This window comes from Curtobacterium herbarum, from assembly GCF_016907335.1.
Classification (GTDB): Bacteria; Actinomycetota; Actinomycetes; order Actinomycetales; family Microbacteriaceae; genus Curtobacterium; species Curtobacterium herbarum.
This window is the reverse complement of record NZ_JAFBBT010000001.1, coordinates 1-56,478: the sequence shown is the minus strand read 5'-3', so window position 1 is coordinate 56,478 and position 56,478 is coordinate 1. Positions and strand designations below refer to the sequence as shown.

Here is a 56,478-nt window from a genome sequence, read left to right as displayed (position 1 = left end):
TCCACGCCGCGCGGGAACCGCGCGGTGTTCGCCCGCCACTCGTCGAGGAACGCGGCGTCGGCCCAGGGGGCGTCGACGTCGACGGTGCCGTCGATGCCGGGGCCGCTCGCGGTGAGGCGCACGGCAGCGTCGAGGTCGCGCACGTCGAGGACGACGGTCGTCGACCGGTGCGGGTCCATGTCGGTGCCCTGGGCCAGGTCGGCCAGGGCCGGACGGGAGGCACGGGTCACCACGACGAAGTCGGCGTCGGCCGGGCGGGCGGCTCGGGTCACACCCGTGTGGAACGACAGCCAGGCCGCGAGTGCGGGGTCGTCGCCGGCTGCGCCGGCGATCCACACCGAGCACTCCTCGTCCAGCAGGGTCAGTGCGACGGCGGCGAGTCCCGGTCCGAACGCCGTCGGCGGCACCGGGGGGACGCGCAACGGGTACCGGCGGCCGGGGTGGGCGAGGGCGTCGAGGACCGCGCGGAACACGCGCTGGGCGTCGAGCGTGGGGTCGTCGAACCCGGGGGTGGGGATGGCTGCGGCGGTGCTCATGCGTGCTCCCGGGAGACCGTGAAGAAGTCGACCAGGGTGCTGCGGGCCTCGACCCGGCGGGCTTCGTCGCGCTCGGCCCGGGCGTCCTCGAGCGGCTCGACGACGTCGGCGAGCACCTGCTCCCGCAGGCCGGCGTCGGCGAGCAGTCCGTCGAAGACGGCCGCGAGCCGCGCGTGCTCCAGGTCGGTGCCGAGCAGGTAGGAGGTCCCGACGACGTCGGCGTCGAGCGGGCCGCCGTGCAGCCGCACCGTCGCGCGGCTCACCGTCGCCTCGCCGAGGTTGAAGCGGTCCCCGCCGGCGTCGACCCGCGCACGGACCATGACGAGTCCGGTCTCCGGACCGCGGATGGCCTGCACGTCGGGCTTCGGGTCGAGTCGTCGCCACGCGGCGTCGAGCTCCGCGGTCGGTGCGAGCGCGAGGGTGCGCATCCACCGCTGCCGTTCGGCGACGGCCGCCGGCACTCCGGGTTCGGTCTGCATCACGTACTCCAGTCAAGTTGTCTGTGTTTCTGGATAACTTGACCGTAGCCCGGGCCGGGGTCCGGCACGACCTCCCGAGGCGACGCAGAGCACGACAGCGGGTGAACATCCGGGGAACGGGCCGGACCGGCGTCGACGTGCGCCGACGGTAGAGTGCGGTCGCATGACGGTGCAGGGGCGGTCCGCGAGCGGGTACTCGGCGTGGCGACTCATCGCCGACGAGATCCGCCGCGAGATCTTCGACGGTTCACTGCCGCCCGCTGCCAAGCTCCCGACCGAGGGCGCACTCGCCGAGCGCTTCCGTGTCCACCGGAACACCGTCCGGCAGGCGGTCGCAGCCCTCGCGGCCGAGGACCTCGTCCGCTCCCGGCGCGGCAGCGGCACGTTCGTCGTCGAGCACTCCGTGATCGTGCACCGGATCGGCCTCCGGACACGCCTCAGCGACAGCCTCGGACGTCGGGGCTCGGCCGTGTCGGGCCGGTTGCTGTCCGCCGACACGGTGACCGAGCCGCCGCCCGAGGTCGACGAGCAACTGCAGCTCGACGGCCGTCCGGCGCTGCTGCTCGAGTCCGCCCGCTCCGTCGACGGCATCACGATCTCGCGGGGCACGCACTGGTTCGACGCCGACCGGGTGCCCGGCGTCGACGTGCACTTCGCCCGCACCGGGTCGATGACCGCCGCGCTGCGTGCCGTGGGGATCGAGGACTACCTCCGTGCCCACACGACGGTCGGCGCACGCATCGCGAGCGGCGAGGAGTCGTCGGACATGGCCCTGCCGATGGGGACCGTGGTGCTGGTCGTCCACGCCCTCGACGCACTGCCCGACGGCACACCCCTGCAGGCGGGGATCACCCGGTTCCGCGCGGACCGGGTGGAACTCGACGTCGAGCGCCCCGACGCGGGTGTCGGGGCGCTCGACCGGACCGGCCCCGCTGCCGAGGACTAGCCCTCGTAGCGGTCCAGGAAGTCCTCGACCGACAGGGTCCGGAAGTCCCCGAGCCGGGCCCGGAGCGTCGCGTGGTCCCAGTCCCACCAGGCCAGGCGCTGCAGTCGTCCGGCGGTCTCCGGGGGCTGTCGGAGCCGGATCACCCGCGCGGGCACCCCGGCGACGACGGCGTACGCGGGGACGTCCTTCGTGACCACCGCACCGGACGCCACCACCGCGCCGTCACCCACGGTCACCTCGGGCTTGACCTGGGCGCCGTGGCCGATCCAGGTGTCGTGCCCGATCCGCGTCCGCCGGGCACGACGCTGCGCGAACCAGGCCTCGTCGTCCTCGGCGTCGTCCCAGTAGTGGCTGCTGCGGTACATGAAGTGGTGCAGGGTCGCCCGGTCGAGCGGGTGGTCGGTCGCTCCGATCCGGACGGCGCTGGCGATGTTCGCGAACTTCCCGACGGACGTGTTCGCGATGTCGCACAGCCGGTCGCAGTAGCTGTAGTCGGCCATCTCGCTGTCGGTGAGCCGGCAGTCGTCGCCGATCTCGACCCACCGTCCGAGCGTGCTGCCGGTCATCGCGGTGCCCGGCCCGACGGCGGGCTCCTCGGACAGCCGGAGTCCCCCGGCGGTCGGTAGGCCGTGCCCGCTCACCGGTACACCCGACGCATCCAGGCCGCCAGGCCCTCGACCGCGAGCACGGCGACGAGCACCATGGCCACGAGGGTGGTCACCTGGCCGTGCAGGGCGAGGACGGTGGACGCGTTCGTCAGGTAGTAGCCGACACCGCCGCCGCCGACGATCCCGAGCAGCGTCGCCGCCCGGATGTTGGTGTCGACGAGGTACAGCGAGTTGCCCACCAGTGACGGCAGGCCCTGGGGCAGCGTCGCGGCCAGGTAGCGCTGGCCCCGCGTCGCCCCGGCGGCGGTGAGCGCCTGTTCCGGTCCGGACGGTACCTCCTCGAACGAGTCGGCGACGAGCTTGCCGAGCAGGCCGATCCCGCCGAACGCCAGGGCGACGACGCCGGCCTGGTTGCCGAGCCCGGTCACCATGATCAGGAAGATCGCCAGCACCAGCTCGGGGACACCGCGGAAGACGACGAGCACGACGCGGAAGACACTGCGGACCGCACCGGTCGGGGCGACGTTGCGCGCCGCGAGCGACCCGATGACGACCGACAGTACGAGCGACAGCAGGGCGGCGGCGAAGGCCACCTGCACCGTCACGAGCAGCGCCTGCCCGAAGTCGGCGAACGTGTGGCTGCCGAGGTTCGGCGGCCAGAAGCTCTGCAGCGTGGGCACCACCTGGTTCCAGGCGATGTCGTCGAAGTCGACGCCGGCCATCCACCAGCTCGAGACCACGAGCGCGACCGCTGCGAGCGACCACACGGTGTTGCGCACCCGACGGGGCGTCCACGGTCGACGGGACATCGAGGCGACGGTGACGGCGGGGCCGTCCGGTCGGGACGGAGCCGGTCGGTCCCGGGTCGCCCGACGCACGATGCGGTCGCCGAGTCCCCGGCCGGACGGTTCGACGCCGAGCAGGTTGCGGCGGATGGTCGAGGAGACCACCTCGAGCACGACGCAGAGGGCGAAGATGACGATCGCGATGCCGAGCCCCCGGCCGTACCCGGTCGGGAACTGCCCGAACGCGATCTTCATCGCGTACCCGAGCCCGCCCACGCCGGCGTAGCCGAGGATCGCGGACCCGCGCAGGTTGATGTCGAACCGGTGCAGGGCGATCGCGATCCAGGAGGGGAGCACCTGGGGGACGACGCCGGACCAGAACTCCTGCGCACGGGAACCGCCGGCGGCACGGACGGCGAGCCGGGGTCCGTCGTCGATCTGCTCGATCGCGTCGGCGAAGAGCTTGGAGATCATCCCGATCGAGTGGATGCCGAGCGCCAGGATCCCCGGCAGTGGGCTGCCCAGCGCGAACGTCAGCGAGAACGCCAGCGCGATCACGACGTCCGGCACCGCGCGGGTGAGGGCGCCGATCCCGCGTCCGAGCCACCGCGACCAGGCGACGGGCGTCGTGTTGGCGGCGGCGATCCAGGCGACGGGCACCGAGATCACCGCGGCGACGGCGGTGCCCAGGATGACGATGCCGACGGTGAGGCCGATCAGGTAGACCAGGTCCCCGGGTGCCGGGAAGCTGATCGGGTCCATCTGCTGGAACACCTTCGCGGCGTTCGCGATGCTCGTCGGGACGGCACTCCAGCCGAAGTCGAGCTCCGACAACGACCAGGCGCCGAAGGCGACCATGCCGAGCACGACGACACCGGCGATGATCCGCTGGACCGCGACCGGTCGGCGCGGCGCGCGGTCCCCGACGTCACCGGCACGGCTGACGCGCGGCGCTCCGAGGGCCGTCACCGGTCCCCCGTCGACCGGGCTGCGTCGAGCAGCTCGACGTCGCCGAGCTCGGTCGCGATGACCCGGATCTCGGCCGACGAGGTGCTCACCCGGCCGTAGATCTCCATCACCTGCGCCTTGCTGATGCCGGCGGTCGGCAGGTCCAGGACGACCGCACCGTGCCGGAGACCGACGATGCGGTCACCCCAGCCGAGCGCGATGTCGACCTGGTGCAGGCTGCACACGACCGTGAGGCCGTCGTCCGCGGCGATCTCCCGGATGAGTCGCATGACCTGCGCGCTCGACTCCGGGTCGAGTGACGCGACCGGTTCGTCGGCGAGCAGGATCTCCGGGTCCTGCATGAGGGCGCGCGCGATCGCGACGCGCTGCTGCTGCCCACCGGAGAGCTCGTCGGCCCGCTGGTGGGCCTTCTCGAGCAGGCCGACTCGGTCCAGGTGGGTCAACGCCGCGGTCCGGACGGCCCGCGGGTAGGACCAGACGCCGAGCCGCGGTCCGCGGAGCCGTGAGAGCGCTCCGGTCAGGACGTTCTCGAGGACCGTCAGGGCGGGGACGAGCTCGAACTGCTGGAAGACCATGGCGACGCGGCCACGCATGGTCCGCAACGCGCGCGGACGCAGCGTGGGGACCTCCTGGCCGAGGACGCGGACCGAACCGGAGCTCGGCCGTTCGAGTCCGTTGACGTGCCGCAACAGCGTCGACTTGCCGGACCCGGACAACCCGAGCAGCACGACGACCTCCCCCTGCTCGACGGACAGGTCGACGTGGTCGAGTGCCCTCGTGGTGCCGAAGTCCTTCGTGACCCCGCTGACGGAGATCACCGGGGAGGTCGTCGTGCGGTGCATGGTGTCAGTCCCTCGTCCGGGTCCCGCGCGTCACTTGGCGCAGTCGGCGCTGGGGATGGTGGAGCAGAGGTCGCGGATCGACTTGTAGTACGACGCGTCCTCGGCCCGGACCCCGAAGTACCCCTGGGTGAAGCCGTCGGTCAGGGTGATCCCGGCCTTCTTGATGGCGTCCGGCGATGCACCCGACAGGACCTTGGCGAGCTTCGTCTGGACGTCCTTCGGCAGCTTCGTCGAGATCGAGAGCGGGCCTCCGGGGACGTACTGCTTGCCGAGGGCCGTGATGTCGCCCTTCTTCACGGCCGGCTCGGCGACCGAGTCCTCGGCGAACCCGAGGTCGCACTGTCCCGATGCCACGGCCTGCTCGGACTTGTCGTGCGCACCGGCGAAGTACGCGGTGAACGCCGTGAACTTCGGGTTGCCGCTGGCGTCCGTCCCCGAGGTGGAGACGTCGACGCCGGCCTTGGACAGCTGGTAGAGCCCGAACAGGAAGCCCGAGGTGGAGTTCGGGTCCACGAAGCAGACGGTCTTGCCCTTGGCCTGCTTCAACGAGGTGATCGACGAGCCGGCCTTGGTGATGGCCACGGAGTAGTACCCGGGGTCCTCGACGTCCGGCGAGCTCAGCGTCGCGGCCACCGGCATCAGCGCCGCGCCCTTGTTGGTCGCCTGGACGTACTGCAGACCACCGGAGGACATCACGTCGACCTTGCCGGCGACCGAGGCGGCGATGAGCGCGGTGTAGTCGGCGGTGGGGTAGTACTCCACCTTGTAGCCGGTCTCCTTCGCGATGTAGTCCTCGAGCGGCTTGTTGTTCGCGTCGGAACCGGCCTGGTCGGGGACGGCACCGAAGACGATCGTGCCCTGGGACTTCGCCCAGCTGCCGGACGAGGAGGAGCCTGCGGCCGGGCCGTCGCCGGTCGCGGCGGTGCTGCTCCCCGAGCAACCGGTCAGGGCGACCACCGCGAGGGTCAGGACGGAGCCGACGATGCCGATGCGCTTGCTTCGGGACAGATGCATGGGAGGGCCTTCCGGTCGTGCACGCTGCCGCAGTCGATCCGCGGTCGTGTCACGGTGACGGTAAGGACGGGAGGTGGAGTGGAACCCCTCCCTCGGTGGCCAATCCGTGAACCAGTCCAGAAATCCAGACAACTCCGCCACACGCGTCGCCCGCGCCAGCCGCGTTGCGCACACCGCTCACCCGCCGCGTGCCGGTCGAGCCGTATCCTGACTCCCTGGTCGCCACCGCCGCCGCGGACCCCGTCACCATCCGGGCACCCGTCACCGCAGCAGGGCACGGCTGACCACGGAGGGAACTGTCATGAGCATGGAAGGCGTGGCCTGGAGCTCGCTGTACAAGATCTCGACCGCCCGGGACGGCAAGCACGGCATCTCCCGCGCGTCCGTGCGGCGGATCATGACGTTCGCCGTGCCGTACCGGTCGAAGCTCGTGGTCTTCATCCTGCTGTCCGTCGTGGGGGCGTTCCTGGCGGTCGCGACGCCGGTGCTCGCCGGTCAGGTGGTCGACGTCATCGCCGCCCGGGGCGCGGTCGGCACGATCGTCTGGCTCGCCGTCGTCATCGCCCTGGTCGCCGTCGCGGACGCCGCCACGTCACTCGTGACCCGCTGGTACTCGGCGCGGATCGGTGAGGGCGTGATCCTGGACCTCCGCACCGCCGTGTTCAACCACGTGCAGAAGATGCCGATCGCGTTCTTCACCCGCACCCGGACCGGCGCGCTCGTGAGCCGGCTCAACAACGACGTGATCGGCGCGCAGCAGGCCTTCAGCGGCACGCTGTCCGGCGTGGTCACGAACATCGTGGCGCTGGTCCTCACCCTGGTCGTGATGCTCAGCACCTCCTGGCTCGTGACGGTGCTCGCGGTGGTCATGCTCCCGGTCTTCCTCATCCCCGCACGCCGGATGGGCAGCCGCCTGGCCGCGCTCCGCCGTGAGGCCGCCGACCACAACTCCGCGATGAGCACGCAGATGACCGAGCGGTTCTCGGCGCCCGGCGCCACGCTCGTCAAGCTCTTCGGCCGCCCCGACGAGGAGGCCGAGGAGTTCCGCGTCCGCGCCGCCCGGGTCCGGGACATCGGGGTCCGGAGCGCGCTGCTGCAGTTCGTCTTCGTCACCGCGCTCACCCTGGTCTCCGCGCTCGCACTCGCACTCGTCTACGGGGTCGGCGGTTCGCTGGCACTCGGTGGCCAGCTGAACACCGGCGACGTCGTGACCCTGGCCCTCCTGCTCACCCGCCTGTACGCGCCGCTGACCAGCCTGGCGAACGCACGGGTGGAGATCATGAGCGCCGTCGTCAGCTTCGAGCGCGTCTTCGAGGTGCTGGACCTGCAGCCGCTCATCCAGGAGAAGCCCGACGCCGTCACCGTCCCCGAGGGCCCGGTCGCCGTGGAGTTCGACGACGTCCGGTTCGCCTACCCGTCCGCCGACAAGGTGTCCCTGGCCTCGCTCGAGGAGGTCGCCACGCTCGACACCCGCGGCGGCGACGAGGTCCTGCACGGTGTGTCCTTCCGGATCGAGCCGGGGCAGACCGTCGCCCTCGTCGGCACGTCCGGTGCCGGCAAGTCCACGATCGCGCAGCTGCTGTCACGCCTCTACGACGTCGACAGCGGCGCCGTCCGCCTGGGTGGAACGGACGTCCGTGACGTCACGTTCAGTTCGATGCGGCACACCATGGGCATGGTGACCCAGGACGGCCACCTGTTCCACGAGACGATCCTGTCGAACCTGCGTCTCGCCCGCCCCGAGGCGACCGAGGACGAGGTCTGGGACGCCGTCCGCCGTGCACGGCTCGAGCCGCTCATCCGGTCCCTGCCGGACCAGCTCGACACCATGGTCGGCGAGCGCGGCTACCGGCTGTCGGGCGGGGAGCGCCAGCGGATGACCATCGCACGGCTCCTGCTCGCGCAGCCGCGGGTCGTCATCCTCGACGAGGCGACGGCAGCGCTGGACTCCACGTCCGAGGCCGCCGTGCAGGCCGCCCTCAGCGAGGCGCTCGAGGGGCGCACGGCGATGGTGATCGCGCACCGCCTCTCCACCATCCGCAGCGCCGACCTGATCCTGGTGGTCGAGGACGGCGCGATCGTCGAGCGCGGGACGCACGAGGAACTGCTGGCCGCGGGCGGACGGTACGAGGAGCTGCACCGGACCCAGTTCGCGGTGCAGAAGGAAGCGGTGGCGGACGAGGAAGCGATCGGCGCGGTCTAAGCCTCCGAGTGCGCGGACGGCAGCGCGGACCGCGGCCGGCACCGCGGCACGAGCGCCGTCGGCCACACCTCGTGCCGGTCGACGCGCCGCCCCCGCAGCCGTTCGACGACGAGCTCGACGACCCGCGCGCCCATCCGGCGACACGGTTGTCCGACACTCGTCAGGTCCAACCGTTCCGCCAGCACGGTGCCGTCGAACCCGGTGACGACGGCCACCGTCGGCAGGTCGAGTCCGGCTCCGTGGGCAGCCGCCAGCAGCCGTGCCGCGGTCGCGTCGTTCGCCGCGACGAACGCCGTCACGCCGTCGTCCAGGTGGCGGGCGACCCGTGCGGGCTCCGCCACGAGGGTGTCGATGTCCGCCGTGCACTGCTCCCCGGGCGCCCCGAGCCAGCCGGAGACCTCGGCGTGCACCCGGCCTCGCCGTGTCGTCGACGGGAACGCGGACTCCGCCACGAAGCAGGTCCGGACGTGCCCGAGCGACGCCAGGTACAGCAGCAGGTCCCGCATGCCGGACTCCTCGTCGACACCCACCGTGTCGACCCCGACCCCGGCCAGGAGGCCCGCCCCCGACCCGAGGACGGCCACCGGCACCCGACGCGCGGCTGCGACCACCCGCGCCGGCGCGAGCCGACTGCTCACCACCGCGACCCCGAGGACACCGTCGGCCGACTTGGCGGAGGTGGTGAGGGCCTCCAGTCCGGCCACCAGGCGTGCGTCGTCGCGCCCCGCGTCGACGACCCGGAGGGCGAACCCGAGGGTCGCCGCCGTGACGTGCGCACTCGCGAGCACCTCGGCGTGGAACGGGTGTTCCGCGTCGGTGACGAGCACGCCGAGCACGAGCGGGTCGCCGGAGGCGCGTCGCCGCGCCAGGGCGCCGACCGGGAGGCCCAGCTCGTCCGCCGCGCGCACCACCCGTTCCCGACACGGTGCGGACACCCCGTCGTCGCCGCGGAGGGCGAGGGAGACGAGCGACCGGGACAGCCCGGTCGCTCGCGCCACCTCGGCGAGGGTGATCGTCATCGACCGGTGAGGGTCCAGGTGTGGACGTGCTCCCAGGTCATCGTGTGCCACCAGCGGCCGCTCCAGTCCGGGCTGGCCGTCCGGTAGAGGACGACGGTGTCGCCACGGAAGCCGGACGGCACGTCGACGTCGAGCTCGCGGATGAAGGCACCGACCTCGTCGCGCAGGTCCGGGCGGTCGTAGAGGTCGTGCGAGGCGAGCGACAGGTGTGCGCGCCACTTCTCCGGCAGGTAGTCGTTCGGCGGCGGCGAGTCCATCGAGCGGCGGAACGGGGCGACCGCGGCGTCGACGTCCGCGGCGAGCTGGATGAAGTCCTGGTTCAGGGTGCCGTCGGGGCGTTCGGCGACGTCGTACACGTAGCCGATGCCCTGCCCGCGGGCGCCGGCGTTGTGGACGTCGAACGCCGGACTGTCGGCGAGCAGCGTCGTCAGCGCCTGGACGACCTCGGTGACGTCGCGGCCGAACGGCTGGCTGCCGACCAGGGTGGCGTGGGGCGGGAACGCGCCGGCGGACACCAGGCCGTACTGGGCGCGGAGCTGGTCGGTGACGACCGTGACGGCGCGGCAGGTGCGGGCGTCGGGGCGCAGGTAGACGCCGTACCGGTAGGGGTCGGTGGCGTCGAGGGGGCGCTGGGTGCGGTCGGCGGGGTCGGACTGGGTCATGGGATCCGTTCGGTCGAGCACGTTTAGGGAACGTTCCCCATCGTGGTCACCAGCGCCCCCGCGGTGGTCGTCTGGACGGCGACGAGCAGGTGAACGGGTGGTGACGCGAACGGCACCGTCCTGCTGCCGTGCTGCCCTGCTGCCGTGCTGCCGTGGCGTTCAGCGCGGGGCGAGCGTCCGGCCCGGAACCAGCGTGCCGTCGATGGCGGTGTGCGTCGCCCGCGAGGTCACCCCGTCGATCTGGTCGACCACGTCGTCCACCGACAGGGACCCGATCACGTCGAGCGGCTGCCGCCACGAGGTGATGCCGAACAGCTCGGTGGCGAACGGCATGATGCCGTCGTACCCGGTGACGGACAGGTCCTCCGGCGCCCGGAGCCCGCGGCGGCGCATCGCCTCGAGGACACCCACCGCCCAGTGGTCGCTCGGCGCCATGATCGCCGTCACGCCCCCGACCGCCACCACGTGGTCCACGGCGGAGTCGAGCCGGCGCGGGTCGTCGCCGTGGTCCTCCAGGCGGACCAGCACCACGTCGACACCCCGCGCGCCCAGCTGCCGGGCCATCGCGTCCGTGCGGGCCGACTGCGTCAGCGACCCCGACCGGGCGACCGTGAAGACCGCGACCCGCTCGTGGCCCAGGTCGGCGACCCGGTCCGCCAGCGCCGTCCCGCCACCGTGCTCGTCGCAGTAGACGCTGCTGACCGACTCGTCCCGCTCCGGACGCCCGGCGACCACCGTCGGGATGCGCTGCGCGAACGGCAGGACGTCCTCCACGGGCAGGGCGCCGCTGCAGACGATGAGCCCCTCGACCCGCAACGCGACCAACGTCTCGAGCGCACGCCGTTCCTCCGCGATCGAGAACGACCCGGCCCCGGTCGCCGTGACGACCCGGTACCCGCGCTCGGCGGCGCGCAGCTGGAACGCCGTCAGCAGGTGCCCGTAGAACGGGGTGGAGGCGTCACGCACGAACGCGCCGACCGTGTGGGTCCGGTGCGCGGACATGCCCCGGGCGTTCGCGTTCGCCACGTAGCCGAGGTCGCTGGCGGCCTGCTTCACCCGCTCCACCGTCGCCGGTGCGACCCCGTAGGCCCCGGCGAGCGCCCGCGAGACGACGGACTTCGAGACGCCGGCGGCAGCGGCGACGTCGAGGATCGTCGGGACGGCGTGGCTCACGCCCGGGCCCGTCGTGTGGTCATCCCCTCACGGTAGCGGGCACAGCGCGTCCCTCGACGAGGAGCAGCGCCGATCGCCATCCTGAGCGCTGGCTCACCGCGCAGAAAGTCTGCCGTCGCGCACTGTTCACCGAACGGCCCGGACAGACCCCGATCGTTCTCGGTACCCGCCGTATCGCCGACCCCCTGGTCGCAGGCGGACACGTACCCGTACCCGAACGAGGAGCCCCGTGCCCAACCGTCCCGCCCGAGCACACGCGCTGTTCCGAGCCGCGTCCATCGCCACCGCTGCCGCCGCCGTCTTCGGCTCCGTCTGCCTCTCGACCACCACGGCGAGCGCCGACAGCGGCCTGCAGCCCGCGTTCACCGCGCAGGACCACCCGGTCACCGACGTCCCCGGCATGGTGAACGGCCGCGAGCTCGGCGCCTTCACCGGACTCGACGGACGCCGGGTCGACGCAACGCGGCTGATCCGCTCCGAGTCGCTCGACAAGGTCACGGCCGCCGGCGCCCAGACGCTCGCGGGCAAGTACCACGTGGACCTCGTCGTCGACCTCCGCACGCCCGGTCAGGTCGCGGCGAAGCCCGACGTGACGATCCCGGGCGCAAAGGTCGTCGACATCTCGATGTTCGGCGCCGACGGCGACTACCCGGACGACACCGTGATGTACCACGACCTGACCGACAAGGGCTACGTCGACGCTGCGGACCGCGGCCCGATGATCAGCGCCTACGCCCAGGTGCTCCAGATCCTGGCGACGCACACGACCGGCACCGTGCTCATCCACTGCTCCCACGGCATGGACCGCACCGGCACCGTCATCGACCTGCTCGACCGGGTCCTGGGCGTCGACAGCGCGGACGTCCTGCACGACTACCTGCTCTCGAACACCCAGCTCGGCGTCACGTGGGCCACCCCGCAGCTGCTGCAGGGCACCTTCGAGCACGACGTCGCGACGAAGTACGCGGGCATGGACTCGTACCTGTCGAAGACCATCGGTGTCACCCCGGCCGAGGTCGCGGCCCTCCGTGCCCGGTTCCTCGTCTCCGACGACGCCTCTGCCTCGGCCGTCACCGTCGGTGGGGTCACCGTGCCGCTCGCCGCTGCCGCGACCCCGGCCGGCGCGACCGTCACCGCACCGCTGACCGCGCTGACCGCCGCGGACGTGCACGTCACGACGACGAACTCGGCAGCGACCTCCTCGGTGGCCGTCACCGGTCGCAGCGCCGTCGTCACGGTGACCGCGGCGGACGGCACGACGACGAAGCAGTACCGCGTCACCGTGCAGCAGCCCGCCCTGTCCGTCGTCGCGAACGGCCCCGCCGCCCACGGCCCGTTCGCGCCCGGCTCCGCCGTGACGATCACGAGCGCCGGACTCACGCCCGGTGCGGTCTACTCGGTCGTCGTGCACTCCACCCCGCGCGTGATCGGCACGGTCACCGCGACGGCGGCCGGGACCGTCTCGGCCTCCGTCGTCCTGCCGGCCGACCTGGCCGCCGGCGCGCACACGCTGTTCCTGGCCGACGCGAAGGGGACCGCCGTCACCACCGCGGCACGCATCGTCCTGGTCGCCCGCTCGGCGACCGGGACCACCACGACCCGCGGGGGCACGACCGTGGCGACCGTCCCGGTCCGGTCCTCCTCCGCATCGGGTCCGTCCGTCGCCACGGGCGGCACGGTCGTGGCCAGCCCCGCCGACGGCGGCGTCCTGCCGTGGGTCCTGCTCGGCGGTCTCGGTTCGGCCCTGCTCGCCGGCCTCGGCGTGCTCCGCCTGCGCGGCCGGGCCAGCAACGGCCAGTTCCGCAGCGGCCGCTGAGTCGTGACGACACGACACACGACGAAGCGGTGGCGCCGGGGATCCGTCCTCGGCGCCGCCACCGGCGTGCTGGCGGTCGGGATGGTCGTCACCGCGATCGTCGGCCTGACGCTCCCCCACACCCGCCAGACGGGAGGCCCGCCCACCCTCGACCTCGCCGGCCACCCCGTGCAGGTGGACGGCCCCGCACCCGCCCCGAGCGCGTCGGCCACCCCCTCCGGGGTCGGCCGCTTCGCGGCCCCGTCCGTCGGTCTGGACGTGCCCCTCGGGGCCTTGAGCGTCGTCGACGACGTGGTCGAGCCTCCCGGCTTCACCTCGGCGTACTGGGTGCGGAACCTCGGCGTCGCCCCCACCGATGCGGCCCACGGCACCGTGTTCGTCGCGATGCACTCCCTGCGCGGCGGCGGTGTCGGGCCCGGGAACGCGCTCATCGACGTCGCGGCCGGGCGCCCGCGCATCGCGGCGGGGGCGGCGATCACGGTCGACGACGTCCGCTACCGCGTCACCCGCACCGAGACGGTCGGCAAGGGCGACATCCACGCCGACGCCGAGGTGTGGGCGAACACGCCGGGGCGGCTCGTCGTGATCACGTGCCTGCAGCGGCCGGACGGCGAACGGTCGGTCAGCAACGTGGTGGTCGAGGCGGTGCGAGCCTGAGGCCCGTCGTCAGGGGTACGACTCCGGTCGGCCAGTCGGGCGACTGACACACGGCCTCCGGTCGTGCGAGCATGGGGCGTCCACATCGACCGCACCAGCCGATCAGGAGGCATCGTGAACAGCGCAGACGGGGACTGCGACCGGCGGACCTTCCGCTGGGGCGTCGTCGCGATGATCGTCCTGGGGCTCGCGGTCTTCACCCCGCTCGCCGCCCGGTCCGGGAACGGCGCGACGTACTTCTTCGTCGAGATGGTGCTCGTCGCCGCGCTGCTCGGCTGGTACGAGACCCGGAAGCGTCAGCACCGCTGACCGTGCCGACGGTCAGCCGTCAGCTGCGGAGGGTGCTCGGACGTCGGCGGAGGTCCCGCCGTCCGACGATGAACCAGACGAGCGGTCCCAGCACCGGCAGCACGACCACGCCGACGACCCACACGACGGTCGCCAGCAGCGTCATCCGCTCGGTGTTCCGCACGACGGACACGACGGCCGCGACCATCAGCGCCAGGACGGCGACGAGCGCGATCGTCCACGAGATGTCGTACTGCTGGGGGATGACGGGGTTGTGCACGGCAGGACCTCCGGTTCAGGTCCGACCCTGGCGCAGCAACCGGGGCGGGTCAAGCGCCGGGATGTCTTCGATCGGTACGGTCGAGCCATGGAGATGGTCTTCCGCCCCTTGGACGTCGCGGACCCGCCCGACCGTGACGAGCTGATCAGCTTCCTGACGTCGAACCGTTTCCCCTTCCACATCACCGCGTCCCCGACTCGCGCATCGGTCGAGCAGCGCATCGCGGACGGCGCTTTCACCGGCCCGGACCACGCTGTGTTCCGCGTGGAGGTCGACGGGGCACCGGAGGGGCTGGTCGTGCTCGACGACCTCGACGAGGACGTCCCGATGATCGACGTCCGGCTGGCGGAGACAGCCCGCGGTCGTGGGATCGGCACCGAGCTCGTCCGCGCCCTCGCCACCCACGTCTTCGATTCGTTCCCGGCGGTCCCGCGCATCGAGGCGCAGACACGCGACGACAACCACGCGATGCGCCGCGTCCTCACCCGGACCGGCTGGGTCCTCGAGGCGCAGTACCGCCGCACCTGGCCGGTGGTCGGCGGCACTGCGCATCGAGGCGCAGACACGCGACGACAACCACGCGATGCGCCGCGTCCTCACCCGGACCGGCTGGGTCCTCGAGGCGCAGTACCGCCGCACCTGGCCGGTGGTCGGCGGCACGCACCGGGACTCAGTCGCGTACGGGCTCCTCCGCGACGACCACCGCACCGGCACGACGACGCCGTTCCTCGATGCCGACGCGCAGCACCGTCCAGGAGGATGACCCCGTGCGTCGCGTCCCCCTGATCACCACCGGCCTGGTCCTGGCCGTCGTCGGTGGCCTGGTCGTCGTCGGTGCGCCCGGCCGCTCCGGCCCGCAGGCACCCCTGCCGTCGTCCGGCGCTTCCGCCCGCACGGTCGCCCGGGCGTTCCTCGACGCTGCGGTCCGCCGCGACTGCCACGGCATGCGGGCGCTCTCCGCCCCGGACGACACGAACTGGTGCCCGGCCAGCCTGTGGCAGCAGTGGACCGGCGAGGGCGATCCGACGATGGACTCCTGGTCCGCCCTGCAGCGCACGACGGCAGCGGCCGACCGGCAGCAGTGCTTCGAGTTCGGGACACGCGAGACCGGTCTCACCGGCATGGAGCCCGGGGCGAACACGTGGGGCCTGTGCCTGCGCCACCACGCCGAGGGGTGGCGGGTCGTCAGCGAGGGCGTCGGCTGACCGGTCCGGCTGACCCTGCCGGGAGGCCCGCGGCACCGCAGCCCCGCTGGTCGCGCCGTCGGGGCCCACCGTCCAGGTCAGCGCAGCGCCGCGAACAGCACGTCCGCCACCTGCGGCAGCTCGGTGCGGAACGACCACTGCACGGTGTTCCAGTCGTGCCCGCTCCCCGGTGCGAGCGCCACGGTGGCGTGGGCACCAGCGGCCCGTGCGGCCCGTGCGAGCACCCGGGCGTTGTCGCTGAACTCCCGGTCGGAGGACCCCGCCGTCAGCCAGAGCGCGTGCCCGTGCAGCCCGTTCGCCCGCATCTGCGCCATCGGACCGGCGGCCTTCCACGCGGCGAGGGAACCGCCGAAGGCCCGGTCGGCACTGTGCTGCGGGTTCTGGTCGATCGGGTGCAGTTCGCTCGACACCGCGAGCACGGGTCCGAACCGGTCGGGCTGCGCGGTGACGAACTGCATCGCGCACGTCGCCCCCTGCGAGAACCCGGTCAGGCCCCAGGCGTGCCGGTCGGTGGTGACCGGCAGGTGTGCGGTGAGCCAGCGGGGCACGTCCTCGGTGACGTAGGTCCGGGCCTTCCCGAGCGTGGAGTCGACGCACATCGTGTTGAGCCCGGGCGCGGACAGCTGGTCGACGGAGACGACGATGGGCGCGCGGCCCTGGTGCGCTGCGGCGTAGGCGTCGAGTGCCTTGTCGAGCTGTCCGGCGGTGAACAGGTCGCTCGGGGCCCCGGGCTGCCCGGAGAACGCGAGCACGACGGGCAGCGGCCGGGGGTCCCGGACGAGGGCGGCCGGCGGCAGGTACACGACGGCCGGGCGGGCGTCGAAGCCGGAGCGCTGCCCCGGGATGTCGACCGTGCGGACCTCCCCGACGGCGGGCACGGCAGCAGCAGGCACGGCGGCGAGGTCGAGCTCCGGGTAGGGGTCCTTCTGCACGACGGTGCCGAGGGTCGGGTACATCGCGAACTCGACGTTCACCCCGAGCGCGGGCACGAGCAGCGCCGCCGGCACGAGCACCGCGGCGAGGACCCGACGCCACCGGCCGCCCTGCACCAGCCCGACGACCGCGATGCCGAGTGCAGCGGCGGCCAGGACGAGCCACATCCGCGTGACGGGGCTCAGCGCGACGCCGAACAGGTTCATCAGGTCACTGAGCACCCAGCAGACGACGAGCACGACCACGGCCGCGGCCCCGGCGACGGCGGCCCGGAGTCCGGCGCGACGCCAGGCAGCGCGGGACCGGAGCGCTCGGAGTGCCGGCAGCAGCACGGCGACGGTCAGCAGCGCGAACGCGACGTCCAGCGGGACGAGCTTCGACGGGGCCTGCAGCTGGGTGGCGAGCAGCCACTCGGTCAGGCTCACCGGGCCGCCGCGCGGTGTGCCTGGCGCAGCGCCCAGAGGTGCTTCGGCCGCAGACCCGGCACGTACGCACCGGCCAGGGCGCGGGCGACCCGCGGCACGTGCAGCGGAGTCGGGACCACGATCCAGAGTGTCTCGTGCCGTGCTCCGAACTTCTCCTTGAAGCGCTGCAGCGACCTGAAGCCGTACACGGGTTCCAGCAGCCGGGCGACGAGCAGCGACCCGCGGGTGACGAGCGACCCGGCGCCGGCGTGGGCGGCGAGCGGCGTGCCGGACAGGCTGATCATGCGCAGCCCGGCGTCACGGGCGCGGAGTGCGGTGCGGGCGATGAGGAACTCCATCACGCCGGGCATCCCGTCCTCGCCGCGGCGCATCACGTCGAGCGTGTACCCGGCGAGCGCCCCGCGTTCGTGGACCGGCAGCCAGCTGGTGACCGCGGTGACGTGCCCGTCGGCGGCCACGGCCAGCATGAGCCGCACGTCCGGGTCGTCGAGCTCGTGGAAGCCGCCGAGGGTGAACCCCATCTCGGGCAGTCGTCGATCGGTCGCCCAGCGGGTGCAGATCGTCTCGACCTCGGCCCGCTGCTCGGCGTCGAGGGCGTCGAACGTCGTCCACTCGTCGCGTACCCCCTCGCGGTCGGCGCGGTTCGAGGCCGTCCGGAGGTCCTGCCGCTTCTTGCCGCGCAGGTCGAAGGCGGTCAGGTCGAGCACCGACTCCACGCCGACGGGCAGGGACGTCCAGCCCTCGGCGGCGAGGATCTGCCGCACCGGTTCGTGCACGCTCGTGAACGCCGGCACCCAGCCGTTCCGTTCGCAGAAGGCCGCGAACGCGGAGACCACCTCGGCACGGTCGGCCGCGCAGCACGCCGGGTCCGAGACCGTGAGCGCCACGTCGCCGCAGACCCGGTAGGCCACGGCCCCGCGTCCGCCCGGGTGCGTCCAGGTCGCGTTGCCGCGCCAGGTGCCCATGTGGCCGAGGGTTCCGGCGTCGCCGTCGCGGAGCATCCCGACGAAGGCGTCACGTCCGTCGGCGGCGGCCCGGAACCGTCCGCGGACCAGGGTGCCGCGCAGGGCGAGCACCGCCAGCAGCACGATCGCGGGCACGAGCCAGGCGCCGAGCAGGGTGACCTGCCACTCGATCGCGTCGAGTCCGATCCCCCGCCACTGCACGGCGTCGTCGGTCATCGGTTCGATGAGGAACACGTCGGCCAGCACCGCGGTGAGCGTGACGAGCACGCCGACGGCCAGGTACACGCCGACGCGGCGGCCGCGCTGCACGAGCCACGCCGAGGCGAGCAGCAGGAGCCCGACGACGACGACCGCGTGGTCGCTCATGGCGTCGGCGAACACGGACAGCACGCCGTCCGGGTCCGGCACGACGGGGGTCACCAGCGTACCCGCGCCCAGCGCGATGAGGGTCGCGACCACCCACGTGCGTGCGCTGACGGTGTCATGGGTGGACGGGCCTCCAGGACGGGAGGCGCGGCGCACCACGAACGCGCCCGCTGCGGTCCCGAGCAGGGCCGCCAGGGCCCGCGCCAGGTCCGACCCGTGGCCGGCGAACAGGACGAGCGTCAGGACGACGGTCCAGAGCGCGGCGCGGGTGCGCCACCGGCGCTGCGCGGGCATCGCCGCCGAGGCGGCGCCGAGGAGCGCCGCCGCGATGGTCGAGGGGGCGAAGAGCGGCTGGCCGACGGCGAGTTCGGCGTGCGCCTCGCCGAGCGCGGACCCGATGGTGACGGTGAGCAGGGTCCCGAGCACACCGAGCGTCGGCGCGAGCACGCCGATCAGGAGCGTCCGGACCGATCCGAGGGACCGTTCGGCGAGCACCACCGTCAGCACGACGCCGAGGAGCGCCAGGCAGGCGACGGGCGGGTGGTGCGGGAAGTCCGGTTCGGCATGCGCGATGCGCGCGGTGACGACGAGGACGACCGCGGTCACCGCCACGGCGACGGAGACCGGGAGGTGTCGGAGCCGTCCGACGAGCGCTGAGGGTGCCACGTTCTGATTGCAGCGGAACGAGCGCTCCTCGGCATCGCCCCGCAGCGTGAACTCCGATGGCCGATCGGCCATCGGGGTCCGTCGACCGGACGACCCGGGCGGGGTCGCTCCGGGGGCCGTCAGCGCTTCCGGACGGCCGACACGTGCGCGACCGGCAGCCGCAGGTGCAGCGCGAACCCGTCGTCCGGCTGCGGCCCCGACTGCATGCTGCCGCCGAGCAGGGACGCCCGCTCCCCCAGCCCGATCAGCCCGAGGCCGGAGCCCGGCAGCTCCAGGCGGTCCGACCGCGCCGGGCCGTTGACGACGTCGACCAGGACCTCGTCGCCGCGCAGCCGGCCGCTCACCCGGACCAGGGCGCCGGGGGCGTGCTTGCGGGCGTTGGTCAGGCCCTCCTGCACGAACCGGTACACGGCACGCTGCAGCGGCTGCTCGAGGGTGTCGGGCAGGTCCACGTCGCAGCGGGTGTCGAGGCCGCTCTCGGCGACCAGTCGGGGCAGGTCGGCGAGCACCGGCTGCGGGGCGATCTGCCGGTCGGTCCCGCCGGAGGCACGGAGCACCTGGACCATGCCGCGCAGCTCCTGCAGGGTCACGACGCACAGCTGCCGGATCGTCCGGGCGAACCCGCGCTCGGCCTCGTCGCGTCCGGCCATCTGCATCGCCCCCGCCTGCACGGCGATCAGGGTGACCTGGTGGGCGACGACGTCGTGCATCTCCCGTGCCAGCAGTGCCCGCTCCCGCGAGAGTGCGACGGCTGCGGCCTGGCGGCGTTCGTCCTCCCGGGCCAGACGGGCCGCCGTCAGTTGCTCGGTCAGCAGCAGGCGGGTCCGGACGAGCAGCCCCACCGCGAGCGGCCCGAGGGCGAACAGCAGCGCGTAGACCACCGAGACGACGATCTCCGCCGGGGCCTGCGCCGGCCCGACGAACCCGCTGAAGCCCACGAACTGCACCAGCGCCGCCAGGAGCATGAGCCAGCGGCGGTCCGTCCGCTCTCCCAGCGTGAACAGCGCGATGCTGCCCGCGACCACGGCGGAACCGACGAACAGCGCGGGCACCGTCAGGGCGAACGCCAGCACCGGGAAGCGCCGGCGGATGAGCAGTCCGGCCGCGGCGAGCAGGGAGAGCACCGTGTCGACGGTCGTCGCTCCCGAGATGTCGAGGACCGCGTCGGCGACCGCAGCCGCGACGAAGAGCAGGTCGACCAGCCACCAGGGTGCCCGGTGGGTGCGCACCCAGCGCAGGGCGACCTCGACGAGGTGGTCGAGCCTCCCGTCCGTCGCCGCCAGCACCCGACCGACGCGGGCCAGGCGGCGATGCTCAGCCATCCAGCAGTCCTGCCTCGGCGGCACGCAGTGCGAGCTGGACCCGTGTCGGGACGGCGAACGCCGCCAGGAGGGCGCGGACGTCCTCCTTCACGGTGCCCGTGCTGACGCCGAGGCGCTGGCCGATGTCCGGGTTGCTCGCGCCGTCGGCGATCAGCCGGAGGACCGCACGCTCGCGGTCCGACAGGGACGGCGGCGGGGTCGCAGCCGAGGACCGGGCCGCGAACAGCGACCGGCGGTCCACCCCCGGAGCCAGGACGACTCCCCCGCGGGCCAGCACGCGGATGTACTCGGCGAGCCCCTCCGGGTCGGTGTCCTTGAGCAGGAAGCCCGCGGCGCCGAGGTCCATCGCACGGCCGACGTACTCGTCCGTGTCGAACGTCGTGAGCATCGCGACCGCCGGCGGCTCCGGGAGGGTCTGCAGCTGACGGAGGACCTCGAGCCCGTCGATCCGCGGCATCCGCACGTCGAGCAGCACCACGTCGGGAGCGTGCTCGCGGACCACCTGCACGGCGTCGACGTCACCCGTGGTGGCGACCACGTCGATGTCCGGCGCGGCACCCAGGATGAGTTCGAAGCCGTACCGGACGAGCGTCTCGTCATCGACGATCACGACGGTGGTCACGGCGGTCATCTTGGCATGCGGGGGCGGCGATCAGGGGTGCGGAGGGCGGAGCGCACTGGTTGGCTCGGTCGGAGGACGGCGATCACTGTGGGACGTCGACGACGCGACCACAGGGCAGGGGGACACGATGAACGACGACCAACCGACGGGGCAGACCGCTTCCGACGTCGATCTCGGGACGGGTGGCTGACCGTGCGTCCACGGGGGGAACGAACCGGTCCGGCGGTCGTCGTCGTCGGTGTGATGACCGCGATCCTCGCCCTGACGGGATGCAGCGGCGGCGGTCCGACGGGGTCTGGAGTCGCCAGGAGCGTCAGCACGACGGAGGCGCGACAGTCGGTCAAGGACATCGTCGACCGGTCAGCGGAGGCGGTCGACGGCGACTGGCAGGTGTACAGCGGACCGGCAGTGCAGCAGTGCACCAAGGGGACGGGCGGAGACGGCGCAGCGTACACCTACATCAAGGCATGGGAAGGGCCGAGCGGTGACCCGGCTCACGACATCGCCGTCGTGAAAACGCTCTGGGAACGCGAGGGGATCACGACCGGACCGTTCAACAGCGGGGGCTCGGACCCGATCCTCGGCGTGCGGGGCGTCGGGGGGCCAACAACCTCCATCAGCTTCCTCGCGGCCGCTCATCGGTACACCATCACCGCGGTGTCCGAGTGCGCCGACGGGGACGCCCTGGAGATGCGGGGCAACGAGTGACGGCGGCCCCGATCAGTCGAGCCAGCGGACCGCAGCGGGGTCGTCGACCAGACCGACCGCCCAGTCGACCTCCTTCGGCTCACCGGCGCCCGAGGGATCGGTGATGTCGCTCACCCATGCTTCGTTCGCGAGCCACTGCGCGGTCTCGCCGCCGAAGAGCGCCGAGTACGAGCGGAGTTCGTACAAGCGGCCGAGGACGGGCCCGTCCGGGCGGTCCCGGTAGAGGATCACCGCATCGTGGGGCTCGCGAACCCGGCCACCGACCCAGCACATGCCCTCGTTCAGGATCGCGCTGTTGACGAAACAGTCGTGGACAGCGTCGACGAACCGCGCTGCGAATCGGTCGTCGATCACTTCGGGACCGGTCACTCTGCGCCTCACCCGGAGGCCCGCGTCACGACGCCACCGGCGTCATCTCGGCGTAGAAGTCCTTCGCCGTGATCTGCGTCCCGTCGTTCGACGCGGCCGCGTTGCGCTGGTACTGCAGGTCGAGGACGTCGGACGGGTCGGTCACGGAGTAGGCGCACCAGCCCTCGCCGGACTGCCCCTGCTCGACCTTCGTCAGCGCCGGGTAGCCCGCTGCCTTCATCGCGTCCTCGACGACCGAGGTCGTGCCCTGGGACGTGTACGACTCCGTGCTGCCGTGTGCCTGCACGCGGATCGCCAGGCAGTCCATCGTCGAGTAGTACTTGTCCCCCGCGGTCACGGCGACGTGGACCAGGACCTGCTCGTTGTCGTCCCGGTCCGCGAGCCCCGACTGCGCCGAGGTCCACGGGAAGTTCCGGACGACCTCGTCGGCCTGCACGGTGTGGCCCATCTGGTCGTCGGTGATCTTGTCCGACGTGACCTTCACGACACCGGACGCTGCGGCCGTGCTGGTCGGCGTCGGGGTCGGCGTCTGCTGGTCCGCCGCCTGACTCTGCGACGGCTTCGCTGCGGCCTTGCTCGGCGCGGACTCCCCCGACTGCGACGAGCAGCCGGCGAGTGCGACGGTCACGACCGTGATCCCGACGACGGTGGTGAAGATGTGCTTGATCGACATGGTGTCCCCTCAGGTACTGCGCCGAGGGAACTGCTCCGCTCCCCCAGCGGTCGCCCCGGCTTCTGGTGAAGGCAGCCGAGACCACTCATGACCGCACGCCCCACCGTGCACCCCGGTCGCCTTCGCAGGTCGGTCACGGAACCGGGGTGGCTCAACGCTACCGCGCAGCGCGGGGCGAGGAGTACAGTCTCGTCCTCGCGCGCAGGGGTCGGTCGTCCTGCGGTCACGACTGGCCGCTGATGATCCGTGACCGGCAGCGCCGCCGGTGGGCACCGGTCAGGTGCCCACCGGCCGTCCGCGTCAGTCGCCGTACTCGCGGATGACGATGTCGGAGAAGGTGGCCGCGCCGCTGACGGGGTGAGGAATGCCAGTCGTTATGGGGCAACCGTTACTTCAGGATCGGGGGGCGTCTGGTCCCATCGCAGAACATCACCGGGCTCGCAGTTCAGAACACCACAGATCGCGTCGAGCGTTGAGAATCGTATGGCTCGCGCCCGTCCGTTCTTGAGAACCGCGACATTCGCTGCCGAAATGCCAATTGCATTTGAGAATTCGGCGACACTGAGGCCCCGGTCCTGGAGTAGCTGATCGAGGACCACTCTGACCGCCACTAAATCACCTCCGAGAGTTCTTCGTCCATGACGGCAGCTCGCCGTAGCAGCGAACGCAACACCAGAAGTACGAGCGCAGTTGTGAGGCCGACGAGTGTCGCGGCGATGACGAGGAGTCCGAGAGCGGGTGGTCCAGGCAGGAAGGGGATGATCACGGCCACCGCGGCTGTCGCCACACCAACGACAGATATGAGGATGTCGACCAGCCTCAGCGACGCACGGTCGAACATTCGCCCATCATGAATTGCGGCAACGAGAAGCGCGATGAGCGCGAGAGCCAGTTCAATGCACGTCCCCACGACGAGTAGAACCGTCGCAATCAAGGGTTCGAGTGCGATGAGTGGTCGGTACATCCCTGCGAGCAGCGGCAGGGACTCGGCAGCAGCGACTCCAAGCGCGAGGACGACCGCGCCGAGCATGGCGAGTGCGATCCACGTCAGAACAGTAGCGGTCGGGGACGTGCGTTTCATCACTGAGGGCATCTATCGATTATCGATAGATGCCCTCAGTGAGTCAAGCGGGCGACGACGCTACTTCGTGGAGGTCGCCAGCACGACAGCGTGACGTCAGCGGATACCCGGGTCGATCCGTGAGGTCGAGATGTTGAACACAGTCCGCGGCCCGGTGACGTACGCTGCGTCGGCGGCGTAGGACACGGCCTCGGCACCCGCGGACCAGGACGAACCGTTGCTCTTCGCGTTCGAGCAGCGCTTGTCTGCGACACCCTTACCGCTCCGCGTGTACTGGATGCACACCTGCACGATCCGCTTGCCAGAGAAAACGTTCGCGGCAGCCTTCGCGGTCCCCTTGTAGAAATACTGCACGTACTCCGACGATCTTGCGTAGCTCGATCCCCAGTCTGCCAATGGCTGAATCACGCCCGGCGCTCGGTCCGTCGGGTAGGTCGAACCGACGGTGTCGCCGGTGCCGGGCGTGATCTCGAACGACTCCGTGGTCGTGACCAAGCCGTCTTCCGGGCCGAACTCCCGGCCATTGATCGTGATCGAATCTTGACTTGCGGCGTCACCGTCGGCGAAAGCCGGCGTTGCCACGAACGACGTCATCCCCGCCGTCAGCACAGCCGCAATGGCAGCAGTTTTCTTGAACTTCAGCAACGTTCCCCCTTGCATTGTTGGGCTCGACCTCTTTTACTGGCCGACTCTTGCAAATCGTATGGGCGAACGTGAAAAACAGTCAAACTTTGAGACCCGATCGTTACGGGCGCAAGGGCGTGGTTGACGCGTCAGGCACCTTCACCGTCCACGCGACTCAAGCGCGCGGCCCGTGACCTCGTTGCGGTCGACGAAGCGGGCGGCGTCACTGCTACCGATTGCGATTGCGATTGCGAGGATGCCGGTGGTGTCCACGGCCGGCCGGCCTATGACGACGTCGAGGGGCAGCTGCCGTTCCCGCCACCAGTCACGGGGCGTTGGGTGCTGGATTCCAGCGAGGGCCAGCAGATCGATCCCGAACTCGGCGCTGCCGCTCAGACCCGTCCGTCCCCGAGCACCCGGACACCAGCAGCGCGGAACGGCCCCGTGTCGCGCTCGAACCGGATCCCGGGAGGCACGCCGACGGGGAGCAGAGCGACGTCCGGCACGCGGGAGGCGACGTCGAGCAGCACCGCACGGAGCTCGCCGACCGCCGCGGCCTCGCCGAGCACCGTTCCGTCGAGTCCGACGGTCGGCCTGCCGTCGGAGACGACCACCAGCCGGCGGCGACCGGGCTCGTCGGCGTCGAGCAGCTCCGCGGCGACCAGGAGCCCGTGTGCGAGCGGCGTGCCGCCACCCGTCCGCGCCCGACCGATCCCCCACCGGGTGCGGTGCAGACTCGTCGAGCGGGTGACGACGACCTCCGCACGGTCGCCGGCTGCCACGACGACGCTGACGGTGCCGCGTCGCGCGCAGACCTCTGCGGCCAGGCGGTCAGCGGCGGAACCCGCCCGGTCGAGTCCGGCCCGCCCCAACGAGGACGAGCCGTCGACGAGCAGCACCGTGTGGGTCCCCCCTCGTCGCGCCCGGACCGCTGCACGGAGGTCGTCCCGGACGAGCGGGACCGGATCGGGTCGGCCCATCGCGGTCTCGAGCGCCACCCGCACCGCCGCACGGCGCAGGCTCGGCACCACGGCGATCCCACCCCGACCGCGGTCGAGCGCCACGTCACGCACGATCCGGCCGCGGTCGTCGGATCGGCTCGACGGCCCGTCCCGCCCGCGCAGGTGCCGGTCGGTCCGCGCTGCCGGGCGTACGCGCATCGCCTGGTCGGTCGTGATGCCGGTCACCTCGACGGTGACCGACAGGCCGGTGTGGTCGCCGTCGTGCGTGCACTCCTGCGACGTCGCCGTCGCGCCGGTCGCGCCGTCAGTACCGGTCGCGCCGTCGCTGGCGGTCGGGGCCGGGTCCGGCCGGGAGGCGGTGCTCGCCTCCGCACCGCTGCTCACGTCCGCGCTGCTGGTCGCCCGGTCGTCGGCGATCGCGTCGCCCTCGTCGCTCCCATCCGCCTCGTCACCGGGCCGATCCTCCGTCGAGTCGGAGTCGTACGCATCCGGTTCGCCCGTCGCGTCCGGGCGGTCAGCGCGCCCACTGCCCGTACCGTCCTCGTCGCCGGCACCGGTGTCCGGGTCGCCTGCTGCCGTTCCGTCGCCGTCCTGGTCGTCGGCGGTCGCTGCTGCATCATCGGTCGCCGGTCCGCTCTCGATGCCGTCCGCCTCGTCCTCGACCGACGGGCCGGCCGCGTCGTCCCCACCCTCGCCGTCCGCTCCCCCGGTCGGGTCCTCGGGTACGGCCGATCCGGAGCGCCGAGGCCCCGCGACGACCCCCGCGACGACGGCGAGCGGATCCGGGTGGCCGCCGGCGGCGAGCCCCAGGGCGAGACGCGACGCAGCCACGTCGAGCCCGTGGTCTCGGAGACCGGCCACGTCGAGGAGCCGGACGACCGCGCCGGGCAGTTCGTCGAGCCTCCAGACCGGTGCCCTGCATGGTCTCGGCGACGTGACGGTGCGGGGGTGTGCGAACCGGAGGACCGCCGTGCAGCGGCGGAGCAGCGCCGGCGCGACGTCGCCGGCGTCCCACGCCAGGGCGAGCACGCGCTCGCCTCGGACCACCGCGAGCCGTTCCGCGTCGACCGACTCGGCGTGCGCGAAGCGGGCATCAGCAGCATCGGCGAGCTCGCGGAAGGCCCGCTCGGCGATGTCCGCGTCGCCCGTGCAGAGGATCCCGAACCGGTCGCCGGCGAGCCAGCGGTCGAGCACCGCCCGGTGCTGGTCGTCGGTCACGCGGCCCGCAGACCGAGCACCCGAGCCGTCGCCAGTCGGACGCGCGCGGCAGGGGCTGCGGCCCGTTCCGCTGGCTGGCGCGGGGTCCGGTGTCGGAGTGCCGGCACGGCCGCCATGGCGACGTCGGCGCCGGTGACCTCTGCCCGGCCGGCGAAGGCCGCGCCCGCGAGGGCGGTCCGCGTCATCACGAGGTCGGCACGGTGGCCGATCGCGCCGGACTCCACGCAGACGTCGACGATCTGGCGCAGGATCCGCTCGGACACCGCGACCTCGTCGAGCAGGTCCCGCGCCCGGACGATGCGTTCGCCCAGCCGGAGTTCCGACTCGCGTGCGGCGGCGACGAACGCGTCCGGGTCGCGGTCGAACCGCAGGCGGCGGCGGACGATCTCCAGGCGGACGTCGACGTCGGTGATGGTCGTGACCGCCGTCGCCAGGCCGAAACGATCCTCGAGCTGCGGGCGCAACTCGCCCTCCTCGGGGTTCCCGCTGCCGACGAGCACGAACCGGGCGGGGTGGACGTGGCTGATGCCGTCGCGCTCCACCCGGTTCACGCCGGACGCGGCGACGTCGAGCAGCACGTCGACGAGCAGGTCGTCGAGCAGGTTCACCTCGTCGATGTAGAGGAAGCCGCCGTGTGCCTGGCCGAGGACGCCCGGCGCGAAGGCGACCTCGCCGCGCAGGGCGCGGTCGACGTCGAGCGAACCGAGCACCCGGTCCTCGCTGGCGCCGAGCGGCAGTTCCGCGATCGGCATCAGCACCCCCGCCGTGCGGAGCAGCGCGCCCAGGCCTCGGACGGTCGTCGTCTTCGCGGTGCCACGGTCGCCGATCGCCAGGACACCGGCGATGCCCGGATCGACCGCGCAGAGCGCGAGGCAGCGCTTCAGCTCGTCCTGACCGAGGACCGCGCTGAACGGGAAGACCGCATCCGACATGCTTTGATGATAACTGTTCTCATCAACGGTCCGGAACGGAGGGCGACCATGACCGCACGCTCGACCGTGCCCGTCGTCGCGATCACCGGACCGCTCGGCGTCGGCAAGACGAGCCTGGTCAACGCGCTGCTCCGCACGCCGGGCGCCCGCATCGGCGTCGTGGTGAACGACTTCGGGGCCGTGAACATCGACGCCGGACTGGTGGTCGGGCAGATCGACGAGGCGGCGTCGATCTCCGGCGGGTGCATCTGCTGCCTCGACGACACGAGAGGACTCGACGACGCCCTCGAACGCCTGACCGACGCACGACTCGCCCTCGACGTCGTCCTGGTCGAAGCGAGCGGTGCAGCCGATCCCGCGGTGCTCTCGCGCCTCATCCGCTTCAGCTCGGCGCCCCGCGCCAGGTGGGGCGGACTCGTGGAGGTCGTCGACGCCGCCTGGTTCGGACGGACGACCGAGGCCCAGCGCCTCGGCGACGCCCGCTACCGGACGGCATCGCTCGTCGTGGCGAACAAGACCGACCGGACACCGGACGCCGACCGCGTCCTCCGCGCGCTCGGGGACGTCGCCCCGCGGGCCGTCGTCGTCCAGGCCGTGCGGGGCGCGATCGACCCCACCGTGCTGTTCGACGTCGCGGAGCGGGCAGCATCGGACGAGCTCGACTTCTCGGGTCTGACGGAGCCGGAGCACGTGCACCACCACGCCGAGGCCGTCACCCGAGAACTCCACGCCCCGGTGTCCGCGGACACGCTCGTCGACCTGCTCGACATCCCCGTTCCGGGCGTCGCGCGGATCAAGGGCATCGTCGACGTCCGGATCGGCAACGCCAGCCGGCCGTACGTGGTGCACGTCGTCACCGGCACGGTCCACGTCGAACCGCTCGGGACCGGGACCGCGGCTCGGGCACTCGTCGCCATCGGGTACGGGTTCGACGCCGAGGTCGTCCGGGCGCGGTTCGAGTCGGTCGCGGTGGACGGACCCTCGTCGCCAGCGGGCGTGCGGCGGCTCCGGAGGTTGCTGCGGCTCAGCCGGTGAGCGGCGCGCGGTCCGAGAGCCCGCTGGTCGGGGTTCAGGACCGGAAACGGAACAGCCCCGGTGCCCTGCACCGGGGCTGTTCGCGAATGCCTACTTCTGGCCGGATCGCTGCGTGAGCGTGAAGTTCACCGCTCCGTAGAGGACCCAGGCGGTGACCGCGACGAACGCGACCGTCCCCAGCGTTGCTGGCAGCAGCCCCTGCACCAGGAACGGCACGAGAAGGAGACTCAGCACGCCGAGGACTGACCTTCCTCACTTGCATGTGTCCCTTCCTCGTACTCCGCGCAGCGTGAGTTGAAGATCGTCACCCAGCATGTCCGGGAGTTCTTCACCGTCCGCGTCGTGCGCCCGCGGAGCGGTCACGAGGTTTGTGAGTGATGCCGCTCGGGCCGGTTCTCCGTCGCGAGGCGGAGGTGGTGCCTGACCCAGGCTCGTAGGTTGGGGCCGAGGAGAAGGGAAGGCAGATGCAGAGCACTTGGGCAGCGAAGATCTTCGGCGACAAGGAGGATCCGCGCGTGCGGCTGCAGGTCCTCTTCGGTGGCGCAATCCCCTCGGGTGGTCAGCCCCCTGAGTCTGCGCTCGCGTGGGCGAGAGACGTGCTGCACCGCACTGGCAGCACAACTGCTGATGAGGCGACCAGGGTCCGCGACCTGCGGAAAGCTGACGAACGGCTGACGCTGAAAGCGGCCACGTTCCTGGCCCGCCACTCCCCCACCGGAGAATGAACGGCGCGCGGAAGCGTCGGCTTCCGCGCACATGACCCGCCTCGCACGATCGGTGCCCGGATCACCGAGGGGGCGGACGCACCTCGTCGCTGCAGATCAGCGCGACGAGGTGGCCTGACCCTGCCGTGTCGCCGCCGTCACGCGATCGGTGACAACCTCAGCTTCCGCTGGTGGCGACGCCGGCGGCGCCGAGTCCCACCACGGCGATGACCACGAGCGCCCAACCGAGGACGAACAAGCCGTTGAGGATCAGCCCGGTGATCGCCATGCCACGTCCCGCGGGCTCTTTGCGGAGGCCGATGATGCCGAGGATGAACCCGAGCAAGGGCACGATGAACGTGAAACCCAGGACGATCGATACCAGGCCCAGCACCATGCTGGTGATGCTCAGCCCCTTGGGCGGCGCCGGCTGGTAGCCGACGATCACCGGCGCCTGCTGCACGTACTGCGGCTGGTTCGAGGGGTTCTGCCCCGGACCCGGATTCTGAAAGTCGCTCATTGTATCCCCCACCTGACGATTCGTTATGGAATGTCTCAACGATAGCCGGGTAACGTGCTCACCCCACCACCCTCTGTCGGTACCGACACGGGCCGGGGTAGCGCGCGAGCACCTCACGCCGACCTCCACCGAGACGGGTCGAGGTCGATACCGAATCCGCGGATCACCTGGCGGCAACGTGTGAGCAGCTTCGCTCTGTACCGTCGTTCTCGCCGCGCTCAATGTCGCTATCGCGTCGCGCAAGCCGATCGCCCACCGCGCGTTCTCATGAGGAGTGACGGTTGAGCTGCCCGACGTGTTGCGGGACGAGCGCGGCGATGGTCGGAGCCGTGTCGTCCCGATCGCGACGCGCGACGATCACCCAGCTGATCGTCGAGGTCCGCGGCGCTCATCGGGCGAGTGTGGCACGGTGGGAGCGCAGTCTGTGGACACCGCCGAAGGGGAGATGCGATGAGCCAGCAGTTCGTGTTCTGGAGAACGAGCGAGCAGCTCGAGGCTCGCGCCGTGTACGAGGCCCTGATGGAGGGCGAGCCGGTCGTGGGGCTCGATCTACTCGACCTCGACGCGGCGGAGCAGGCGCTCATCGAAGCGTTCCCGGGCTGGACGGTCGAGGCACATCGCGCCGAAGGCGGCGAACAGACCATGCTCATCTCGCCGGACCAGCGCGCCGGCATCGATGCCGGCTACTCGCCCGAGAGCGTCACCGTGAGCTGCTCGTGGATGTCAGGAGAGCAGTACAACCTGGTCATCGAGGCGATGGCAACGCTGCAGCTCCCGCTCTACGACCCGCAGATCGACGAGCGGTTCGACTCGGTGCCGATCTGACCACGCCTGCGATCGGCCGCAGTCTCGACGCAGCCCGCGTCCGGAGGGATGAGTCCTCGGCAGGGAAGCGCGAGGGCTCTCGCTCGTTTCGTCTTGATAGCCGATCCCCGTCAGGACAGGATCGTGAGGAGCCGGTTCCCGAAGAGAGCTGCGTAGCGTCCTTGCCATTGCAGGATGTCCCGCACGTGGTAGGCGGTGCGTGGGAGTCGTTGAGCGAACCGGTCAAAGCTGGAGAGAATCAGGACGAGGCCAGTCTCGGATGCGTCCCACCCGTAGGCTGCCTCAGCTACGTCTGACATGCAGTCGTTGAGCGCGTCCAGGTTCTTCCCGAAGTAGCTGGGGAACTGAAGGCTTGTCGCGAAGGCCATGTGCATCTGCTTGTCTTCTTCCCAGGCCCCGGCGTCTAGTTTCACGACCCGGTAGCCCTCGCGCCGAAGCCACGTCTTGGCGTTGCGCAACGCAGCATCGTCTTCAAGCCTGCGGACAAACCCGTCGCGGGCGATTTCGAAGTCCAGCCTGTTGCCGAGGATGTCTTCGGTGGAGAATGAGGGCACGCTACGAACCGTAGTACGGCGAAGAGGTCGAGGTGGGGCGGCGCCCGATCTCGCAGCGTCCTGGACGCGCCTGCCGACGCGAGGCCGCCCGTAAGCCGGTCCTCCAGTGGATTCCCGGGTGCTTGCGGGCAGACCCGGAATCGTAAAGTCCGCTCCAGGGCGATCCCCGTCTCACATAGGTGGTCCGCGAACTATCTCAGTTCACGCACGCCATACGGACACCTCGCGACGCACGAAGACTGAGCCGACCCCTGCTCAACGTAACCCGTCCGGGCTGCCGAACAACGTGTCCATGTCCGTATTTCAGACACGTTGCGTGGCAGTCGGACAAGTTAGCTGGCGGACGACACGACTCCTGTCGACAGGCTCGCTACTTGTCGCCAACCCCGGTTCATGAGACTCGCAGTCGGCGCGCGTGTCACTCGACTTGACCAGACATCTTGTCGCCGTCTCGACGGCGCTACGACGGTCTTGATACGGGATCGGCCAGCGGACTCGCCGGCCACACCGGATACGGCAACGGATCCGAGCATCCAAGGAAGCCCGAGCCCGAGTGCCGGGACCAGCAATGACGGGCCGCCCGCGAGGACGAAGCACGGCGTGAACGTCAGCCGCCGAGGCACGCGGTGCGAGACGTACCCGAACACCACCGAACCGATGAAGGCCGCACCGCCGAACGTTCCGGTGACGAGCCCGAGCGCCTGTGCGCCACCGAGCCGTTCGTCCGCGTAAAGCGGTAGCAGGGCGTTTGACCGGGCCGCGTCGAGCAGGTTCGTGACGAGCACCAGCGCTACAACGAGCCGGAAGAGTGGGTCGCGGACGCAGAACCGGAACCCCTCGGCGGTGTCCCGCCAGTGTCCCTGCGATGTCCCGGGTGCAGCGCTCTCGGCGACCGTCGGCTGGACGGAGTCGTTCGCGGCATGCGTGCGGTTCTTCCGTGCGAATCTCGCTGATCCGGAGCTCGATGTGCCGATGATGGCGTCCGCGATGGCGCTCTCCGTCCGCTCCGTTCACGCGCTCTTCGCCGACTGTGGGCTGCAGCCCGCTGCGGAGATTCGCCGCACCAGACTGCGTGTCGCTGAGCAACTGCTAACGCAGACCCCACTCGACGTCGCAGAAGTTAGGCTCCTTGTCGGCATCCGACCCGAGCGTCTTCGCACGTACCTTCCGCCAAGCAACGGGGCGAACGCCCTCGGATTTCCGCAGCGACGACCGGTGAGCGCACGTCCGTCCCACCGCTATCGCAGTCGGCGGCCGCATGGCGAGTCACATGGAGAGAAGAAGCCCCGCGTCGTGTCGGGAGCTCCTGCCATAATCAGGCCCACTATGGGGACCAAATTGAGTCACGACGACGCCGTCGAATACCTCCGGCAGGTCGATGAGCGCAAGGCGAGTCAGACCAACGGCGATCGCCCGTGGACGATCGTCTACGATTGGCAGGACTCGGGCAATGGCACCGGCGCACGCTTTGCAGCGTTCGCTGCGCCGAGCTACCGCGATCGTGCCATGCAAAGCGCTAGCTGGGACATGAGGGTCGGCGGTGGATTCCCCGGCTTCTCCCAGAGCCACAGGGATGGCGAGTGGGTCACGACCTACTACCGCAACAGCGACGGGCCTGAACTCGAACCACTCGTCCTCGTGCAACAGATGCACGGCATCGTCCCCGATGCGTACCACATATCCGAAGAGTTCCGGCTCCTCATGAACCTGTGGGAAGACAAGACCACCGGTAATTACTACCGCATCACCGACGATGGGTCGAAAGAACTTGCCATAGAGTTCACGGACGCTCTTATCCGCATCCGAACTCCGATACTGCGTCGCTACCAGGCCGCCCGACAGCTTGATCTCCTTCTGTTCTCGGACAGCCGCGTGTTCATCAACGCCGACGAAGAGTCCGAAGCCTTCGAGGAGCTAAACGAACCAGACCACGTAGAAAAGGATTCCGTCGTCTCCTTGGGTGTGGGCAACATGGACCTCGGCGAGAAGCAGGTGTTCTCCCGGCTACTGGTCAAGCGCATCCTTCCGCCTCCTCCGCAGGATCAGAGCGGCATCTGGCCATGGGATCTAGGAGACGAGGAGTACCCGGAGTTCATCATCGGTGAGGACCAGAACGGCCGCCCGACCAAGTACACATGTGAGCAGGACAAACTCGCCAATTACTTCGGCGCGAACCCAGACGCGCCCCACTACCTGACGCCCGTCTTCTTCAAACCCGAAGTGCTCAGGCGCTACTACGACGACCCGAACCTGTACTCGATCAGCGACGGTCGACTCAGCTGCGGGTACCTCTGGGGAGTGCAGATAGACAACGGCAACCCGGACGCGGTCATGGTGTTCCTCGGCGACATCGGTCGAGATATCCCCAGCAGCCACCGGGACCACTGGCGTGCGTACAACATCCCGCCGGTCTCGAACATGAGCGAGTCCACGTTCCGCCGATCGTTCCTCGCCCAGTTCGCGGATACGGAGAACCCGGAGCACCTCTTCAAGAACGCATACCTGGCGATTCAACGCGCGTGGGTGGAAAACTGGGGCTGGGGGCTGTACCGCGAGGCAAAGGGCAGCGACGCGGGTCTCATCCAACGTGTCCGGATCCCGCTGAACGACACCGACACGGAGTTCGAAGCGCAGCTGCTTGCCCTCGCGAAGCTTCTCGTGGACATGCTCGATGAGGCGGCTATCTCAGCTGGCCTGCCTCCGGTGAAGGATGAGAAAGGCATCTCCAAGCTGAAGCGCTTCCTCGAGACGCACCGCTACGAACACGTGGAGCGCGACATCGCGTTGCTTCGTCGAATTCAGAATCTTCGCTCTCGGATTGCCGCGCACACATCAGGGTCGAGTGGCCAAGCGTTCCTAGCCCAGGAGTTGGATGGGCTGAGTAAGCCGGAGTTCATCGAGAAGCTCATGCGAGACGCGACACAGATGTTCGCGGACTTGTCAAAGCTGTCAAATAGCTAGGGCCGGTCGGCACGTGTCTGGTCGGCGTCGGAGATGCCAGTGAGCGCCTCACGTCCGGTTGCTTTCAATCACCAATTCGCGGTGGTGCCCCTGTCTGCCTTGACGCCTAGGAGACGAGCGAGTCGACCTGCGCTTGCAAGCCAGCCACGACAAGATCTAACGTCTCGATCTGACCCTGCGCTCGGCTGACGAGAACGGCACCTTCTGCAGCGGTACGGCCGGGCCCAGATCCCGCGGGGGTTCTCCTAGACGGTGGCGGAGGAGGGTGCTGAGCCGTGCCGGGCGTCAGTGATGTCGCGATGCGGCGTGCCGCAAGATCATCCGAGCCTACGCGGAATGAGTGTCGCTTCGCAGAAGGCCTTCGAGAAGGATGAGCGCATGGAGCATCGGTCGCGGACGTCCGCGGTGTTCATCATCATCCTGTCGGCGTTGTTCGTCGGCACGACCGCAGTCGGTCTTGCGTTCTGGCCGGGTGACCAACCTGCAACCCCTGAAGATGATTCAGTGCAGAGCCGAGGAGGTTCACAATCTGGTCGAGAACAGGGTTGTACGGTGCCGCCGCTCTGTCGCTGGCCAGCGAAGATTGAGGGCGCACTTCTAGCTGCTGGGGGCGGACATCGAGCCGATCCCTCCGCGCGAACCCGAACTGCAGAAACAGCAACCCACACTCGGCGTCTTCGTCGGTTTCACGATTGTCATAGCGTCCTGAAGCATCGGCGTCACCCACGCCGTCGGTATTGGCTAGTGCTGCCCATCGCGTCGCGGTCAGAGAACGTATGCGGTGTCGGCGGTTCGAACTCCCGCACAGTGCGCCGCTCGCAACCTCCCGTCCCCTTACTGGTTGCACGGTAACAACGCCCGGGTACCGTCGTGCTACCGGCTCGTTGGCGCGAAGGCTGACGCAACCGGCTCGCGAATCGGTATTATCCCGCTAGTTGGCCCCATCGTCGACACCAAAGAGTCCTTGGAGGAGACCCGAAGTGGGCGATAAGGGGGTGCTGATGCGCTCTTCGAACGTCGCGGCGTCCATCGAGAGTTCGTTCCCTGGCGGGTCTAAGAAGCGGAGTTCCTTCGTGCTCACCTGGGGCATAGATCCGAAGTTGAACTCATGCGGACTAGGCCACAACTGGACTGCCCGGCCATCAGTTACTTGAGGATGATCGATCGGCCAGCCTGGGTGCCACACGATCGTCACGTTGACGCCTCGAAACCCGAACGCTCGCAGCATGAAGTCGAGGTCCTTGCCATCGACCACAGGGTGCGGAAGCGGGATCCACTGTTGGTCCCCTGGTTCAGGGTCCGGATCGCTCCCGTCGAGCTCGCGGCGGGTGATGTACACCGAGAAGCTGTCCGGCGGAGGACTCCCAACCGTCATCCACGATAGCCAATCCCCACGAACGCGGGAGAGGACCGGCACGTCCGAGTCTTCGTTCATCGCGGGGAGATCGAATCGGCGCTCGGGGAGGTAAGAGAGCAGTCCAACCTTCAGGAGCCACCGTGCGAGAGCATCACTGTCATCCGCCGAAATAAGAAGATCATCGTGCGAATCAGTGTGCCCGAGGATGCGACGCACGAGATTCTTTGCCGGCTCCTCGAGGTAGGTGCCCAAGGCGTTGTTGCAGGCCACACACGCCGGCACGTGCACACCGGGTAGAGCGTTTAACGTCTGTGGCACCGTCGGGCTGGCCTCCTTCGGCTTCTTCGTGTACACGACTCCGCCATGTGCACCAGAGAACGGTTGTTGACCGGCGAACTCTTTGATGAACCAGGATGGCCAGACATGCTCACCCTTCGGTGAACTTGCGCTGCCACAAAACACGCACGGTATGCCTTCCAAGCTTTCCATGACGCCACGATAGGACTCGACCATCGGCATGGACAACAAGCCGCACCGCCAGCTGCGGCTGGCGGTGCGGGTGCCGGCCGCAGTCAGGGTCCCTTAGTTCTGCCAGACGGTCTTCTGGCCCGGTGCGAACGCGCCCGCCGCGACAAGCGCAACCGTTGCGAGGGCGTTCACGGGGTCAGCCCAATCAGGGGCCTCCGGTGGGGAACCGATGGTGTGGTTGATGATCGGGGACAGCGAGACCTCCCACAGGAGGATGCCGCTAGGAACGAAGAAAGCCAGTGCCCCGACGATGAAAGACCAACCGGTTGTCACGCTCACAATGAGGACTGCAAACGAGAGCGCGAGGACCGCGATCTGCAACGAAGTCGTAAACCACGCGCCGCCGAGGTGCGCCCCGTACCACCAGATGAAGACACCAAGCGCCAGGAGAACGAGTGGGTAGACGCACCGGCGGAGCACTAATTCATGCCGTTTCGCCGGGTTCGGCCGATGTTCCGTTTTGAGCCAACTCCACGCGCGGCTGCACCATCGTCGTGATGGCACGATTGGTGTCGTAGTCAGCGGCGTCTGCGCTGAATCTTGCCGCCGACGAGCAGCCTTGTCGCTCTCCCGGATGGCGAACCACAGCATCCCGATCGCGGACGCTACGATCCAGCCTGAGTAGGCGTACTTGCGATGCAGCGCGTCGCGCTGCTGGTGAGCTTGATGTTCCTTCATGGGGTCCTCTCGGTCATAGCGCCGAGAGGCTTCACCGCTCCCCCAGCGATTTCGGGACGTACACACCCGAAGCACAACGACCGTAGCGGAAGTTCGACAGGCAACGAAGCGATAGCTGTCCGATGCCGCTTCAAGCTCTCCAGGGAGCTCGGATAGTCGATGCGTGTGTCCCAGGGGATGTCTGAGCGCGCCCGTCCGCTTGGAACGGGGCGGGCGGCGAGGGCCCAGCGAACATGGCGGGGTGTCCGCTTCAGGTCAAGCCCGAGATGGCTCAATGCGTACTCTCCGGCGCGCACTCGATCGTGTAATTGCGCAACGTCGATGTCATCTAATTCTGGCGCAAGGGGAGCGCCAGCGGGTCTCCAACGTGGTGGTGCCCACACGATGGGTTCGTCGTCGAAAGCACGAATGTGCCCAACCTCGGGGAACGTGCCCACCATGCGATGTTTCGGGAGCCAGGCCGTGAGGTACTCGTCGATCGCGGCTTGGAGCTCCGCGCTCATCGTCGTGAGAAAGCGAGTGTAGTCAGCCGCGTCTGCGGCACCGGGTTCAAATTCGAGGTGCTGCGGCAGGTCACGGGTACCGGCAGCGGTGAGTCGTAGCCACGCGTAGCGCCTCGCATTCAGCAGCCTTCTGCCTCGACCGGGGGCCTCTCCGACGCTGCTACTCAGCAGACGCCAGTCCGCCTCGGGGAGCAGCCCGCTCCACCTGAGGTATCGGCGCGCTACGTAGTTGATGGGCGACGGGTTGAGACGGAGCCATCCCGCTAGCTCTCCGAGTTGCCGGAGCACTGCGGTCGCCTGTTCAGGAGTCCCAAGCATCGAAGGTCGGAGCTTCCGGCCGATCCCGGCAATTCGGTCCGTACCGCCTTCAACGCCAACACCGGCGACACGAAGCGCGTCCGCGAGTCCGCGCTGTAACGCGGAGGGGTCCGTGATGTGGTCGACGCCGAGGGGGTTTGCCCAAGTCGGCCACATCAGAGGTGGGATGAGAACGTCGGTCAGAGGTTGCTCTGTCGCAAGAGCAAGAGAGTTCCAAGACCATCCGCTGGGTTGGATCCGTCGGTCCGGTTCTTCGAGAGCGACGAGTACCTCCGCAAAGCCGGGCGACACGGCGGAACGCGGAGTTGCTTGCCGTAGGCGGGGTCGGTGCGTCGCCGCGGCGCCTGCTAGCGCTGGCTGTCGGGAGCTCTTGTCTCAGATAGGTGGTCCGCGATCCTTACAAGTGAATCCGGGGCACGTCATGCGGACGTCACGCACGCTCCCAGGACCCGGAGTGAGCGACCAACCGTCGCTCCCGCCCGCGCGCATGGCGACAAGTTGTGTGCGAAGGAGACAGAATATGTGCGCGGCGACAACTCCCCTACTGCGGCATGTCCACGAACCGCGAGAACATCCCATGGAACGCCACGGTGATCGTGTCCGTCGGCCCGTTGCGGTGCTTCGCCACGATCAGGTCCGCCTCCCCCTGACGCGGGTTGTCCTTCTCGTACGCCGACTCACGGTGCAGCAGGATGACCATGTCGGCGTCCTGCTCGATCGACCCGGACTCACGCAGGTCGGAGATCATCGGCTTCTTGTCGGCACGCTGCTCGGGCCCACGGTTCAGCTGCGACAGCGCGATGACGGGCACCTGCAGCTCCTTCGCCATGAGCTTCAGCGCACGCGAGAACTCCGAGACCTCCTGCTGGCGGCTCTCGACCTTCTTGCCGGAGGTCATCAGCTGCAGGTAGTCGATGACGACGAGCTTCAGGTTGTGCTGCTGCTTGAGGCGCCGGCACTTGGCGCGGATCTCGACCAGGGTCATGTTGGGGGAGTCGTCGATGAAGAACGGGGCGTCGTTGATGCGGCCGCGGGTCTGCGCGATGGTGGTCCAGTCGCGGGTGTCGACGGTGCCCTTGCGCATGTTCTGCAGGGGGACGCTGGACTCGGCGGACAGCAGGCGCATGGCGATCTCGGCGCGCCCCATCTCGAGTGAGAAGAACGCGGCGGTCTGGTTGTGCTTGAGCGCGGCGGAGCGGCACAGGTCGAGCGCCAGGGTCGACTTGCCCAGTGCGGGTCGTGCGGCGACGATGATCAGCTGCCCGGGGTGGAAGCCGTTGGTCAGGGCGTCCATCTGGGCGAAGCCGGTGGGGACGCCGGTCATCTGTCCGTCGCGGCCCTTGGCGGCTTCGATCTCGTCGATGGCGGTGCCGATGGCTTCGGTGAGGGGGACGTAGTCCTCGGTCTGCACGCCACCGGCGACGTTGTAGACCTCGGCCTGGGCGCTGTTGACCAGGTCGGTGACCTCGCCTTCGCTGGCGTAGCCCATCTGGACGATGCGGGTGCCGGCTTCGACCAGGCGGCGCAGGACGGCCTTCTCGGCGACGATGGCGGCGTAGTAGCCGGCGTTCGCCGCGGTGGGCACCATGCTCGTCAGGCTGTGCAGGTACTCGGCGCCGCCGCCGCGGGACAGCAGGCCCGTCTTCGTCAGCTCGTCGGTGACGGCGATGACGTCGGTCGGCTCGCCGTGGGAGTACAACGACAGGATCGCGTCGAAGATGACCTCGTGCTTGGGGATGTAGAAGTCCACGCCGCGTGCGGTCTCGATGACGTCGGCGACGGCGTCCTTCGACAGCATCATGCCGCCGATGGTCGACTGCTCAGCGAGCATGTCGTGCGGAGGAGTCCGGTCGTTGTTCCGCTCGGCGTACTCCCGCGGGGCCGGCTCCAGATGCGCGATCGACACACGTGCTCCTCAGTGTTTGGCGGTGCTGGCGGACGGCTCAGTGAACCGCTCCCCACCGAGCAGTTCTACCCCGGGCGACCGACATCCCCGAGTCGCTGGCTCAAGCTACGGGTACGGAGTTATCCCCAGCAAACGGCCCTGTGGACAACTCTGTGGAGAGACCGTGGAACACGCCGAGGTCTTGTGTGGAGGGTTGTGCACTCAGCTGTGGACAACTCCCCTGGGGAACACACTTTCGACTTTTGACCAGGGCTTTCCTGTTCCACACCATGTGTGGAGAACTCGGCTTCAACTGGGAGTCGAAGGTTCCCGTTCGAGGCCCCCACTGTGCAGAAGCGACTTGACAAACACCCTCGGCGTCCCGTTCCACTCGGCTGGCTCCCAGGTGGGCAGAGCGGGGCCGTGGGTAACCGGCCAACCGTGTTTCGGGTGCCGGACCTGCTCAGCCGGCCCGCGCCTCCAGGACGTCCTCCACACCCGTCGACACGCCGTCATCCGCAGAAGACACGGGAGCAGAAGACACGGCAGCGGAAGACGCCGCGGCGGACGGCACAGCAGCCGACGGCACAGCCGTCGACCCGGTCCGGGTCGCCGCCGTGACCATCGGCACCTGCACGGTCGAGGCGATGCCCGTCCCCAGGTGCACGAGCGCCGTCCCGGGCTGGACCCGCGACGAGATCGACGACCGCGAGATCCGCACGCCCACCAGGTCGCCGGCGAGGGTGTCCTGCGGCGACAGCAGCGCACCGCGACGGTTCTTCTTCGCGTCCACCTGCCACCCGCCGAACCCGGCGGCCAGCCCGGTCGTGTTGCCGCCGAGCACCAGCCCCTGCCCGTTGTCGGCGAGCCCCCGTACGAAGGTGCGGAGCTCGGCCTTCGCGGAGCAGTCGATGAGCAGCTCACCGTCGTCGACGACGAGGACGACCCCGGGCCGGCCGAGCAGGTCCTCGACGTCGGAGGGGGCGACGTCCTCCCCGGAGACGGTCGCCAGGACGCCGGGCAGGCCGGCCAGGTCACGCACGGCTCCCGGCCGCGGGGCGAACACCACGATCGGCGTCCCGCCGGCCAGCAGCGAGCGCGCCATCGCGGCGACCATCGTCGAGCGGCCGGCACGCGAGGGTCCGGCGACGATGAAGGTGCCGCCGCCCTCCCGCAGGTCCACGGTCTGCAGCGACATGTCGTCGCCCCCGATGCCGGTGACCGCGACCATCGGTGCCGGCGCGGGCGCGCCGTCGAGCGCGAGCGCGCCGTCGAGGTCCAGGTCCTTCGGCAGCGCGTCGACGCGGAACGGCCGGATGCGGGGGAGTCCGAGGGTCTCCTCGTCGGCCCGGACCCGCCGTGCGAGGGCCTGGACGGCCGCGGTCTGCCCCTGGCCTGACACGTCCTCACCCAGGGTCGCGAACTGCAGCTCGATCCCGCTGTCCGCACGGAAGCCGCGCCCGGGCGGGATGGTCGCCGGCAGCTGCCGGTGGTTGATCCCGCCGAGCGAGTAGTCGAGCCGGTCGGTCAGGCGCATCACGATCTTGTCGTCGGTCAGCGTCGACATCCGCGACGTCAGCAGCGTGCGGTCGCCGGAGATGACGACGTGGATGCCCGCGCCGGTGCCGTCGCGCAGCAACGACTGGATCGCCTCGGTCAGGGACCCGCCGTCGAACTCGCCGAGCGTGGTGGTGAAGTTCTCCCACCGGTCCACCAGGACCAGCACGTGCGGCAGGCGGTCCGCCTCGGCGGCGAGCAGCCGCTGTTCGGTGATGTTCGCGGCCCCCGCCGCCGCGATCACGTCGTGGCGTCGCGCCATCTCACGGGTCAGGCGTTCGATCAGCCGGGAGGCACGCTCCACCTGGGTGCGCTGGGCGACGGCCCCGCAGTGGGGCAGGGACTGCAACGACGCCAGGGCGCCGTTCCCGCAGTCGACGACGTAGAGGTGCAGGTCGCTGGAGGCGATCGACCCGGCCGCGGAGGCGGCGAGGGTGCGGAGCGCCTGGGACCGGCCGGAGCCCGGGGCGCCGACGACGTAGAGGTGGCCGAAGCGCTCGAGGTCGACGGTCGCGGCACGCTGCTGCTGGGTGTCGGGCAGGTCCTCCATGCCCCAGGTGAAGGTGAGTCCCGAACCTCCGTCGGGGGTTTCACCGACGGCAGCATCGGCATCCGGGCCGGACGACGAGCCTCCGACCGTCGCCGAGGCCACCGTGGCCAGGGGGAGCAGCTCGGGCAGGGGCGGCAGCCACGGCGAGTGCAGCGGACCGATGCCCATCTGCTCACGGGCGTCCCGCATCGCGCCGACCAGGACGGACAGGTCGGTCGCTGCCGAGCCCGGACCGGACTTCGACGGACGCTCGGGCGGCGACATCGCGAAGTCCCGCCACTCCAGGACCCGGACGAACGGCAGGACGGCGCTCGTGTCCTCCTCGCCGGCCCATCGTCCACCGACGCGGGCCGACTGGAACGGCACGACCGAGGAGTGCCCCAGGCGGGCGTATGCCCGTCCGGGCACGCTCTTCGGGATACGTGCCGCATCGGCCACGTCGATGACGTCGGTGCTCTCGCCGCCGTCCGTCATGCGGAGGGCGACGCGCAGGTTCGTGTTCGCGCGGATGTCCGGACCGACCACACCGCCGGGGCGCTGGGTGGCCAGGATCAGGTGCACGCCGAGGGACCGACCACGCTGGGCGATGCCGATCAGCCCGGCGACGAAGTCCGGCAGCTCGGTGACCATCGCCGCGAACTCGTCGATCACCAGGACCAGTCGGGGCATCTGCTCGCCCGAGCCACCGCGGGCGAGGTGTGCCTCGTGGTCCTCGATGTCCTTCGCCCCGGACGCGGCCAGGATGTGCTCGCGCCGGGTGAGCTCGGCGCGCAGGGAGCGCAAGGCCCGCTCGACCAGGTGCTGGTCCAGGTCCGTGACCAGGCCGACGGTGTGCGGCAGGTCCGACGCGACACTGAAGGCCGCACCGCCCTTGTAGTCGACGAGCACGAACGTCATCCGGTCCGGACGGTTCGCCGCCGCGAGCGAGGCCACCAGGGTCTGCAGGAACTCGGACTTGCCCGAGCCGGTGGTGCCGGCCACGAGCCCGTGCGGACCGTCCCGCACCAGGTCGAGCGCGAACGGCCCGTCGATGCCGACGCCGACGACCGCCGAGGTGGTGGGGGAGCCGGACCGCCAGCGCGAGGCCATCACGGACCCGCTCGGCTGCGGCAAGTCGAGCACGTCGAGCAGCCGCGCACTGTCCGGCACCAGGCCGTCCCCGTCCGAGCCGGAGGTGTCACGGAGCGGGGAGAGTGCGCGGGCGACCTCGTCGAACCAGTCGTCCTCGATGCGGTCGGCCAGCACGAGGTCGACCGGCGCGGACATCTGGCGGCGGAGGACGAGCTGCGTCGGCGAGCGGTGCAGCACGGTGGCGACGCACTCCTCCGGCAGCTGCCACTCCTCTTCGTCGATGCAGATGAGCCGGATGCCCAGGGCCGGGCCGTCACGGAGCAGTCCGACGACGCCGGGCATCGCACGGAGCCGGCGTGCACCGTCGAGCACGACGACGATCTCGGGCGAGAACCGACGCCGGCTGTTGACGTTCTTCTGCCGTTCGGCCCGGCGCTCGGCCAGGATCTGCGTCAGCTCGGCCAGGCGGCGACCGATGGTCTCGGCGTCCGACCCGACGAGCGCCAGCGCCTCCTGCCCGTCCGTCGGGCGCACGTGGGGGAGCCAGACGGTCCACGCCCAGTCCGGCACGGCCGACTGCGCGGTCAGCACGACGAACTGCACCTCGCGCGGGGACTGGGTGACGGCGAGCTGGCCGAGCAGCCAGCGGCCGATCGAGCGGGGCCAGGTGCCGGGTCCGGCGATGCCGACGACACCGACCTCGGCGAGCGGCACGGTGACGGGCACACCCCGGGTCCAGCGCGGTTCCTGGTCCAGGCGGTCCTGGTCGCGGTCGTCCTCCACGGTGACGGTGGAGGGCAGGTCCCCGATGCCGACCCGCACGTGCAGGTGGTCGGCGTCCGTCGGACGGCGCTCCCACAGGCGCCGGGTCGGGGTCGTCGCGGTGATCCGCAAGGCGGCAGCATCGAGCGAGTCCGAGCGTCGCTGGTCCCGTTCGGCGAGCACGGCACCGGCCACCGCGTCCTCGATCGCCCGCACCCGGTCGGCGTGGTCGGCCAGGGCCTTGCGGTGGCTCTTCTTGCCGGTCTTCCGTGCGGTGATCGTCTGCCCGATCACCATGATCGGCGTCATGAACGCGAACAGCAGGTAGAACGGCGAGTGGAACACGGTCGCCATCACGATGCCGAACATCGCCGGCACGAACACCATGATCCACGGCAGCGCGGACCGCTGCGGCGGCACGGGCGGCTTCGGGATCCGGAACGACGTCGGGCGCAGGGGCGGCAGCAGGCGGGGCGGCCGGTTGAAGTCGAGCTGGCCGGAGTCCGGCGGACGCAGCAGCATCCGGTCGACGACGGCGACCGGGCGGACGGTCAGCGCCGTCTCGGCGACCCGGAGGACCGCGCCCGGCTCCCACGCGGTCCACTCGTCGCCGACACGCTCGCCGTCGACGGTGACCTCGGGCAGCGCGGACGGGTCGGCTTCGGGGTGGCCGGCGGCGGGATCGAGCGCGCCGGGCAGCAGCGCACCCGGCGGCAGGGACCCGAGGGCGGCCGGGGCCAAGCCAGCGGGCGGAACGGCCCCCGGCGGCACGGCAGCGAACGGTACGGCACCGGGCGTCACCGCACCGGGGTCACCGGGCGTGCCGGCACCCTCCGGAGCGTCCCCGACGACCGCCGGTTCGGGTGACGACTCGGGCACGAACGCCGGGGCGAGGCGGACGGTGACGGTCCCGTCGAAGGCGATCCGTGCCTCCAGGCCGGGCAGCCCCGCCGTCTCGGATCCGGTGAGCGTGTCGCTGTCCGGGGTGAACGCCAGGCGCACGGTCCCGACGCCGACGCGGACGCAGCGGCCCGCGCCGACGCCGCCGGCGACGAGCAGGTCGACCAGCCCCGGGCCGGCACCGGTGTCGGCGTCGGCACCGATGTGCAGGACGGCACCGTCGACCAGGCCGCTGTCGGCGAAGCGCACGTCGGCGTCGCCGGCCTCGGCGGGCAGGGGTGTTCCACCGGTCCGACGCGCAAGCGCGTCGACGACGGAGCGCATGGTGGCGGATCCGGGTGCGTCGATGAGGACGTCCGAGCGCACGCCCGTGACGTCGTCGACGACGGTGACGACGACCTGCATCAGGCGCCGGCCGTCTGCGCCGGAGCGGTCTCGGTCGGCGCTGCGGTCGGAGCGGCCTCGTCGACGAGCGGCTCGGACAGCCCCAGGTCCATCCACCGGACCGACCCGAGCTCCGCCGAGGTCGAGGTGCCGTCACGACGGCACTCCAGCGTCCAGCGCGCGAGCGGGCTCGGCTGCAGCGCGATGACGGCCCAGCGGCCGCTCGGCCGCTCGAGCAGGCGCACCAGCTCGCGGCCGTCCGCACCGCCCGGCAGGCTCTGGACGACCAGGAGGCCCGGGGTCGCGTCCGCCGAGACGGTCGCCACCGCCTCGGCCACCGACACGGACGCCACGGTCCCGAACTCGTCGCCGCGGACACCGACCGTGAGGACCGGCGTCGTCCGCGACCACGGGTCGGTGCGGACCTGGTCGACGACCCGGCGGGCGACGGCGGTGCGGGCGGAACGGTCCCCGACCAGGGCGACGATCCCGCCGACCGCGGCCAGGTCGACCAGGACACTGCCGTCCGGGTCGGTGCCGAGGCCGACGACCGTCGCGAACCCGACCGAGGCGTCCTCGGTCAGCGCGACCGCCTGCAGCGCCTGCATCGGCGCCGACCACGAGTGGCCGTCCGGGGTCGCGGTCCACGGCTCCGGCGGCGCGACGGTGGGGGCGGTCAGGTCGAGCCGCACGGTGGAGCCGATCGACGCCCGGACGAAGCCGGGGAACACGACGCCGGCCGTCCGGCACGAGGCCTCGACGCTCCGGAGCACGCGGTCGAGCGCCCACGCGGTGGCGTCGTCACGGCGGACCCGGTCGGCCCACGCGATGGCGTCGGTCGCGGTCCGGCGGCGGAGCGCGACGATCACCGGCACCACGAACGCCAGGGTCGCGGCGAACAGCAGGGCCGCGCAGGTGAGCACCAGGTGGGACGCCGGGTGCAGGAAGTCCCAGGTCACGCCGTGCCGCCGATCTCGGCCAGACGGAGCTCGAGCGGGGTCGGCTCGGCGTCGGGGACGTCGGTCCAGCGGAACGTGGTCATCATCGCGTCGAACAGCATCACGAGGGCGTCGGTGATCCGCTCGTCGGTGCCGATGTCCCGGGTTCCGGCGCCGGGCTCGGTCGCGTCCTGGTCCGCCGGGGCGCTGATCGCCGAGAACGACATCACCACCCAGCGGCCCGGCCGGTGCGGCACCGGGATCGTGTAGACCACCTGGCGGTCGTCGACGGCGGGCAGCTCGCCCGCGACCTCGTCCGGCACGGCGCGACGGAGCTGCGTCTCGGTGCGGGCCGCGATGCCCCCGTCGACCTGGCGGAGGCCCGGGTCCTGCTGGTCGTGCCGGTCCGGCAGGGCGTCGGCCAACAGCTCGGCGATGACCTCCTCCGGCGCCTGGTCGGATTCGTCGTCGACCTCGCTCTCGATGATCGACACCGGCGGCGTGAACCCGTCGACGGGCTGCACGGGCAGGTACACGGCGGTGGCGCCGTTGTCGCCCGCCTCGACGACGGTCGACATCAGGCGCTTCTGCATCTCCTGGCGGAGCGGCTCGGCACGGTCGCGCGGCAGGGTGTCCGGCAGCGCGCGGGCGATCACCTCGCGCACCGTCGCGGCGAGGACCTGCCGGTCCTCCTCGCGGGCGGGCAGGCGGGCCCACCCGGGCGGGACGACCATCAGGAACGACGAGATCGGGGCGGTCATGCGGACACCTCGTTGCGGACGCGGCCGACCAGGGCGACGACCTCGGGGGCGAACACCGGCACGACGTCGAGCTCACGCGTCCGCCACAGCACCCGGGTGTCCACGCCGTCCTGCCGTCGGACCGCGCAGACCGTCGCCCAGATCACGCCCTCGTCGTCCACGTCGAAGCGGGTCACGACCGGACCCTCACCGCCGACGTCCTCGGGCAGTTCGTCGACCGCCGGGGGATCCGACGGGGCGCCGCCGGTCGCCCCGGCCAGCTCGAGCAGGTCCGGGCCGGACTCGTCCGCCACCCCGACCGAGACGATCACCGGCAGCGGCCACCGGTTCGGCACGGTCAGGGCCGCGACCAGGCGATCGTCGTCGTCGAGCGAGGCGCGGAACTCCAGCAGGGTGTCGACGGCGTGTTCCGGGTCCACCGACGGACCGTCGGCGAACAGGCGGTCGGGACCCTGCGCCTCCCGGTCGATGTCCGCGACCGCGTCGAACAGGGCCAGCACGTCGGCTCGCCAGGCGGGGGTCAGCTCGTCGGCGCCGGGGACCACCAGCCACTCCGGGGCGTCGACGTCGATCGTCGAGGTGAGGACGGGTACAGCGCTCATGGGATGTGCTCTCAGGTCGTGATCGGGTGCTTGAACTCGCCGTAGGACTCGGTCCACGGGCGCTGCTGGTCGTTGCCCATCATGGTGGGGTTGATGACGAGACCGGTGATCGAGTACGCCTTGCCCTGCGCACTCATGCCGCCGTTGACCCACGCGTGCCACTTCGGCGCCGATGACCCGACGCCGGCGAAGCCGCTCTCGCCGAGCCACTTGTCGATGTTCGAGCGGTTCACCTGGCCGTCGATGCCGGCCAGACGTTCCGCCCACCCATCGAAGCCCTTCTTCGTGAACAGATCGGAACCGAACTGTTTCGAGACGGTGCTCCAGTCGTTCTTCGCGGTGGTGCCGACCTGGCGCAGGTTCCACCAGTTCGGGTTGTCCGGGAACTTGCTCGTGAACGCCCCGATCGCCCGGTCGACGTCCTTCATGTTCGCGGCGATCAGGTCGTCGGCGCCCCGGACCAGCCCCTCCTGCTTGACGATCTGCGCCTCGGCGGACTTGATCCCGCCCTGCAGCGCACCCTTCTGCTCGACCAGGGGCTCGAGGTTCCGCCGGAGCTGGTCGGAGATGGTCTTCGCCGCGCCGAGACCCTTCGTCCCGACGTCGCGCAGCGCGTTCTGCGTGAAGCCGGACATCGCGCCGTCGACGTGCTCGACGGCTCCGGTCTTGCCGCCGATCTGGGTCTTCAGGCTGTTGATCTTGCCGATCGCCTCCGACCGGAAGTCCTTGAGCGGCGCCAGACGCTCGCCGAGCTTGGCGGTCATCGACACCTTGCCGGCCTTGAGACCGCTCTTCACGGCGACCGAGGTGGCCTTCGCGATGCCGGACCCGATCCCCAGGGTGGCGACGCCGACGACGGCCATCACCAGGTCGAAGACGTTGCCCTCGCCGATCGCGACGAGCCCGAGTTGCGCCACGAGCCCGACACCGGCGGCGACCGCACCCATGATCGCCAGGACCCCGACGCCCGGGATCAGGATCGCGAGCGCGGCGAGGGCGATGCCGATGTACGTGAAGATCTTGACGATCATCTTGAGCAGCTTCGAGAAGAACGCCTTGATCTTGTCGCCGAGGGTGTCGTGCAGGCCGTCGTGCCAGGACTCCCGGATCGTGGCGGCGGCGGCCTTGCCCGCGGTCGTGATGCCGTCGAGTGCCCGGTGCAGCCGGGCCTTCGCGGCGTCGGAGTCCCCCTGCGCGGCGGACGCGGCTCGACCCTTGGCGCTGACGGCGTCCTGCTCCTCGGTCGTCATCGGCGGGGCGTCCTGGGCGCGGTCCTTCGACGGGTCGGGCATCGACGCGGCACGGGTGCCGGCGGCGTCGGCCTCCTCGGCGTCCCGGAGTGCGCCGGCGCTCTCGTCGAGGGCGTGCTGCAGTTCGGGCAGGTACGCGGTCAGGGCGTCGCGGATGGCGTCGTACCGTCCGGACATCTTCGTCAGCGAGGCGGCGACCTCCTTGCTCTTCTTCCGCACGGCGTCGGCCGTCGACCCCTTGAACTGGCTGTCGTCACCGTCCCCGATGCGCCGGAGCACGTCCGCTTCCGAGGTGATCTCCTCGGCGATGGTCTTGTAGTACGTGACGAGTTCCTGCACCACGGGGACGTCGGCCACGATCGGGTCGGACGACTGGTCGAGCAGGGCCCAGTTCCCTCCGCGGGCGGGCATCAGGCACCACCGTCGGTCGGGTGGGACTCCGTGGTGAGCTTCTCGGAGAGGTCGTGCTCGAGGTCGGTGAAGTGCTCGGTCGCCTTCTGCATCTTCTCGTGCAGGTCCTTGACCGCGCCCTTCATCTTGTTCCGGTGGATCTTCCAGTCGCCGGAGAAGTCGTGCATCGCCTTCTGCACGTCGTGCTGGCCGTAGACGTCGCTGAGCGCCCGGTCGTCGGACTTCTGGTGCTCGAGCTCGTCCGAGATGTGCTGCAACTTGGTGGCCGAGTCCTCGAGGACGGCCGAGGTGATGATGAGGTCTGCCATGGTGCTCCCGATCAGTCGTGCCGGAGGTGAACGGGTCGGGGCCCCACCGCAACGGTGGGGCCCCGGTCCGGAAGCGGACTACTTGATCGCGTTCGCCAGCTCGGAGTCGGTCTGCTGCAGCGCCTCGGCCGCCTTGTTCAGGTACGTCGACATGCCCTCGAGACCCTCGATGGTCTTCGTCGCACCGTCGTTGAACTCCTGGTACGAGTTGCCGAACGCGACCGAGGACTGGTCGGTCACGTAGCCGCCGGAGATGAGCGAGTCCACCAGGGACTTCAGCTCACGCAGCTTCGAGGTGATGTCCTGCTCGCCGTTGACCAGGCGGGTCGCGGCATCCTGCATCTCGCCGTAGGTGACGTTCAAGTTGGGCATTGCGTGCTCCTGTCAGTCGCGTCGCACCCGGTGTCGCTCGGTCGGGTGCGCCCCTCAGTTGAGGGACTGTCGAGAGGTTATTCCGCGACGGTACGACTGCGCGGGGTACGTTTCCACACCGCCGTGCGATCGGCTGCTGCACACCGATGTGCACATTCCAGCATGCCGGTCCGACCGGCCTGGAGGCACGGGGCACGTCCGCGACGCCCGTCGCGCAGAATTGTCATGTCACCCGACAAACAAATTGCTCGTGCCCGGCGTGTCGCCCCGGGACGGAAAGCGCACGGGTCCTCACAACGGAGGACCCGTACGGGCGGTCGGAGGCCCCGTGCGGGCGGTCGGAGGACCCGTGCGGGCGGCTGGAGCAGCCGCGCAGGCTCAGAACCCGTGCGTGAGGGTCTTCGCCGCCTCGTTGTAGCCGGGCAGTCGCTGCTGGTCGGTGCCGAAGCCGGTCGGCTTGAGCCCCTGCCCGTACATGATCGTGTTCCCCCAGCTCGCGACCACCCGGCCGCCGGAGGCCCACCGGTGCCAGGCGGGCGTCGTCGCGATCTCGACGCCGTACTTCGACCACATCTCCTTCTGCATGGCCGCCATCTCGTTGTGACGGTCGACGCTGAAGAGGCGCTCGGCACGCCAGTCCCGACGCTTCAGGACGTCGGCGATCTTCACCTTGTCCTCGGCCCAGAGCGTCTTGTTCGGGTGCCACCAGTTCGGCTTCTCACGGAACTTGCCGATGCTCGTCAGGCCCTTCGCGTTGCCCAGAGCCTTCTGCGTGTCCGCGATCTCCTTCTGCACCGCGCGGAGGGACGCCAGCCGCTCGGGGAACCCCTTCGCGCCGTACCGCGGGTTGAACGCCCGCTCGAGCGCCGCCGACCGGGCCGTGCCGAGCTTCTCGAGCGACGCGGTCGCGTTCTTCTGGAACCCGGCCGAGCTTTTCGCGATGCCCGCGGTCTTCATCGTCGACACGGCCTTCGTCAGCGCACCGCCGGCGCCGACGAGCACGAGCCCGACGGCCGAGGTGATCACGTCCAGCCACGAGCCCTCGCCCATGCCGGCGAGGGTGATGTTCGCCACCAGGACCACGGACGCTGCCACCGCCGCCATGAACGTGAACATCCCGACGCCCGGGATCAGGATCGCCAGGGCGGCCAGCGCGATGCCGATGTAGGTGAAGATCTTGACCAGGATCTTCAGCAGCTTCGAGAAGAACGCCTTGATCTTGTCGCCGAGGGTGTCGTGCAGCCCGTCGTCCCACGCTGCCCGGATCGTCGCAGCCGCGGCCTTGCCGGCACCGTTCAGCGCATCGACCGATCGGCGCAGGCGGGCGGTCGCGGCGTCGGCGTCGGCCTTCGCGCCCTCGACCGCGCGGTGCTTGGCGTCGATCTGCCCCTGCTCGTCGCTCGTGATCGCCGGCGCGTCCGAGGCGCGGTTCTGCGACGGGTCGGGCATCGACGCGGCACGGCTGCCGGAGGCCTCGGCGTTCTCGGCGTCGTGCAGTGCGGCCGCGGACTCGGCGAGCCCCCGCTCGAGTTCCGGCAGGTACCCCTTCAGCGCGTCCCGGATCGCGTCGTAGCGGCCGGACAGCTTCGTCAGGGAGCCGGCGACCTCACCACTCTTCTTCCGGACGGCGTCGGCCGTCGAGCCCTTGAACTGGCTGTCGTCGCCGTCGCCGATGCTCTTGAGGACCGCGGCCTCGGAGGTGATCTCCTGCGCCATGGTCGAGTAGTAGTTCACGAGCTCCTGCAGGACGGAGACGTCGGCGACCATCGGGTCGGACGACTGGTCGAGCAGGGCCCAGTTCCCACCGCGGGCGGGCATCAGGCACCACCGTCGGTCGGGTGGGACTCCGTGGTGAGCTTCTCGGTCAGGTCGTGCTCGAGGTCGGTGAAGTTCTCGGTCGCCTTCTGCATCTTCTCGTGCAGGTCCTTGACCGCGCCCTTCATCTTGTTGCGGTGGATCTTCCAGTCGCCGGAGAAGTCGTGCATGGCCTTCTGGACGTCGTGCTGGCCGTACACCTCGGTCAGGGCGCGGTCGTCCGACTTCTGGTGCTCGAGCTCGTCCGAGATGTGCTGCAACTTGGTGGTTGAGTCCTCGAGGACGGCTCTGGTGATGATGAGGTCTGCCATGGGTGCTCCCGATCGATGCCCGTGCCGGTGGAGGTGGACCGGGCGGCCCGTCGTCGGGCCGCCCGGTGTCCCGCGCTACTTGATGGCGTTGGCGAGCTCGGTGTCGGTCTGCTGCAGCGCCTCGGCCGCCTTGTTCAGGTACGTCGACATGCCCTCGAGCCCCTCGATGGTCTTCGTCGCACCGTCGTTGAACTCCTGGTACGAGTTGCCGAACGCGACCGAGGACTGGTCCGTGACGTAGCCGCCGGAGATGAGCGAGTCCACCAGGGACTTCAGCTCACGCAGCTTCGAGGTGATGTCCTGCTCGCCGTTGACCAGGCGGGTCGCGGCATCCTGCATCTCGCCGTAGGTGACGTTCAAGTTGGGCATGTGGTGCTCCTGATCTCGATTTTCGTGCACCCCCGGTACCGGAGGCCTCGTCGAACGTACCGAGCGGTCGACCCCCGGACGAGGGGCTTCAACTCCTGTTCATCGAGCGTTCGTCAGGAACGCGTTTTCTGAATGACCACACTGCGCCGGGAACAGCGAAAGGGCGGGCCTCCCACTGGGGAGACCCGCCCTTCCGGCGGTGCTGGTGCTGCCGGAGCAGCGACCGGACTACTTCGCGGCGACGACCTGCAGCGAGATGGTCGCGACGATGTCCTCGCGCAGACGCACGGTGGCCTCGTGGTCACCGACGGTCTTGATGGTCGCGGGGACCTCGACCTTGCGCTTGTCGAGCGAGCCGACGCCCTGCGCCTGGACGGCGTCAGCGACGTCACCCGGGCGGACGGAGCCGAAGAGACGACCGTCCTTGCCGGCCTTGACCGACAGCTGGATGGTGGCGTTCTCGAGCTTCATCTTGAGGTCCTGTGCCTCTTCGATGGTGGCGAGCTCGCGTGCGGCACGAGCTGCGCGGATCGACTCGATCTGCTTCTCGCCGCCCTTCGACCACGACACGGCGAAGCCCTGCGGGATCAGGTAGTTGCGGGCGTAGCCGTTCTTGACGTCCACGACGTCACCGGCGGAACCGAGGCCAGAGACCTCGTGGGTGAGGATGAGCTTCGACATTCGTCGACCTCCGATCAGCGGCCGGAGCCGGCGTAGGGGAGGAGCGCCATCTCACGGGCGTTCTTCACGGCACGGGCGATGAGGCGCTGCTCCTGGACGGAGACGCCGGTGATGCGACGGGCGCGGATCTTGCCACGCTCCGAGATGAACTTGCGAAGGGTCGCAACGTCCTTGTAGTCGATGACGCCGACCTTGATCGACTTCGCGGGAGCGGCGTTCTTGCCGCCCTTACCGCGAGGCTTCCGGCGGTCGCCGGTGCTCTTTCCAGCCATTGTGTGTCCTTAGAGAAGAAGAAGTTGTGTCGTCAGACCGCTGAGGATCAGAACGGGGTCTCGTCGTCGTAGGTGCCGCCGGGGGTGGACCACACGTCGTTCGACTGTGCGTTCCCGCCACCCTGCTGACCACCCTGCGGCGACCACGGAGCGTCGGACTGACCGCCACCACCGTTGCCACCGGACGCGCCACCGTTGTAGCCGCCGTTGCCACCACCGGAGGAGTTGCCCCCACCGACCTGACCACGGCCACCACCGGCGCCACCACCACTGCCACCCGGTGCACGGGTGATCTGGGCGGTCGCGTACCGCAGCGAGGGGCCGATCTCGTCGACCTCGAGCTCGATGCTCGTCCGCTGCTGACCCTCACGGTCCTGGTAGGAACGCTGACGGAGACGACCCTGCGCGATGACGCGCGAGCCCTTCGTCAGCGACCCCGCCACGTGCTCGGCGAACTCGCGCCACACACTCGCACGGAGGAACAGCGCGTCGCCGTCCTTCCACTCGTTCGCCTGACGGTCGAACGTGCGAGGAGTCGACGCGATGGTGAAGTTCGCCACGGCGAGCCCGTTCTGCGTGTAGCGCAGCTCCGGGTCCGCGGTGAGGTTGCCCACCACCGTGATGACGGTTTCGCCGGCCACGGGCTACTCGGCGCTCGCGGTCGTGGCGGCCGAGGCCGACGCGTTGGCTGCCTTGCGGGCGGCACGGGCTTCGTCGCGCTGCTTCTGCGCGGCGACCTGGGCCATGCCCTCTTCGGCGCGGAGGACCTTGGTGCGCAGGACGGCCTCGGAGAGACCGAGCTGGCGGTCCAGCTCCTTGGCGGAGTCGGCGGACGACGTGAAGTTCACGACGGCGTAGATGCCCTCGTTCTTCTTCGCGATCTCGTACGCGAGCCGGCGACGGCCCCAGACGTCCACGTTGTCGACGGTGCCACCGTCGTTGCGGATGACCGCGAGGAACTTGTCCAGGCTGGGAGCGACGGTGCGCTCATCGATCTCGGGGTCGAGGATCGCCATCAGTTCGTACTGGTGCATGCGGAACCCACCTCCTCTGGTCTCAGCGGCCCCGGGCAGTTCCCGGGACAGGAGGGTTGATGCATGTGCCCCGGCACGCAGAAGGCGCGCGAGACAACCTGCCCATCGTAGCGGACGGCCTGGAGGCGCGCCACCGTCGAGCGGATCAGCCCACGTCGCGGGACGCCCACCACGTGCGGAGGCGCGCCTCGGCGTCCTCGGGGCCGAGCGGCCCCTCGTCCATCCGCGCCTCGAGCAGGAAGCGGTACGCCTCGCCCACCGCGCGCCCCGGCGGGATGTCGAGGATCCGCATGATGTCGTCCCCGGAGAGGTCGGGACGCATGGAGTCGAGTTCCTCCTGCTCCGCGAGGACGGCGATCCGGGCCTCCAGGTCGTCGTACGCGAACCCGAGCCGGTCCGCCTTCCGACGGTTCCGGGTGGTGACGTCGGAGCGGGTGAGCTCGTGCAGCCGCTCGAGCTGGTCGCCGGCGTCGCGGACGTAGCGGCGGACGGCCGCGTCGGTCCAGGCGCCCTCGGTGTAGCCGAAGAAGCGCAGGTGCAGCTCGATCAGCCGCGAGACCGAGGCGATCGTGTCGTTGTCGAAGCGCAGCGCGCGCAGCCGCTTCTTCGCGAGCTTCGAGCCGACCAGGTCGTGGTGGTGGAAGCTCACGGCCCCGCCCGGCTCGAGCTTCCGGGTCGCCGGCTTGCCGATGTCGTGCAGCAGTGCGGCCAGACGCAGGACGGTGTCGGGGGGCTCGCCGGGGTGGCGTTCGGCCTCGTACCCGATGGCCTGGGTCAGGACGGTGAGCGAGTGCTCGTACACGTCCTTGTGGTGGTGGTGCTCGTCGATCTCGAGCTTCATCGCGGGGAGCTCGGGCAGGATCAGCTCGGCGATGCCGGAGTCGACCAGCAGCCGGATGCCCGCGATGGGGTCGCCGGTGTCGAGCAGCTTCACGAGCTCGTCCCGTACGCGCTCGGCTGAGATGTTCCCGATCGAGTCGGCCAGGTCCGTCAGGGCCTGGCGGACGTCGTCGGACACGGTGAAGCCGAGCTGGGACGTGAACCGTGCCGCACGCATCATCCGGAGCGGGTCGTCGCGGAACGACACCCGGGCCGCCTGCGGGGTCGCCAGTCGCCGGGCGAGCAGGTCCTCGACGCCGCCGTGCACGTCGACGAGTTCGCGCTGGGGGAGTCGGAGCGCCATCGCGTTGACGGTGAAGTCCCGGCGGAGCAGGTCGTCCTCGATGGTGTCGCCGAACGTGACCTCGGGCTTGCGGGTCTCGCCGTCGTAGACGTCACTGCGGTACGTGGTGATCTCGACCTGCTCACCGCGGACCATCGCGGCGATGGTGCCGAACTGGCGGCCCACGTCCCAGGTGGTGCTCGCGAGGGGCTCGACGATCGCCAGGACGGCGTCGGGCCGGGCGTCCGTCGTGAAGTCGAGGTCGGTCACCGGGCGACCGAGGAAGGCGTCGCGGACGGGCCCGCCGACGAGCGCGAGCTCGTGACCGGCAGCGGCGAACGCCCGGGCGAGGACGTCGACGGTGTCGGTGGCGGCGAGTGCGTCGAGTCGCTCGACGGCCTGGGCTACGGACTGCATGACGCCGTCGATCATCCCAGATAGTGGGCGCGAGCACCTGCGCGCTCGCCTGCTGTCATGGTCGGGCCTCATACACTCGTCGTGGCCCGCTCCGACCCAGGCCCTCCCACATGCAGATTCTCCGTACCGTGCTCGCTGCCGCCGCGTCCACCCTGGTCGCCGCCGGTCTGGTCATCGCGCCCGCCGCGGTGGACGTCGCCGACGCCGCCACCACCTCGACGCCCGCGCCGTCGGCCGCCGCCCAGTCCGGCACCACGTCGGTGCAGGTGACACCGTCCGGACGCGGGGTGCTGGACCTCGGCGACGACCTCTCGCTGTCCGTCACGGTGACGAACGGCACCGACACCGCGCTGCCCGCGGGCCGGGCGGACCTGGACATCATCCGACCCGTCGTGGGCACGCGGGACATCCTCACCGACTGGATCAACGACACCTCCCCGGACGGTTACCCCGGCGAGCGCATGGACCAGGTGGCCATCCCGGAGGTCCCGGCGCACCGATCAGTCACGGTCGACTCGATCTCGGTGCCGTTCGCGGACGTCCGCCTCGGCACGCTCAACCCCTTCGGCGCACGACGCATCGCGGCCTCGTACACCGCCGGCTCGACCCTCGCCGTCGGTCGTTCCGTCTTCACGTGGAACCCCGGGCCCGACCCCGCGCCGGTCGACGTCGCGGTCGCCATGCCGGTGACCGTCCCGGCGACCGAGGACGGCCTGCTCAGCGCGAAGACGCTCGCCGCCGACACCGCGCTCGACGGCACCCTCACGCAGCAGCTCGACGCCGCGCAGGGCCACAGCGTCGCCCTCGCCGTCGACCCCCGCATCATCGCGTCGATCCGGATCCTCGGCGACGACGCACCGAGCTCGGCGACCGCGTGGCTGGAGCGGCTGGAGGGCCTCCGGAACGAGAAGTTCCCGCTGTCCTACGCCGACGCCGACGTGACCGGGCTGCGTCAGGCCGGGCTGTCGGGCATCGCCGCGCCGATCTCCTTCGACCAGGCCATCGCCGCCGCCGTGGACGCCGACCGGTTCCCCGGGGCGACCCCGAGCCCGACCGCCAGCGCGGCGCCGTCCGACCAGACGACCGACCCGACGCAGGACCCCGCCGGCCAGGGTGAGGCGGCCCAGGGCACCGCCGGCAGCGCGGAATCCGGCAGCGCGGAACCAGGCAGCGCGGACTCCGGCGGCGCGACGCAGGCTCCGGGCGACGCGGCCACCGAGCCGACCGACACCGCCACCACGGACGCGACGGACGGGAACGGGAACGGCACCGAACCGGGCAACGGCAGCGCCGACGGGTCCGACCCCGCCACCATTCCCACCTCGGCCTCGCTGG

The 56,478-nt window shown here is 70.4% G+C and carries 56 protein-coding genes and 1 pseudogene (1 of these 57 only partly in view); 14 read left to right on the top strand and 43 right to left on the bottom strand.

What is annotated here, in order from left to right; translation table 11 throughout:
• Together phnH and phnG are read right to left on the bottom strand one after the other, a co-directional pair.
• On the bottom strand, positions 1–536 hold the 5' portion of the coding sequence (gene phnH, locus JOD51_RS00285; protein WP_204606532.1) for a phosphonate C-P lyase system protein PhnH. It extends 85 nt beyond the left edge of the window; the window shows 536 of its 621 coding nt (coding positions 1–536); its start codon is at positions 534–536; its stop codon lies off the left edge, out of view.
• Positions 533–1,015, bottom strand: a complete 483-nt coding sequence (phnG, locus tag JOD51_RS00280; RefSeq protein ID WP_204606531.1) for a phosphonate C-P lyase system protein PhnG — start codon at positions 1,013–1,015, stop codon at positions 533–535. Before phnG ends, phnH begins: the two co-directional genes overlap by 4 nt.
• A gap of 163 nt (positions 1,016–1,178) precedes the next feature.
• Between phnG and phnF the strand changes: the two genes are divergently transcribed.
• Entirely contained in the window at positions 1,179–1,961 is a 783-nt protein-coding gene (gene phnF / locus JOD51_RS00275; protein ID WP_204606530.1) for a phosphonate metabolism transcriptional regulator PhnF, read from the top strand.
• Here the strand turns inward: phnF and JOD51_RS00270 are convergent.
• From JOD51_RS00270 to JOD51_RS00255, 4 genes are read right to left on the bottom strand one after another with little or no spacing between them, the layout of a single operon-like run.
• Positions 1,958–2,602, bottom strand: coding sequence for an LbetaH domain-containing protein (locus JOD51_RS00270; protein ID WP_259558234.1), 645 nt, complete (start codon positions 2,600–2,602; stop codon positions 1,958–1,960). The genes phnF and JOD51_RS00270 overlap by 4 nt on opposite strands.
• Entirely contained in the window at positions 2,599–4,323 is a 1,725-nt protein-coding gene (locus tag JOD51_RS00265) for a PhnE/PtxC family ABC transporter permease (RefSeq protein ID WP_259558236.1), read from the bottom strand. Before JOD51_RS00265 ends, JOD51_RS00270 begins: the two co-directional genes overlap by 4 nt.
• Positions 4,320–5,165 (bottom strand): phosphonate ABC transporter ATP-binding protein, encoded by an 846-nt coding sequence (gene phnC / locus JOD51_RS00260; RefSeq protein ID WP_204606529.1) that lies wholly within the window; start codon positions 5,163–5,165, stop codon positions 4,320–4,322. Before phnC ends, JOD51_RS00265 begins: the two co-directional genes overlap by 4 nt.
• 30 nt (positions 5,166–5,195) lie before the next feature.
• On the bottom strand, positions 5,196–6,179 hold the full coding sequence (locus JOD51_RS00255) for a phosphate/phosphite/phosphonate ABC transporter substrate-binding protein (protein WP_204606528.1): 984 nt from the start codon (positions 6,177–6,179) through the stop codon (positions 5,196–5,198).
• Positions 6,180–6,480: 301 nt separating this feature from the next.
• Between JOD51_RS00255 and JOD51_RS00250 the strand changes: the two genes are divergently transcribed.
• Entirely contained in the window at positions 6,481–8,382 is a 1,902-nt protein-coding gene (locus JOD51_RS00250; RefSeq protein WP_204606527.1) for an ABC transporter ATP-binding protein, read from the top strand.
• On the opposite strand, the gene JOD51_RS00245 is transcribed toward JOD51_RS00250, so the two are convergent.
• The 3 genes from JOD51_RS00245 to JOD51_RS00235 all read right to left on the bottom strand — a co-directional run bounded on the left by JOD51_RS00245 (position 8,379) and on the right by JOD51_RS00235 (position 11,236).
• A complete protein-coding gene (locus tag JOD51_RS00245; protein ID WP_204606526.1) occupies positions 8,379–9,401 on the bottom strand; it encodes a LacI family DNA-binding transcriptional regulator in 1,023 nt (340 codons plus the stop codon). The two genes, JOD51_RS00250 and JOD51_RS00245, sit on opposite strands and share 4 nt — an antisense overlap.
• Entirely contained in the window at positions 9,398–10,063 is a 666-nt protein-coding gene (locus tag JOD51_RS00240; protein ID WP_204606525.1) for a 2'-5' RNA ligase family protein, read from the bottom strand. The genes JOD51_RS00245 and JOD51_RS00240 overlap by 4 nt, the downstream gene beginning before the upstream one ends.
• Positions 10,064–10,222: 159 nt before the next feature.
• On the bottom strand, positions 10,223–11,236 hold the full coding sequence (locus JOD51_RS00235; protein WP_204606524.1) for a LacI family DNA-binding transcriptional regulator: 1,014 nt from the start codon (positions 11,234–11,236) through the stop codon (positions 10,223–10,225).
• 229 nt (positions 11,237–11,465) lie between these two features.
• On the opposite strand from JOD51_RS00235, the gene JOD51_RS00230 reads away from it, so the two are divergent.
• The 3 genes from JOD51_RS00230 (at position 11,466) to JOD51_RS00220 (ending at position 14,018) form a co-directional block, all read left to right on the top strand.
• Complete coding sequence (locus JOD51_RS00230; protein ID WP_204606523.1) at positions 11,466–13,052, top strand: tyrosine-protein phosphatase; 1,587 nt, start codon at positions 11,466–11,468, stop codon at positions 13,050–13,052.
• Positions 13,053–13,055: 3 nt separating this feature from the next.
• Entirely contained in the window at positions 13,056–13,709 is a 654-nt protein-coding gene (locus JOD51_RS00225) for a class F sortase (protein ID WP_204606522.1), read from the top strand.
• Between the two features lie 114 nt (positions 13,710–13,823).
• Positions 13,824–14,018, top strand: coding sequence for a hypothetical protein (locus JOD51_RS00220; protein WP_204606521.1), 195 nt, complete (start codon positions 13,824–13,826; stop codon positions 14,016–14,018).
• A gap of 19 nt (positions 14,019–14,037) precedes the next feature.
• Here JOD51_RS00220 and JOD51_RS16790 read toward each other — a convergent pair whose 3' ends face one another.
• Positions 14,038–14,277 (bottom strand): PLDc N-terminal domain-containing protein, encoded by a 240-nt coding sequence (locus tag JOD51_RS16790; RefSeq protein WP_204606520.1) that lies wholly within the window; start codon positions 14,275–14,277, stop codon positions 14,038–14,040.
• Positions 14,278–14,364: 87 nt separating this feature from the next.
• Between JOD51_RS16790 and JOD51_RS00210 the strand changes: the two are divergent.
• The 3 genes and pseudogenes from JOD51_RS00210 to JOD51_RS00200 all read left to right on the top strand — a co-directional run.
• Positions 14,365–14,715, top strand: a pseudogene (locus JOD51_RS00210) (GNAT family N-acetyltransferase); the annotation flags it as partial.
• A gap of 145 nt (positions 14,716–14,860) precedes the next feature.
• On the top strand, positions 14,861–15,040 hold the full coding sequence (locus JOD51_RS00205; RefSeq protein ID WP_204611381.1) for a hypothetical protein: 180 nt from the start codon (positions 14,861–14,863) through the stop codon (positions 15,038–15,040).
• A 4-nt stretch (positions 15,041–15,044) separates the two neighbouring features.
• Entirely contained in the window at positions 15,045–15,482 is a 438-nt protein-coding gene (locus JOD51_RS00200; protein ID WP_204606519.1) for a hypothetical protein, read from the top strand.
• A gap of 77 nt (positions 15,483–15,559) precedes the next feature.
• Here JOD51_RS00200 and JOD51_RS00195 read toward each other — a convergent pair whose 3' ends face one another.
• The 4 genes from JOD51_RS00195 to JOD51_RS00180 all read right to left on the bottom strand — a co-directional run bounded on the left by JOD51_RS00195 (position 15,560) and on the right by JOD51_RS00180 (position 20,790).
• Positions 15,560–16,840 carry an alpha/beta hydrolase gene (locus tag JOD51_RS00195; protein ID WP_204606518.1) on the bottom strand — a complete coding sequence of 427 codons (1,281 nt, stop codon included), beginning with the start codon at positions 16,838–16,840 and terminating at the stop codon, positions 15,560–15,562.
• Positions 16,837–18,837, bottom strand: coding sequence for a bifunctional lysylphosphatidylglycerol flippase/synthetase MprF (locus JOD51_RS17450; RefSeq protein ID WP_204606517.1), 2,001 nt, complete (start codon positions 18,835–18,837; stop codon positions 16,837–16,839). Before JOD51_RS17450 ends, JOD51_RS00195 begins: the two co-directional genes overlap by 4 nt.
• A gap of 119 nt (positions 18,838–18,956) precedes the next feature.
• Complete coding sequence (locus tag JOD51_RS00185; RefSeq protein ID WP_204606516.1) at positions 18,957–20,159, bottom strand: sensor histidine kinase; 1,203 nt, start codon at positions 20,157–20,159, stop codon at positions 18,957–18,959.
• Positions 20,152–20,790 carry a response regulator transcription factor gene (locus JOD51_RS00180; protein ID WP_239539739.1) on the bottom strand — a complete coding sequence of 213 codons (639 nt, stop codon included), beginning with the start codon at positions 20,788–20,790 and terminating at the stop codon, positions 20,152–20,154. The genes JOD51_RS00185 and JOD51_RS00180 overlap by 8 nt, the downstream gene beginning before the upstream one ends.
• 234 nt (positions 20,791–21,024) lie before the next feature.
• Here JOD51_RS00180 and JOD51_RS00175 point away from each other — a divergent pair, with 234 nt between their 5' ends.
• On the top strand, positions 21,025–21,489 hold the full coding sequence (locus JOD51_RS00175; protein WP_204606514.1) for a hypothetical protein: 465 nt from the start codon (positions 21,025–21,027) through the stop codon (positions 21,487–21,489).
• A gap of 12 nt (positions 21,490–21,501) precedes the next feature.
• On the opposite strand, the gene JOD51_RS00170 is transcribed toward JOD51_RS00175, so the two are convergent.
• The 7 genes from JOD51_RS00170 to JOD51_RS00140 all read right to left on the bottom strand — a co-directional run bounded on the left by JOD51_RS00170 (position 21,502) and on the right by JOD51_RS00140 (position 27,348).
• Positions 21,502–21,843, bottom strand: coding sequence for a hypothetical protein (locus tag JOD51_RS00170; RefSeq protein WP_204606513.1), 342 nt, complete (start codon positions 21,841–21,843; stop codon positions 21,502–21,504).
• A 40-nt stretch (positions 21,844–21,883) separates the two neighbouring features.
• Entirely contained in the window at positions 21,884–22,531 is a 648-nt protein-coding gene (locus JOD51_RS00165) for a hypothetical protein (RefSeq protein WP_204606512.1), read from the bottom strand.
• Positions 22,532–22,905: 374 nt separating this feature from the next.
• A complete protein-coding gene (locus tag JOD51_RS00160) occupies positions 22,906–23,130 on the bottom strand; it encodes a helix-turn-helix domain-containing protein (RefSeq protein ID WP_307839500.1) in 225 nt (74 codons plus the stop codon).
• Positions 23,131–23,141: 11 nt separating this feature from the next.
• Positions 23,142–23,624: a DUF2975 domain-containing protein gene (locus JOD51_RS00155; protein WP_204606510.1), complete on the bottom strand. Its 483-nt coding sequence runs from the start codon at positions 23,622–23,624 to the stop codon at positions 23,142–23,144.
• 84 nt (positions 23,625–23,708) lie between these two features.
• Positions 23,709–24,257 (bottom strand): hypothetical protein, encoded by a 549-nt coding sequence (locus tag JOD51_RS00150; protein ID WP_204606509.1) that lies wholly within the window; start codon positions 24,255–24,257, stop codon positions 23,709–23,711.
• 371 nt (positions 24,258–24,628) lie between these two features.
• Positions 24,629–26,416 (bottom strand): VWA domain-containing protein, encoded by a 1,788-nt coding sequence (locus tag JOD51_RS17445; protein ID WP_204606508.1) that lies wholly within the window; start codon positions 26,414–26,416, stop codon positions 24,629–24,631.
• Entirely contained in the window at positions 26,413–27,348 is a 936-nt protein-coding gene (locus JOD51_RS00140) for a magnesium chelatase ATPase subunit I (protein WP_204606507.1), read from the bottom strand. Before JOD51_RS00140 ends, JOD51_RS17445 begins: the two co-directional genes overlap by 4 nt.
• Positions 27,349–27,396: 48 nt before the next feature.
• Between JOD51_RS00140 and JOD51_RS00135 the strand changes: the two genes are divergently transcribed.
• On the top strand, positions 27,397–28,383 hold the full coding sequence (locus JOD51_RS00135) for a CobW family GTP-binding protein (RefSeq protein WP_204606506.1): 987 nt from the start codon (positions 27,397–27,399) through the stop codon (positions 28,381–28,383).
• Between the two features lie 90 nt (positions 28,384–28,473).
• Here JOD51_RS00135 and JOD51_RS00130 read toward each other — a convergent pair whose 3' ends face one another.
• The gene (locus tag JOD51_RS00130) at positions 28,474–28,617 is read right to left on the bottom strand and encodes a hypothetical protein (protein WP_204606505.1); all 144 of its coding nucleotides are present in this window, start codon (positions 28,615–28,617) and stop codon (positions 28,474–28,476) included.
• Between the two features lie 230 nt (positions 28,618–28,847).
• On the opposite strand from JOD51_RS00130, the gene JOD51_RS00125 reads away from it, so the two are divergent.
• Entirely contained in the window at positions 28,848–29,108 is a 261-nt protein-coding gene (locus JOD51_RS00125; RefSeq protein ID WP_204606504.1) for a hypothetical protein, read from the top strand.
• A 157-nt stretch (positions 29,109–29,265) separates the two neighbouring features.
• On the opposite strand, the gene JOD51_RS00120 is transcribed toward JOD51_RS00125, so the two are convergent.
• Complete coding sequence (locus tag JOD51_RS00120) at positions 29,266–29,607, bottom strand: DUF4190 domain-containing protein (RefSeq protein ID WP_204606503.1); 342 nt, start codon at positions 29,605–29,607, stop codon at positions 29,266–29,268.
• Between the two features lie 450 nt (positions 29,608–30,057).
• Here JOD51_RS00120 and JOD51_RS00115 point away from each other — a divergent pair, with 450 nt between their 5' ends.
• The gene (locus JOD51_RS00115; RefSeq protein WP_204606502.1) at positions 30,058–30,432 is read left to right on the top strand and encodes a hypothetical protein; all 375 of its coding nucleotides are present in this window, start codon (positions 30,058–30,060) and stop codon (positions 30,430–30,432) included.
• Between the two features lie 110 nt (positions 30,433–30,542).
• On the opposite strand, the gene JOD51_RS16775 is transcribed toward JOD51_RS00115, so the two are convergent.
• Together JOD51_RS16775 and JOD51_RS00105 are read right to left on the bottom strand one after the other, a co-directional pair.
• Positions 30,543–30,986, bottom strand: a complete 444-nt coding sequence (locus JOD51_RS16775) for a barstar family protein (protein WP_204606501.1) — start codon at positions 30,984–30,986, stop codon at positions 30,543–30,545.
• Positions 30,987–31,318: 332 nt separating this feature from the next.
• A complete protein-coding gene (locus tag JOD51_RS00105; RefSeq protein WP_343892043.1) occupies positions 31,319–31,771 on the bottom strand; it encodes an MFS transporter in 453 nt (150 codons plus the stop codon).
• Between JOD51_RS00105 and JOD51_RS17640 the strand changes: the two genes are divergently transcribed.
• Positions 31,761–33,947: a helix-turn-helix domain-containing protein gene (locus tag JOD51_RS17640; protein WP_204606500.1), complete on the top strand. Its 2,187-nt coding sequence runs from the start codon at positions 31,761–31,763 to the stop codon at positions 33,945–33,947. The genes JOD51_RS00105 and JOD51_RS17640 overlap by 11 nt on opposite strands.
• A 931-nt stretch (positions 33,948–34,878) precedes the next feature.
• Here JOD51_RS17640 and JOD51_RS00095 read toward each other — a convergent pair.
• The 18 genes from JOD51_RS00095 to JOD51_RS00010 form a co-directional block, all read right to left on the bottom strand.
• Positions 34,879–35,793, bottom strand: a complete 915-nt coding sequence (locus JOD51_RS00095; protein WP_204606499.1) for a hypothetical protein — start codon at positions 35,791–35,793, stop codon at positions 34,879–34,881.
• 93 nt (positions 35,794–35,886) lie between these two features.
• A complete protein-coding gene (locus tag JOD51_RS00090) occupies positions 35,887–36,510 on the bottom strand; it encodes a hypothetical protein (RefSeq protein ID WP_204606498.1) in 624 nt (207 codons plus the stop codon).
• Between the two features lie 1,362 nt (positions 36,511–37,872).
• Positions 37,873–39,237, bottom strand: a complete 1,365-nt coding sequence (dnaB, locus tag JOD51_RS00085; RefSeq protein ID WP_204606497.1) for a replicative DNA helicase — start codon at positions 39,235–39,237, stop codon at positions 37,873–37,875.
• Positions 39,238–39,679: 442 nt separating this feature from the next.
• Positions 39,680–44,461 carry an FtsK/SpoIIIE domain-containing protein gene (locus JOD51_RS00080; protein ID WP_204606496.1) on the bottom strand — a complete coding sequence of 1,594 codons (4,782 nt, stop codon included), beginning with the start codon at positions 44,459–44,461 and terminating at the stop codon, positions 39,680–39,682.
• On the bottom strand, positions 44,461–45,399 hold the full coding sequence (locus JOD51_RS00075) for a hypothetical protein (RefSeq protein ID WP_204606495.1): 939 nt from the start codon (positions 45,397–45,399) through the stop codon (positions 44,461–44,463). The genes JOD51_RS00080 and JOD51_RS00075 overlap by 1 nt, the downstream gene beginning before the upstream one ends.
• Positions 45,396–46,139: a hypothetical protein gene (locus JOD51_RS00070; protein ID WP_204606494.1), complete on the bottom strand. Its 744-nt coding sequence runs from the start codon at positions 46,137–46,139 to the stop codon at positions 45,396–45,398. Before JOD51_RS00070 ends, JOD51_RS00075 begins: the two co-directional genes overlap by 4 nt.
• Positions 46,136–46,741 (bottom strand): hypothetical protein, encoded by a 606-nt coding sequence (locus JOD51_RS00065; RefSeq protein WP_204606493.1) that lies wholly within the window; start codon positions 46,739–46,741, stop codon positions 46,136–46,138. Before JOD51_RS00065 ends, JOD51_RS00070 begins: the two co-directional genes overlap by 4 nt.
• An 11-nt stretch (positions 46,742–46,752) precedes the next feature.
• On the bottom strand, positions 46,753–48,402 hold the full coding sequence (locus tag JOD51_RS00060) for a WXG100 family type VII secretion target (RefSeq protein WP_204606492.1): 1,650 nt from the start codon (positions 48,400–48,402) through the stop codon (positions 46,753–46,755).
• On the bottom strand, positions 48,402–48,710 hold the full coding sequence (locus JOD51_RS00055) for a hypothetical protein (protein WP_204606491.1): 309 nt from the start codon (positions 48,708–48,710) through the stop codon (positions 48,402–48,404). Before JOD51_RS00055 ends, JOD51_RS00060 begins: the two co-directional genes overlap by 1 nt.
• A gap of 78 nt (positions 48,711–48,788) precedes the next feature.
• A complete protein-coding gene (locus JOD51_RS00050) occupies positions 48,789–49,082 on the bottom strand; it encodes a WXG100 family type VII secretion target (RefSeq protein ID WP_111075297.1) in 294 nt (97 codons plus the stop codon).
• Positions 49,083–49,460: 378 nt separating this feature from the next.
• Complete coding sequence (locus JOD51_RS00045) at positions 49,461–50,900, bottom strand: hypothetical protein (RefSeq protein ID WP_204606490.1); 1,440 nt, start codon at positions 50,898–50,900, stop codon at positions 49,461–49,463.
• Complete coding sequence (locus tag JOD51_RS00040; protein WP_204606489.1) at positions 50,900–51,208, bottom strand: hypothetical protein; 309 nt, start codon at positions 51,206–51,208, stop codon at positions 50,900–50,902. The genes JOD51_RS00045 and JOD51_RS00040 overlap by 1 nt, the downstream gene beginning before the upstream one ends.
• A gap of 75 nt (positions 51,209–51,283) precedes the next feature.
• The gene (locus JOD51_RS00035) at positions 51,284–51,577 is read right to left on the bottom strand and encodes a WXG100 family type VII secretion target (RefSeq protein WP_204606488.1); all 294 of its coding nucleotides are present in this window, start codon (positions 51,575–51,577) and stop codon (positions 51,284–51,286) included.
• Between the two features lie 228 nt (positions 51,578–51,805).
• Positions 51,806–52,258, bottom strand: a complete 453-nt coding sequence (rplI, locus tag JOD51_RS00030) for a 50S ribosomal protein L9 (RefSeq protein ID WP_204606487.1) — start codon at positions 52,256–52,258, stop codon at positions 51,806–51,808.
• A gap of 14 nt (positions 52,259–52,272) precedes the next feature.
• Positions 52,273–52,530: a 30S ribosomal protein S18 gene (gene rpsR, locus JOD51_RS00025; protein WP_017887834.1), complete on the bottom strand. Its 258-nt coding sequence runs from the start codon at positions 52,528–52,530 to the stop codon at positions 52,273–52,275.
• A gap of 47 nt (positions 52,531–52,577) precedes the next feature.
• Positions 52,578–53,171 carry a single-stranded DNA-binding protein gene (locus JOD51_RS00020; protein ID WP_204606486.1) on the bottom strand — a complete coding sequence of 198 codons (594 nt, stop codon included), beginning with the start codon at positions 53,169–53,171 and terminating at the stop codon, positions 52,578–52,580.
• A gap of 3 nt (positions 53,172–53,174) precedes the next feature.
• Positions 53,175–53,564 (bottom strand): 30S ribosomal protein S6, encoded by a 390-nt coding sequence (gene rpsF, locus JOD51_RS00015; protein ID WP_110902892.1) that lies wholly within the window; start codon positions 53,562–53,564, stop codon positions 53,175–53,177.
• A gap of 145 nt (positions 53,565–53,709) precedes the next feature.
• Entirely contained in the window at positions 53,710–55,143 is a 1,434-nt protein-coding gene (locus JOD51_RS00010; protein WP_204606485.1) for a CCA tRNA nucleotidyltransferase, read from the bottom strand.
• A gap of 110 nt (positions 55,144–55,253) precedes the next feature.
• Between JOD51_RS00010 and JOD51_RS00005 the strand changes: the two genes are divergently transcribed.
• The coding region (locus tag JOD51_RS00005; RefSeq protein ID WP_239539738.1) for a DUF6049 family protein at positions 55,254–56,478 on the top strand (1,225 nt) is incomplete at its 3' end.

Coding starts and splice junctions, on each gene's coding strand:
- JOD51_RS00070 (WP_204606494.1), bottom strand. CDS start 46,139: ATGACCGCCCCGATCTCGTCGTTCCTGATGGTCGTCCCGCCCGGGTGG.
- phnF (WP_204606530.1), top strand. CDS start 1,179: ATGACGGTGCAGGGGCGGTCCGCGAGCGGGTACTCGGCGTGGCGACTC.
- JOD51_RS00120 (WP_204606503.1), bottom strand. CDS start 29,607: ATGAGCGACTTTCAGAATCCGGGTCCGGGGCAGAACCCCTCGAACCAG.
- JOD51_RS00050 (WP_111075297.1), bottom strand. CDS start 49,082: ATGCCCAACTTGAACGTCACCTACGGCGAGATGCAGGATGCCGCGACC.
- JOD51_RS00125 (WP_204606504.1), top strand. CDS start 28,848: ATGCAGAGCACTTGGGCAGCGAAGATCTTCGGCGACAAGGAGGATCCG.
- JOD51_RS00095 (WP_204606499.1), bottom strand. CDS start 35,793: ATGGAAAGCTTGGAAGGCATACCGTGCGTGTTTTGTGGCAGCGCAAGT.
- JOD51_RS00040 (WP_204606489.1), bottom strand. CDS start 51,208: ATGGCAGACCTCATCATCACCAGAGCCGTCCTCGAGGACTCAACCACC.
- phnG (WP_204606531.1), bottom strand. CDS start 1,015: ATGCAGACCGAACCCGGAGTGCCGGCGGCCGTCGCCGAACGGCAGCGG.
- JOD51_RS00245 (WP_204606526.1), bottom strand. CDS start 9,401: ATGACGATCACCCTCGCCGAGGTGGCGCGAGCGACCGGGCTGTCCCGG.
- rpsF (WP_110902892.1), bottom strand. CDS start 53,564: ATGCACCAGTACGAACTGATGGCGATCCTCGACCCCGAGATCGATGAG.
- JOD51_RS00255 (WP_204606528.1), bottom strand. CDS start 6,179: ATGCATCTGTCCCGAAGCAAGCGCATCGGCATCGTCGGCTCCGTCCTG.
- JOD51_RS00140 (WP_204606507.1), bottom strand. CDS start 27,348: ATGTCGGATGCGGTCTTCCCGTTCAGCGCGGTCCTCGGTCAGGACGAG.
- JOD51_RS00185 (WP_204606516.1), bottom strand. CDS start 20,159: ATGGCTGAGCATCGCCGCCTGGCCCGCGTCGGTCGGGTGCTGGCGGCG.
- JOD51_RS00135 (WP_204606506.1), top strand. CDS start 27,397: ATGACCGCACGCTCGACCGTGCCCGTCGTCGCGATCACCGGACCGCTC.
- JOD51_RS00010 (WP_204606485.1), bottom strand. CDS start 55,143: ATGCAGTCCGTAGCCCAGGCCGTCGAGCGACTCGACGCACTCGCCGCC.
- JOD51_RS00175 (WP_204606514.1), top strand. CDS start 21,025: ATGACCGCGATCCTCGCCCTGACGGGATGCAGCGGCGGCGGTCCGACG.
- JOD51_RS00080 (WP_204606496.1), bottom strand. CDS start 44,461: ATGCAGGTCGTCGTCACCGTCGTCGACGACGTCACGGGCGTGCGCTCG.
- JOD51_RS00205 (WP_204611381.1), top strand. CDS start 14,861: ATGCGCCGCGTCCTCACCCGGACCGGCTGGGTCCTCGAGGCGCAGTAC.
- JOD51_RS00035 (WP_204606488.1), bottom strand. CDS start 51,577: ATGCCCAACTTGAACGTCACCTACGGCGAGATGCAGGATGCCGCGACC.
- JOD51_RS00055 (WP_204606491.1), bottom strand. CDS start 48,710: ATGGCAGACCTCATCATCACCTCGGCCGTCCTCGAGGACTCGGCCACC.
- JOD51_RS00045 (WP_204606490.1), bottom strand. CDS start 50,900: ATGCCCGCCCGCGGTGGGAACTGGGCCCTGCTCGACCAGTCGTCCGAC.
- JOD51_RS00155 (WP_204606510.1), bottom strand. CDS start 23,624: ATGCCCTCAGTGATGAAACGCACGTCCCCGACCGCTACTGTTCTGACG.
- JOD51_RS00180 (WP_239539739.1), bottom strand. CDS start 20,790: ATGACCGCCGTGACCACCGTCGTGATCGTCGATGACGAGACGCTCGTC.
- JOD51_RS00165 (WP_204606512.1), bottom strand. CDS start 22,531: ATGTCGATCAAGCACATCTTCACCACCGTCGTCGGGATCACGGTCGTG.
- rplI (WP_204606487.1), bottom strand. CDS start 52,258: ATGTCGAAGCTCATCCTCACCCACGAGGTCTCTGGCCTCGGTTCCGCC.
- phnC (WP_204606529.1), bottom strand. CDS start 5,165: ATGCACCGCACGACGACCTCCCCGGTGATCTCCGTCAGCGGGGTCACG.
- rpsR (WP_017887834.1), bottom strand. CDS start 52,530: ATGGCTGGAAAGAGCACCGGCGACCGCCGGAAGCCTCGCGGTAAGGGC.
- JOD51_RS00090 (WP_204606498.1), bottom strand. CDS start 36,510: ATGAAGGAACATCAAGCTCACCAGCAGCGCGACGCGCTGCATCGCAAG.
- JOD51_RS00240 (WP_204606525.1), bottom strand. CDS start 10,063: ATGACCCAGTCCGACCCCGCCGACCGCACCCAGCGCCCCCTCGACGCC.
- JOD51_RS00250 (WP_204606527.1), top strand. CDS start 6,481: ATGAGCATGGAAGGCGTGGCCTGGAGCTCGCTGTACAAGATCTCGACC.
- JOD51_RS00115 (WP_204606502.1), top strand. CDS start 30,058: ATGAGCCAGCAGTTCGTGTTCTGGAGAACGAGCGAGCAGCTCGAGGCT.
- JOD51_RS00065 (WP_204606493.1), bottom strand. CDS start 46,741: ATGAGCGCTGTACCCGTCCTCACCTCGACGATCGACGTCGACGCCCCG.
- JOD51_RS00060 (WP_204606492.1), bottom strand. CDS start 48,402: ATGCCCGCCCGCGGAGGGAACTGGGCCCTGCTCGACCAGTCGTCCGAC.